51 protein-coding genes and 2 tRNA genes (1 of these 53 running past the window's edge) are annotated in these 57,671 nt (G+C 55.3%); 31 read left to right on the forward strand and 22 right to left on the reverse strand.

The annotated features are described in order from the left end of the window. A partial coding sequence (locus AL01_RS09485) for an autotransporter domain-containing protein (protein WP_077396999.1) occupies positions 1-3,471 on the forward strand: 3,471 nt, incomplete at its 5' end. Between the two features lie 141 nt (positions 3,472-3,612). Here the strand turns inward: AL01_RS09485 and AL01_RS07840 are convergent. Continuing rightward, positions 3,613-3,978: a class IIb bacteriocin, lactobin A/cerein 7B family gene (locus tag AL01_RS07840; protein ID WP_077397000.1), complete on the reverse strand. Its 366-nt coding sequence runs from the start codon at positions 3,976-3,978 to the stop codon at positions 3,613-3,615. A 411-nt stretch (positions 3,979-4,389) separates the two neighbouring features. On the opposite strand from AL01_RS07840, the gene AL01_RS07845 reads away from it, so the two are divergent. Beyond that, positions 4,390-5,964 carry a Hint domain-containing protein gene (locus AL01_RS07845; protein WP_077397001.1) on the forward strand — a complete coding sequence of 525 codons (1,575 nt, stop codon included), beginning with the start codon at positions 4,390-4,392 and terminating at the stop codon, positions 5,962-5,964. A 116-nt stretch (positions 5,965-6,080) separates the two neighbouring features. On the opposite strand, the gene AL01_RS07850 is transcribed toward AL01_RS07845, so the two are convergent. Then, the gene (locus AL01_RS07850; protein WP_077397002.1) at positions 6,081-6,425 is read right to left on the reverse strand and encodes a hypothetical protein; all 345 of its coding nucleotides are present in this window, start codon (positions 6,423-6,425) and stop codon (positions 6,081-6,083) included. 470 nt (positions 6,426-6,895) lie between these two features. Between AL01_RS07850 and AL01_RS07855 the strand changes: the two genes are divergently transcribed. Beyond that, positions 6,896-6,971, forward strand: a tRNA-Glu gene (locus AL01_RS07855). Between the two features lie 17 nt (positions 6,972-6,988). On the opposite strand, the gene AL01_RS07860 is transcribed toward AL01_RS07855, so the two are convergent. Beyond that, entirely contained in the window at positions 6,989-7,903 is a 915-nt protein-coding gene (locus AL01_RS07860) for an alpha/beta hydrolase (RefSeq protein ID WP_077397003.1), read from the reverse strand. 227 nt (positions 7,904-8,130) lie between these two features. On the opposite strand from AL01_RS07860, the gene phoU reads away from it, so the two are divergent. The 5 genes from phoU to AL01_RS07885 all read left to right on the forward strand — a co-directional run bounded on the left by phoU (position 8,131) and on the right by AL01_RS07885 (position 13,217). After that, positions 8,131-8,838: a phosphate signaling complex protein PhoU gene (gene phoU, locus AL01_RS07865; RefSeq protein WP_077397004.1), complete on the forward strand. Its 708-nt coding sequence runs from the start codon at positions 8,131-8,133 to the stop codon at positions 8,836-8,838. A 14-nt stretch (positions 8,839-8,852) separates the two neighbouring features. Then, positions 8,853-9,572 carry a response regulator gene (locus AL01_RS07870; RefSeq protein ID WP_077397005.1) on the forward strand — a complete coding sequence of 240 codons (720 nt, stop codon included), beginning with the start codon at positions 8,853-8,855 and terminating at the stop codon, positions 9,570-9,572. A gap of 7 nt (positions 9,573-9,579) precedes the next feature. Beyond that, a complete protein-coding gene (locus AL01_RS07875) occupies positions 9,580-10,845 on the forward strand; it encodes an ATP-binding protein (protein WP_241502777.1) in 1,266 nt (421 codons plus the stop codon). Between the two features lie 213 nt (positions 10,846-11,058). Continuing rightward, positions 11,059-12,435 (forward strand): L-serine ammonia-lyase, encoded by a 1,377-nt coding sequence (locus AL01_RS07880; RefSeq protein ID WP_077397006.1) that lies wholly within the window; start codon positions 11,059-11,061, stop codon positions 12,433-12,435. Positions 12,436-12,533: 98 nt separating this feature from the next. Then, a complete protein-coding gene (locus tag AL01_RS07885; RefSeq protein WP_077397007.1) occupies positions 12,534-13,217 on the forward strand; it encodes a hypothetical protein in 684 nt (227 codons plus the stop codon). A gap of 11 nt (positions 13,218-13,228) precedes the next feature. Here AL01_RS07885 and alkB read toward each other — a convergent pair whose 3' ends face one another. Both alkB and AL01_RS07895 read right to left on the reverse strand, forming a co-directional pair. Then, positions 13,229-13,867 carry a DNA oxidative demethylase AlkB gene (gene alkB / locus AL01_RS07890; protein WP_077397008.1) on the reverse strand — a complete coding sequence of 213 codons (639 nt, stop codon included), beginning with the start codon at positions 13,865-13,867 and terminating at the stop codon, positions 13,229-13,231. An 18-nt stretch (positions 13,868-13,885) separates the two neighbouring features. Beyond that, positions 13,886-14,182, reverse strand: a complete 297-nt coding sequence (locus AL01_RS07895; protein ID WP_077397009.1) for a putative quinol monooxygenase — start codon at positions 14,180-14,182, stop codon at positions 13,886-13,888. Between the two features lie 191 nt (positions 14,183-14,373). Here AL01_RS07895 and ybaK point away from each other — a divergent pair, with 191 nt between their 5' ends. The 6 genes from ybaK (at position 14,374) to AL01_RS07925 (ending at position 21,675) form a co-directional block, all read left to right on the forward strand. Continuing rightward, a complete protein-coding gene (ybaK, locus tag AL01_RS07900; protein ID WP_077397010.1) occupies positions 14,374-14,856 on the forward strand; it encodes a Cys-tRNA(Pro) deacylase in 483 nt (160 codons plus the stop codon). A 160-nt stretch (positions 14,857-15,016) separates the two neighbouring features. Beyond that, the gene (locus AL01_RS07905; RefSeq protein WP_077397011.1) at positions 15,017-15,478 is read left to right on the forward strand and encodes a hypothetical protein; all 462 of its coding nucleotides are present in this window, start codon (positions 15,017-15,019) and stop codon (positions 15,476-15,478) included. Positions 15,479-15,626: 148 nt separating this feature from the next. Then, positions 15,627-18,941: an efflux RND transporter permease subunit gene (locus AL01_RS07910; RefSeq protein WP_077397012.1), complete on the forward strand. Its 3,315-nt coding sequence runs from the start codon at positions 15,627-15,629 to the stop codon at positions 18,939-18,941. 113 nt (positions 18,942-19,054) lie between these two features. Beyond that, entirely contained in the window at positions 19,055-19,729 is a 675-nt protein-coding gene (gene petA, locus AL01_RS07915; RefSeq protein ID WP_077397013.1) for a ubiquinol-cytochrome c reductase iron-sulfur subunit, read from the forward strand. A 15-nt stretch (positions 19,730-19,744) separates the two neighbouring features. Continuing rightward, positions 19,745-20,938: a cytochrome b gene (locus tag AL01_RS07920; RefSeq protein WP_077397014.1), complete on the forward strand. Its 1,194-nt coding sequence runs from the start codon at positions 19,745-19,747 to the stop codon at positions 20,936-20,938. Further along, the gene (locus AL01_RS07925; RefSeq protein WP_241502778.1) at positions 20,935-21,675 is read left to right on the forward strand and encodes a cytochrome c1; all 741 of its coding nucleotides are present in this window, start codon (positions 20,935-20,937) and stop codon (positions 21,673-21,675) included. Before AL01_RS07920 ends, AL01_RS07925 begins: the two co-directional genes overlap by 4 nt. Positions 21,676-22,098: 423 nt before the next feature. Here AL01_RS07925 and AL01_RS07930 read toward each other — a convergent pair whose 3' ends face one another. After that, positions 22,099-23,148, reverse strand: a complete 1,050-nt coding sequence (locus tag AL01_RS07930; protein ID WP_077397015.1) for an NADP(H)-dependent aldo-keto reductase — start codon at positions 23,146-23,148, stop codon at positions 22,099-22,101. A 173-nt stretch (positions 23,149-23,321) separates the two neighbouring features. Here AL01_RS07930 and AL01_RS07935 point away from each other — a divergent pair, with 173 nt between their 5' ends. The 4 genes from AL01_RS07935 to AL01_RS07950 all read left to right on the forward strand — a co-directional run bounded on the left by AL01_RS07935 (position 23,322) and on the right by AL01_RS07950 (position 26,775). Further along, the gene (locus AL01_RS07935) at positions 23,322-24,008 is read left to right on the forward strand and encodes a response regulator transcription factor (RefSeq protein WP_077397016.1); all 687 of its coding nucleotides are present in this window, start codon (positions 23,322-23,324) and stop codon (positions 24,006-24,008) included. A 14-nt stretch (positions 24,009-24,022) separates the two neighbouring features. Next, positions 24,023-25,540: a sensor histidine kinase gene (locus AL01_RS07940; protein WP_077397017.1), complete on the forward strand. Its 1,518-nt coding sequence runs from the start codon at positions 24,023-24,025 to the stop codon at positions 25,538-25,540. Positions 25,541-25,618: 78 nt separating this feature from the next. Continuing rightward, positions 25,619-25,966, forward strand: a complete 348-nt coding sequence (locus AL01_RS07945) for a hypothetical protein (RefSeq protein ID WP_077397018.1) — start codon at positions 25,619-25,621, stop codon at positions 25,964-25,966. Further along, a complete protein-coding gene (locus AL01_RS07950) occupies positions 25,963-26,775 on the forward strand; it encodes an SIMPL domain-containing protein (protein WP_077397019.1) in 813 nt (270 codons plus the stop codon). The genes AL01_RS07945 and AL01_RS07950 overlap by 4 nt, the downstream gene beginning before the upstream one ends. 4 nt (positions 26,776-26,779) lie before the next feature. On the opposite strand, the gene AL01_RS07955 is transcribed toward AL01_RS07950, so the two are convergent. Beyond that, positions 26,780-28,066: a S1C family serine protease gene (locus tag AL01_RS07955; RefSeq protein ID WP_408735443.1), complete on the reverse strand. Its 1,287-nt coding sequence runs from the start codon at positions 28,064-28,066 to the stop codon at positions 26,780-26,782. 278 nt (positions 28,067-28,344) lie between these two features. Here AL01_RS07955 and AL01_RS07960 point away from each other — a divergent pair, with 278 nt between their 5' ends. Then, a complete protein-coding gene (locus tag AL01_RS07960; RefSeq protein WP_077397021.1) occupies positions 28,345-29,412 on the forward strand; it encodes a glycosyltransferase family 32 protein in 1,068 nt (355 codons plus the stop codon). Between the two features lie 46 nt (positions 29,413-29,458). Here the strand turns inward: AL01_RS07960 and hrpB are convergent, their stop codons facing one another. The 5 genes from hrpB to AL01_RS07985 form a co-directional block, all read right to left on the reverse strand. Further along, positions 29,459-31,948, reverse strand: coding sequence for an ATP-dependent helicase HrpB (gene hrpB, locus AL01_RS07965; protein ID WP_077397022.1), 2,490 nt, complete (start codon positions 31,946-31,948; stop codon positions 29,459-29,461). A 28-nt stretch (positions 31,949-31,976) separates the two neighbouring features. Then, complete coding sequence (locus AL01_RS07970; RefSeq protein ID WP_077397023.1) at positions 31,977-32,516, reverse strand: adenine phosphoribosyltransferase; 540 nt, start codon at positions 32,514-32,516, stop codon at positions 31,977-31,979. A 77-nt stretch (positions 32,517-32,593) separates the two neighbouring features. Beyond that, positions 32,594-33,856 (reverse strand): multidrug effflux MFS transporter, encoded by a 1,263-nt coding sequence (locus tag AL01_RS07975; RefSeq protein ID WP_077397024.1) that lies wholly within the window; start codon positions 33,854-33,856, stop codon positions 32,594-32,596. A gap of 6 nt (positions 33,857-33,862) precedes the next feature. Further along, complete coding sequence (locus AL01_RS07980; RefSeq protein WP_077397025.1) at positions 33,863-34,402, reverse strand: VTT domain-containing protein; 540 nt, start codon at positions 34,400-34,402, stop codon at positions 33,863-33,865. A gap of 113 nt (positions 34,403-34,515) precedes the next feature. After that, entirely contained in the window at positions 34,516-35,091 is a 576-nt protein-coding gene (locus AL01_RS07985; RefSeq protein WP_077397026.1) for an NUDIX domain-containing protein, read from the reverse strand. Between the two features lie 283 nt (positions 35,092-35,374). Between AL01_RS07985 and AL01_RS07990 the strand changes: the two genes are divergently transcribed. Both AL01_RS07990 and AL01_RS07995 read left to right on the forward strand, forming a co-directional pair. Next, a complete protein-coding gene (locus tag AL01_RS07990) occupies positions 35,375-36,616 on the forward strand; it encodes an MFS transporter (RefSeq protein WP_158075956.1) in 1,242 nt (413 codons plus the stop codon). Between the two features lie 118 nt (positions 36,617-36,734). After that, the gene (locus AL01_RS07995; RefSeq protein ID WP_077397028.1) at positions 36,735-37,289 is read left to right on the forward strand and encodes an LOG family protein; all 555 of its coding nucleotides are present in this window, start codon (positions 36,735-36,737) and stop codon (positions 37,287-37,289) included. On the opposite strand, the gene murA is transcribed toward AL01_RS07995, so the two are convergent. The 6 genes from murA to AL01_RS08025 form a co-directional block, all read right to left on the reverse strand. Then, positions 37,255-38,529: a UDP-N-acetylglucosamine 1-carboxyvinyltransferase gene (murA, locus tag AL01_RS08000; protein WP_077397029.1), complete on the reverse strand. Its 1,275-nt coding sequence runs from the start codon at positions 38,527-38,529 to the stop codon at positions 37,255-37,257. The genes AL01_RS07995 and murA overlap by 35 nt on opposite strands. 63 nt (positions 38,530-38,592) lie before the next feature. After that, the gene (dcd, locus tag AL01_RS08005) at positions 38,593-39,144 is read right to left on the reverse strand and encodes a dCTP deaminase (protein ID WP_043558674.1); all 552 of its coding nucleotides are present in this window, start codon (positions 39,142-39,144) and stop codon (positions 38,593-38,595) included. Between the two features lie 152 nt (positions 39,145-39,296). Continuing rightward, on the reverse strand, positions 39,297-40,286 hold the full coding sequence (locus AL01_RS08010; RefSeq protein ID WP_077397030.1) for a DMT family transporter: 990 nt from the start codon (positions 40,284-40,286) through the stop codon (positions 39,297-39,299). Next, positions 40,287-40,466: a hypothetical protein gene (locus AL01_RS08015; protein WP_077397031.1), complete on the reverse strand. Its 180-nt coding sequence runs from the start codon at positions 40,464-40,466 to the stop codon at positions 40,287-40,289. Beyond that, positions 40,463-41,662, reverse strand: a complete 1,200-nt coding sequence (locus AL01_RS08020; RefSeq protein WP_143280742.1) for a glycosyltransferase family 4 protein — start codon at positions 41,660-41,662, stop codon at positions 40,463-40,465. Before AL01_RS08020 ends, AL01_RS08015 begins: the two co-directional genes overlap by 4 nt. A 42-nt stretch (positions 41,663-41,704) precedes the next feature. Continuing rightward, positions 41,705-42,727, reverse strand: coding sequence for a hypothetical protein (locus AL01_RS08025; RefSeq protein WP_077397129.1), 1,023 nt, complete (start codon positions 42,725-42,727; stop codon positions 41,705-41,707). A 491-nt stretch (positions 42,728-43,218) separates the two neighbouring features. Here AL01_RS08025 and dnaK point away from each other — a divergent pair, with 491 nt between their 5' ends. From dnaK to dapB, 3 genes are all read left to right on the forward strand, one after another. Further along, positions 43,219-45,117, forward strand: a complete 1,899-nt coding sequence (gene dnaK / locus AL01_RS08030; RefSeq protein ID WP_077397033.1) for a molecular chaperone DnaK — start codon at positions 43,219-43,221, stop codon at positions 45,115-45,117. 187 nt (positions 45,118-45,304) lie between these two features. Continuing rightward, positions 45,305-46,447, forward strand: a complete 1,143-nt coding sequence (dnaJ, locus tag AL01_RS08035; RefSeq protein WP_077397034.1) for a molecular chaperone DnaJ — start codon at positions 45,305-45,307, stop codon at positions 46,445-46,447. A 12-nt stretch (positions 46,448-46,459) separates the two neighbouring features. Next, the gene (gene dapB, locus AL01_RS08040; protein WP_077397035.1) at positions 46,460-47,212 is read left to right on the forward strand and encodes a 4-hydroxy-tetrahydrodipicolinate reductase; all 753 of its coding nucleotides are present in this window, start codon (positions 46,460-46,462) and stop codon (positions 47,210-47,212) included. 68 nt (positions 47,213-47,280) lie between these two features. Here the strand turns inward: dapB and AL01_RS08045 are convergent, their stop codons facing one another. Together AL01_RS08045 and AL01_RS08050 are read right to left on the reverse strand one after the other, a co-directional pair. Further along, positions 47,281-47,994, reverse strand: coding sequence for an EcoRI family type II restriction endonuclease (locus tag AL01_RS08045; protein ID WP_077397036.1), 714 nt, complete (start codon positions 47,992-47,994; stop codon positions 47,281-47,283). 3 nt (positions 47,995-47,997) lie between these two features. Then, on the reverse strand, positions 47,998-49,125 hold the full coding sequence (locus tag AL01_RS08050) for a DNA adenine methylase (RefSeq protein WP_206599227.1): 1,128 nt from the start codon (positions 49,123-49,125) through the stop codon (positions 47,998-48,000). A gap of 236 nt (positions 49,126-49,361) precedes the next feature. Here AL01_RS08050 and metK point away from each other — a divergent pair, with 236 nt between their 5' ends. The 7 genes from metK (at position 49,362) to AL01_RS08085 (ending at position 55,722) form a co-directional block, all read left to right on the forward strand. After that, positions 49,362-50,546, forward strand: coding sequence for a methionine adenosyltransferase (gene metK, locus AL01_RS08055; RefSeq protein WP_077397037.1), 1,185 nt, complete (start codon positions 49,362-49,364; stop codon positions 50,544-50,546). A gap of 118 nt (positions 50,547-50,664) precedes the next feature. Beyond that, complete coding sequence (gene trmB, locus AL01_RS08060; RefSeq protein WP_077397038.1) at positions 50,665-51,360, forward strand: tRNA (guanine(46)-N(7))-methyltransferase TrmB; 696 nt, start codon at positions 50,665-50,667, stop codon at positions 51,358-51,360. A 57-nt stretch (positions 51,361-51,417) separates the two neighbouring features. Then, positions 51,418-53,067, forward strand: coding sequence for an electron transfer flavoprotein-ubiquinone oxidoreductase (locus AL01_RS08065; protein WP_241502782.1), 1,650 nt, complete (start codon positions 51,418-51,420; stop codon positions 53,065-53,067). Positions 53,068-53,136: 69 nt separating this feature from the next. Beyond that, positions 53,137-53,886, forward strand: a complete 750-nt coding sequence (locus tag AL01_RS08070; protein ID WP_077397039.1) for an electron transfer flavoprotein subunit beta/FixA family protein — start codon at positions 53,137-53,139, stop codon at positions 53,884-53,886. Continuing rightward, a complete protein-coding gene (locus AL01_RS08075) occupies positions 53,886-54,800 on the forward strand; it encodes an electron transfer flavoprotein subunit alpha/FixB family protein (RefSeq protein ID WP_077397040.1) in 915 nt (304 codons plus the stop codon). The genes AL01_RS08070 and AL01_RS08075 overlap by 1 nt, the downstream gene beginning before the upstream one ends. A 189-nt stretch (positions 54,801-54,989) precedes the next feature. Further along, positions 54,990-55,066 (forward strand) — tRNA-Pro (locus tag AL01_RS08080). Positions 55,067-55,359: 293 nt separating this feature from the next. Then, on the forward strand, positions 55,360-55,722 hold the full coding sequence (locus AL01_RS08085; protein WP_077397041.1) for a hypothetical protein: 363 nt from the start codon (positions 55,360-55,362) through the stop codon (positions 55,720-55,722). Between the two features lie 78 nt (positions 55,723-55,800). Here the strand turns inward: AL01_RS08085 and hemH are convergent, their stop codons facing one another. After that, on the reverse strand, positions 55,801-56,832 hold the full coding sequence (gene hemH, locus AL01_RS08090; protein ID WP_077397042.1) for a ferrochelatase: 1,032 nt from the start codon (positions 56,830-56,832) through the stop codon (positions 55,801-55,803). A 124-nt stretch (positions 56,833-56,956) separates the two neighbouring features. After that, on the reverse strand, positions 56,957-57,671 hold the 3' portion of the coding sequence (locus AL01_RS08095; protein ID WP_077397043.1) for an aspartate-semialdehyde dehydrogenase. The gene runs 350 nt beyond the window's last position; only the last 715 of its 1,065 coding nucleotides appear in the window; its start codon lies off the right edge, out of view; its stop codon occupies positions 56,957-56,959.

Here is a 57,671-nt window from a genome sequence, read left to right on the forward strand (position 1 = left end):
GACGGTGCAGGCCTGACCGTAACCAGCAACAATGCCACCGTCGGCTCCCTCGCCGGAAGCAGTAACGGCACGCTGAATGGTACGCTGCGCCTCACCAATGCCAAGGACAGCTATGCTGGCACCCTCTCCGGCAATGGCGGTCTCGCCATCGAAAACGGCACAGAGACCCTCACGGGCAAGCAGGCTTATACGGGTGACACAACCGTTGCTCAGAATGGTGGCCTGAACCTTGCGGGGTCCCTCGCTGGGGCACTGGCCAACAGCGGTAAAACCACCCTTCAGGATGGTTCTTCCGTCGCTGGTGATGTCACCAATAGCGGCACACTCAATGCCACGAACGCCACGCTCAGCAGCGCTCTGAACAACAGCGGTAAGGCAACACTCACAAACAGCAAGGCTGGTGATGTCACTAACGCTGAAGGAGCAACCTTCAACGCTACGGGTGGCTCTCAGGCTTCCGCTACAAACAGCGGTACCATGACCCTCGCCGGTGGAAACACAACAAGCGGTAATGTCACCAATAAGGATAAGGGAACCCTGACGCTTGATGGCAGCACCATCAACGGTACCCTCACCCATGACGGCGCAGGCCTGACCGTAACCAGCAACAATGCCACCGCCGGCTCCCTCGCCGGAAGCAGTAATGGCACGCTGGATGGTACGCTGCACCTCAACAATGCCACCGGCACCTACAATGGCAGCCTCTCCGGTCATGGCGGCCTCGCCATCGATAAGGGCACAGAGACCCTTACAGGCAAGCAGGCTTATACGGGTGACACAACCGTTGCTCAGAATGGCGGCCTAAACCTTGCGGGGTCCCTCGCTGGAGCACTGGCCAACAGTGGTACGACCACCCTTCAGGATGGTTCTTCCGTCGCTGGTGATGTCACCAATAGCAGCATACTCAATGCCACGAACGCCACGCTCAGCAGCGCTCTGGACAACAGCGGTAAGGCAACACTCACAAACAGCAAGGCTGGTGATGTCACTAACGCTGCAGGAGCAACCTTCAACGCTACGGGTGGCTCTCAGGCTTCCGCTACAAACAGCGGTACCATGACCCTCGCCGGTGGAAACGCAACAAGCGGTAATGTCACCAATAAGGATAAGGGAACCCTGACGCTTGATGGCAGCACCATCAACGGTACCCTCACCCATGACGGTGCAGGCCTGACCGTAACCAGCAACAATGCCACCGTCGGCTCCCTCGCCGGAAGCAGTAACGGCACGCTGAATGGTACGCTGCACCTCAACAATGCCACCGGCACCTACAATGGCAGCCTCTCCGGCAATGGCGGCCTCGCCATCGATAAGGGCACAGAGACCCTTACAGGCAAGCAGGCTTATACGGGTGACACAACCGTTGCTCAGGCTGGCGGCCTGAACCTTGCGGGCTCCCTCGCTGGGGCACTTGCCAACAGTGGTAAGGCCACCCTTCAGGATGGCTCTTCCGTTGCTGGTGATGTCACCAATAGTGGCACCGGTAATCTGACAGCTACCAACGCCAAGCTGAACAATGTCACAACAGATGGGACATTGCTGCTCGACAAGGGAACAACTGTTGCCAACAAGCTCGCTGCTAATGGTGGGACATTCACCATTGGGGAAGGTGGTGCCTCTGTCGGCTCCCTCGCTGGGAACGGCACAAGCCAGGGTATCCTCAACGACACCCTCACCCTCACCAAGGCCAAGGACAACTATGCTGGGTCCCTCTCCGGCAATGGCGGCCTGACAATCGCTGGTGGAACTGAAGTACTGACGGGCAACAGCACCTATTCTGGTCCTACAATGATCCAGAATCAGGCGATGTTGGAAGTAGACGGCAACAACGGTCTTGCAAGTGGCCTGGTTACCGTCGGGAACGGTGCAACCCTGCGTGGTATAGGCACTGTCGGGTCCACACAGGTTGCCTCTGAGGGTGTGATTGCACCGGGTACTATCGGCTCTAATACGCCATCGACCCTGCATATCAATGGTGATCTAACCATGGCACAGGGCTCTATTTTGCGTATTCGTGGTACGAGCGATACGACAGGTCAGACCATCGACACAGCCAAGGGTACTGGATACCAAGAGGTCGCTTCCGACCGTCTGGCCATTACCGGGAAGGCAAACCTGCAAGGTGGGACGCTGGACCTCCAGCTGAAAAATGCAGGTCTGGGCCTGACATATAACCAGGCTTATCGAATCCTGACAGCTACAGGCGGGGTCAGTGGTCAGTTTGATGCCAAACTTTCCAGCAATCTGGCACCTCAATATGCCTATCTGGACCCAACCTTCGCTTACAGTGCTGATGCTGTTGACATCGTTATGCGCCGCAAGCCTAACTCCTTCAGCATAGTCGGTGAAACACGCAACCAGATCACCGCAGGCCATGGGCTGGATCGTCTTGACCAGACCTCGGCACTGAGCCAAGCCATGACAGGTCTGACTAAAACTCAGGCACGTCAGGCACTGGATAATCTCTCTGGTGAGTTACATGCCTCTATCCGCACAGCCCTGATTCAGGACAGCTTCTACATCCGCAATGCGGCCATGAACCGTCTGGCAAACAGCGACTGCGACTATGGCCGCAACGGTCAGAGCCTTTATGATCTGAAGACGCATCAAAAGAACGGTGCTTGCTCTTCCGACCATGCCGTTCTTTGGGGGCAGGCTTATGGGGGGCTGGGCCATAATGGTGGAGATAACAATGCTGCCCTTATGCACCACAACACGGCCGGGTTCATCATGGGGGCTGATGCTCCGATCAACCATAGCAACTGGCGTGTCGGCGGGCTGCTCTCTTACGGGCACTCTCAGTTCAACGTCCAGCGGGGACGTTCTTCTTCTGGCAACAGCAACAACATCTCCGTTGGAGCCTATGCCGGGACACATTGGGGCCGCGTGAACCTGCGTCTAGGTGCTGCTTATAGCTGGAATGTCATCAACACCCGGCGTCAGATCGCCGTTGGTGATTATGGCGGGCGTGTCAACAGTGGCTATCTGGGCGGAACAGCACAGACCTTCGCCGAGCTGGGCTACAAGATGCGTGGTGAGCATGGCGTGTTCGAGCCGTTCATGAACGTGTCCTACGTGAACATGCAGACCAACAGCTATCGTGAGCATGGCAATGAAGCCGCTCTGCGCAGCCGTGGGACAGATGCTGGTGTTACCTTCTCCACTTTCGGCTTCCGTGCCGCCACGAAGCTGAACATTGGCCGGACGATCTTCACGCCGCACCTCACGGCAGCGTATCGCCGCGGGTTTGGCCGTCTGGGTTCACGCCAGCATGAGTCCTTTGCCACGACTGGTGGAAGCAGCAGCATGGATGTCGCCGGTGTGCTGCTTTCCGACAATGCCGCTATTATCGACACTGGCGTGACAGCCAGCCTGAACGACCATGTCGATCTGGACCTGTCCTATATCGGCCAGTATGGCAACCAGTCCACCGAGAGCGGTGCAACGGGCTCCTTCAAGATGAAGTTCTGATCCTCACGCACATCTCTACTTGCAAACAAAGAAGGGCGGGTCATTATGACCCGCCCTTCTTCAATTCTGGGCATTACCCAATAGCCTGCGGCACTGGGACAATACCCCCTCACCATTTTCTATCAGCTGTCCAACAGGACGTTAGACAAGACGACCCAGAAGGTCGGCAAAGTCTCGAATACCTGCACTGATATGTCCGGCGGCATCATGCGTTAGAGCTTCCAAAAAGCTTGCGCCATTTTGCAGGAAACTATCGAGACCCGGCCTAACACGACGTGGGAGAGGTGTTCCGTGCTCTGCCATGTCAGCCTGTGCTCCAGCGAGACTCTGGCTCATTGACGAACTGCCGCTATCCGTCAATGACGTTCCAGATGAAGCCTGACCAATCAGCTTCCGCTCGGAACTTAACAACCCGTTCAGCAGGACACCGCCAAGCGTTATGGCAGCCCCCAGCAGCAGGCACCCACCAGATACTTCATTCAACTCATGTTCATTAAGAGTTCTCATGACGAGTCTCCAAAACTTTCATCATAGGAAGTCGGAGAATTGGGACCGATTCTCCAAGAATATTGAGCAACATATTCTCTATTGGAGTCAATAATATTTTTGTTACTTCATGGTAGTTAACTATAAAGTAATATAAAAATAACAATTAATTATAAACTTTACTTTTACTTATCCTCAAGTCCATTGCATTAACTCCCCTATTTTATTGATTTTTCCTCTCCACCCCTCCTTCAAAATCGCTTTTCCTCCGCCCCCGAAAGACATTTCGGAGCATCTGGGTAGAAGAAGTAAATAAACAAAATCTATTCTGAAAAATTCAAAAGGAATGAATTAATTTTCGATAAGTAAAAATGACCTACCCTCTCTCTTCGTATCAGAAAAATTCAAAAATAGAGCCAAAGATAGTAGTTCATGATCGTCCCAGCTGGCCAAGCCGTTAATTATATTCCACAGGCCCATGAAGCTCTTATCAAAGCCGCTCTTTTCATGCCTGATAACCTCCCTTCATTGTCTGAAGGTCGCCTTTTCACATTTCAGGGGGGCACGCTGGTTATTGCCCCAGCATCATGGTCGGGGCTTGTTAACTCCTCTATCGTGGCAGCCCCACACTCCCTCATCATAGACCCCGGAACGGGCGGTCAGCTCGTCATTGATTATGCAGGGTTAGACAGCACAACACTCCAGACCAACCTGTCTCTAGAGCTGCAGCTAGTCAGCCCACCGCCGCCCAATTTTAAGCTCCAGTTTGTCTTCTCCACCACACAGGCCTCAACGCAGACGATAACACGACAACGTTACGATATCTCAACTAACCAAACCATCATCCAGCTGAATGAAGATTATAGCCCCTACAACACAGCCCATACGAACATCTTCATTCCCGGCAATCCCTACCAAATACCGCAGGACGGGCAATGGTACCCACTTAACGGCCCAGCAACTGGGCAATCCACACAACAAAGCAGCTCAACTGTTGTCTGTTATCTCGCTGGAACCCTGATTGATACGCCTCAAGGCCCAAAAGCCATTGAAGAGCTGCGCCCCGGTGATGCTATTCATGTTTTCCAGAACAAGCAGAAATCGGTCGAATATCTTCGCTGGACCGGGCAAAAATCCGTTGTTCCGGCTTCATCTGATGACTGGCCAATACGCATACGACGCCATGCTTTCGGAGAGAACTGCCCCTTCTACGATCTCTACGTTACAGAAGAACATTGTCTGCTTCTCAAGGGTGCCTTTGTTCCTGCCCGTATGCTCGTCAATGGCCGGACAATCTTGCGGGAAAAGCGGGATCGTTACGATATTTACCACATCGAAACATATGAACACCGCATCATCAGTGCCAATGGCGCCCTCTCTGAAACCTATTTGGATACCGGGAACCGTCCTAGCTTCACAACGCCCGAAGAACACCTGTCCATTTCCTCCCAGGCAGCCCTTCATTCCCGCGTAAAGAGCTGGCAGCATGATGCCGCCGCCCCCCTAAGGGTGGAACGAGATTTCGTAGAACCTCTTCATGCCGCCCTAGCCGCCCGAGCCACCCAGCTAGGCTTCCCGAAAGATGCGGCCCCTCATACCCTGACAAACGACCCAGCCTTGACCCTACTAGACCCACGAGGAACAGAACTATCTCTCTATCAGCGCACTAACGGCTATTACTTATTCCGGCTGAAAGATGATCCGCCTTTCCTCATCATCAAATCCCGGACAGCACGTCTGGACAGGGCTATCGGCCCCTTCGTAGATGATAGACGGATGCTGGGCGTTCTCATTGGTGAGATAATGTTGGTCCAACCCGATGGGACAGACCTACCTCTGACATCCCATCTAACAGCCCCGGAAGGCACCGGCTGGGATGTCATGGAAACTGCACACTGCCGCTGGACCAATGGCAAAGCCCGCCTGCCACTCCCCGATGTCGAGAAACAAGATGGCTGCCTTCTAAAAATCGAAATACTCAGTGCTGGCCCGTATATTCTGTCCTGACCTACCCGCCAGAACGACGTAAGGGGATGGCCATACAGACCATCCCCCATCACAGAGAGCCCGCCCTTGATCGGACAGAAACCCTACATACACCCCCTATTTGGGGATAGTACGGCTTAGATCAGACGTGTAACGAAGTTCACAGCCTGCTGGATGCCTTCACCAATCAGGGAAATGATGCTGGTAAGCGGGTGCTGCAGGAAGTTAGTGAAAGCCTGAACAGGCCCAAGCAGCTGCCCCAGGCCACCGAAGCCACCCAGGTTGACGCCAGAGGTATTGGCAGCAGCCGGATAACCAGCGGGTGCATAGTTAGCGGACGGAATCGTGTTGGTGTTGGCAGCCGGAGCCAGTGCGCTCTGAGCATTGTTACCAAAACCACCAAACAGACCACCAAGCAGGTTGCCTAGCAGACCTGCACCACCGGAAACGCTGTCCAGCTCACGGCTATTAAGAGCTCTCATCTCAAGTCTCCACACAATTTTCTATTAAGAAATTGGAAGTCTTCATACACCTTCCAAAAGGAATAAGCTCACATAGTTTGACTACAGTCAACAATAAAATGATATATTATTTTGAATTAACTTTGCAATAAGATTATATATACTATTATAGTACATCATATTATTTCGTATTTATGTTAATAATTTAATCACAATTAGAAATTTTATATATTTTCTTCTATATTTATGAATAGACCGACAAATCGACACCAAGTTTCATAATGTGGTCATCCTCTATCATGCGATTAACGCTACCAATAGCATGATGAAATTCATTAAACATTCCACATGCACAACTAACATCGTGACTACCGTCAGACAGTTCCTTGGGTGGCTAACTCCCCTAAAACATTACCTGATCTATCTTTTTTCTCTGCACACATAGCTTGACCATCCTACCAAAAGTCCTCTAGAAGACGGCCACGCCTTTAGTCCCGTTCGTCTAGAGGCCTAGGACACCGCCCTTTCACGGCGGCAACACGGGTTCGAATCCCGTACGGGACGCCAGCAGCTAATATTTCCGGTCAGATAAATCCCCGTTGTTTCATCCAACGCTCTGCCAGAATAGGCCACTGCTCTGTTGGCCCACCTTTACGTCCCAGACCAAACCCATGACCACCGGTCGAAAAACGATGCTCTTCACAGGGCCGCCGGTGCCGCTGATACGCTTGAAGCAGTAACGCTTCTTGCGCTGGCAGAACAATCGGGTCATCCAACGCATAAGCCATAAACAAAGGCGGCGCATCATCCCGGACATGCGGCGGCAAAGACCAGCGTTCCGCCCGCACCGGCGTGGGGTCATTCCCCAAACATACCCGGCTGGTACGGCTACCGGTAAAAGGTGGTGCAACGCTAACAACTGGATAAAGCAACATAAGCAGAGCCAAGGGAATATCGCCTTTCTGCAAAGCAGTCAGACCCATCAAATGGCCCCCGGCAGAAAACCCCATAAGCCCCACACGCCGTACATCAATCGCTTCACCACCCTGCCCAGATTGCAGCATATGCAGGGCTTGTCTGGCATCCGCCAGCGGGGCCTCCATACCCTCAGCCCATCCCTCTTTTGGCAGACGGTATAAAAGAATGGCTGCCGTTACGCCTAACGACACCAACCACCGGGCCACGGGCAGGGCTTCATGCCCCACGGCAATATGTCCATACCCACCACCAGCAGCGATAATAATAGCCGCCCCATTCGGGCGAGCAGGCCGCATGATATGCAGACCCGGCACATGAATACCGAAAACCCGCCCGCCCTGCGCAACACGAGGCTGCTCCACGGCACCAACTTCCGGCCAAAGGGGATAAAAATTGGCAGCATCGTGCAACATGTGTTTCACAGGGCACATTTCTTGAGCCAGACCATACCTACCTCCCCCGGCAAGTGCTGCCACGGAGAGAACAGAGCAGCCTTTTAAAAACTGACGGCGGGCCTTCATCTATCAACCTCTTTTTCCTCTGAAGATGATGCAATCCCCCTGCCTATAGCCGCTCATCATGCAGAAACATGAAATATTCATGACATCTCCGTAAAATACGAAGAAACACCCCCACAAAAGCAGCGAAAACACCCCTTTTCTGCTTCTTCTAGCGCTATTATGTGGTGCTGTTTCCGCTCCCGATAAATTGCAGTAGAGTGAGCCGCCTGAAAGGGGACAGAAACGTGATGCACCAGAAGCAGCATATTGTGCAGCGTTATGAAGATGAGCTGCTCCATTTACGATCCCTGATGGAACAGATGGGCGGGTTGGTGGAGCACCAACTTTCTCTCGTGCTGGCAGCCATTACCGAAAATGATGGACAGGCTGCTCTTCTGGCCGCACAGCAAGACAGTGACGTAGATGCGCTGGAACACAAGGTAGAGACACTCGCCATCCGTCTTCTGGCCCTGCGAGGCCCCATGGCCGCAGACCTGCGGGAGATTGTTGCCTGTATTCCCATGGCTGGCGCACTGGAGCGCATGGGCGACTATGCCAGTTCCATTGCCCGCCGTCTCAGCCAAATGGAGCAACCCATCCCCCGGCCCGCCCGCCTCGCCCTGAGTGAAATGGGCCGACTGGTACTAGAACATCTCCGCCGCATCATGGATGCCCTAGAACATAAGGACGCCGACGCCGCCCATGCCATCTGGGCCGCCGACCAGCTAGTGGACCAGTACTGCGAGGCCATGACGGCCGATTCACTAGAGCAAATGACCCGTCACCCTCATACCATCCGCCTCCATATTGCCCTGCTCTTCATCATTAGAAATCTGGAACGGATCGGTGATCACACAACCAATATAGCCGAGCGTGTGGTCTTCATGGTCACAGGATCCATGCTGCCCCCATCCCGCCCGCACGGCCATGACAGCCAACACAGCCTACCCAGATAGGAACCGCCTAGCTCATGACAGCCCCAACATCTCATAAAGGCTCCATTCTCGTCGTAGAAGATGAACCCGCCCTGCGTGTCCTGCTGGAACATAGCCTGCGCCAACGTGGCTATCAGGTTAGTACTGCCGTTGATGGTGAACAGGCCTTATCCTTTCTTGAAGAAAAACGACCTGACCTTGCCCTGCTAGACTGGATGATGCCCGGTATCTCCGGGCTAGAACTATGCCGCATCATCCGGCAAAAACCGGGCCTGAAGGACCTTCCTGTCCTTTTCCTCACCGCCCGGACGGATGAGCAAGATGTCATAGCTGGGCTAGATAATGGTGCTGACGACTATCTGACCAAACCATGCAGTGCCGATAAACTGGATGCCCGCCTGCGTGCACTGTTACGCCGCACACGCCCTGTGCAGGACATCATAACCTTTGGCCCTCTCACTCTGGAGCCGGAAAACCATCAAGTCACCCGGTCTGGGCGTGCCATCGCTCTAGGCCCAACCGAATACCGCCTGATAGAACTTTTCATCCGCCACCCCCGCAAGGTCTTCTCTCGGGAAGACCTGTTAGAACGGCTATGGGGGCCTAATGTCCATGTGGAACTCCGCACGGTGGACGTGCATATCCGCCGTCTCCGCAAAGCCCTGAATGAAGGGGAAGAGAAAGACCTCATAAGGACAGTGCGAGCCGCCGGCTATGCCTTGGATGACAGCGTAACCAACCGAACCTCCAGCTAAGTCTCTCATGGCCGCATCCCCCCTTCTTCTACCGGACCTCATTGCGATGGTCTGTGCCTGTCTGGCCTTGGCAGGCTGGGGAATGGTCTGGCATCTATCCCGCCGTGCCCGTCTCTCAGGGCATGAACCACATCACCGCAACTCGGACCGCAAACCCACTCCGGATAGCAGCACCATGCTCGCCAATGCGGCCCCGTTATTGGTAGAGGCCATCCCCGGCATGGCTCTTATCCTCGGTTCCATGGGACAGATTCTAGCCTGCAACGAGGACGCACAAACCCATTACGGGAAGAGTCTCGGGGCACTGCTTCGTCACCCTAATGCACGGGACACGCTGAAAACGGCCCTCCATGCGCCTTCAGCGACCGATATGGCTCTCCCTGCGGCCTGCTCGACCACCGTCCGTCTAGATGTCCCCGTAAAATGTTCCGTCCATCTTGCCATGCGCCGGGTAGGAGGAGCATCAGAACGGGATAGTCTTGTTCTTGTCCTGTTGCATGATCGTAGCATCATGCAAGCCGTAGACCGTATGCGGGCCGATTTCGTGGCCCATGCCAGCCACGAACTGCGCACGCCTTTAGCCTCCCTAAGTGGCTTCATCAACCTAATGCGGGAGGGAGGCGACACGACAGACCCATCCTCCCGTACCCTGTATCTGGACATCATGAACCAGCAAGCCACACGGATGCAGCGTCTGATCGATCGGCTGCTCTATCTCTCCCAGCTGGAACTAAAGGGGCACCATCGCCCTCATGAAAGACTGGATGTAGATGACCTGTTCGCCCTTGTTCTTGGTGAAGTCACACCACGATTCCACGACTCCAACCGCACACTGACTGTCGATTATGAAGAAAACCTCACCCTGCTGGCCGACAGGGATGAAATGGTGCAACTTCTCCTAAATCTCATCGAAAATGCCATCCGATACGGCACAAAGCCAGACCATCCCCTGCATGTCCGCCTTCATGCCAGACAGGCCACCCCTGCCGAAGGGCCATCTCCCGCTACACCCGGAATCCTGATTATGGTTGAAGATAACGGCCCCGGCATTGCCGCCCATCACATCCCCCGACTAACAGAACGCTTCTACCGTATCACGGACCAACCAGAGAACAGCACCGGGGCCGAACAGGGCACAGGGCTAGGACTAGCCATAGTTCGCCAGATTTTAGAAAGACATGGCGGGCAGATACGCTTTGCCAGCACACCGGGCCAAGGCACAGCCTGCCTTGTCTGGCTCCCAACGGCCCCCGCTCCACAGAGCCACCATTAAAAACAGTACGAAAACTCAACAGCACATGGGGGGGGAACCGCTGGTCGTAAATCGTAGCTTTTTGTGAAAAGGACAAACCGGGCAGCATCCTGCATAACAGGGCTTTCACTTTGTTTCATAATCAGAATAATTTATTTTTTAAGGCTTATAACAGGGTCAGTTTTAGCCCATAAAAGAGGAAGAGATTCACTCAACAAGGGCCTTATATTTTCCATGCTCAGCCTGTTTGATCTGTTCAAGATAGGGATTGGCCCTTCCTCCTCCCATACTGTTGGCCCCATGCGAGCCGCCCAGCGTTTTGCCGATGTACTGGCAGACCTACCCGATGGCCCGCTGGAAAAAGACCCCGCACGCATTGTTGTTACTCTCTACGGATCACTCGCCCTCACAGCCGAAGGCCATGGCACCATAAAGGCCGTTCTCCTCGGGCTGGCGGGGGAAACACCTGAGCATGTCGACCCGGAAACAGCAAAAAAACTGGTCCACCATATTGAGAGCACCCATTTGCTAAACCTCAATGGGACAAGTTTCTCCTTCGACTATCAAAACGACATCTGTCTGGACACAGGCACCATTCCCCCCATCCATCCCAATACCATGCAGTTCGAAGCTTTTGCCCGGGATGGAACCCTCATTACACGCCAGCGTTTCTGTTCCGTTGGCGGAGGGTTTATCACACCGGAAGACCAGGCACGGACAATGTCCTACTCCCTGCCCGAAGTACCCTTCCCCTTCCGCAGTGGTGCCGCATTGCTGGCCCATACTAGACAGCAAAATACCAGCATTGCCAGCATTATGATGGCCAACGAAACCGCTACCCGCCCTCTCTGGGATGTCGAGCGAGGCATGGACCGCATCACCGAGACGATGCTGTCCTGCATCGAAGCCGGATTACACAATACGGATACACTCCCCGGCCCGCTAAAAGTGCAGAGACGAGCCGCAAAACTCTATGCGCGCCTTCAGGCTAAAACCAATACGGCCCCTTCCCCTCATGGTGTGATGAACTGGATCAGCCTCTTCGCCATTGCCGTGAATGAGGAAAATGCAGCAGGTGGGCGAGTCGTCACCGCCCCTACAAACGGAGCAGCAGGCGTCATTCCAGCTGTCATGCGTTATTATCGAGACTTCTGCCCCGAATATTCAAAAGACGGCCTACGAACCTTCCTGCTAACCGCCGCTGCCATCGGAGGACTCTTCAAACTCAATGCCTCCATCTCTGGGGCAGAAGTGGGATGCCAAGGCGAGGTTGGTGTGGCATCCTCCATGGCCGCAGCAGGGCTGACAGCCGCCTTAGGCGGCACACCAGAACAATGCGAACATGCCGCAGAGATCGCCATGGAACACCACCTGGGCATGACCTGCGACCCAGTAGCTGGTCTTGTGCAAATCCCCTGCATCGAGCGAAATGCCTTCGGGGCTGTTAAAGCCATCAATGCGTCTTCACTGGCTATGAGCGATGATAGCGGGGCGCATTATGTCTCGCTGGATCATGTCATCAAAACAATGGCCGAAACAGGCCGAGACATGAATCATCGTTATAAAGAAACGGCACTAGGGGGACTGGCCGTCAACGTACCGGCTTGCTGATGGCTTACTCCAGCCATCAAGATCGCTTGCCTGAAACTGCCGCAGCCCATACGATATTGTGAATCCTTTTTCCCCCTGTGCTGCGGTACGTTCACCCCATGACACGCCATCCTTTGCCCGTTTTTCTGCTCGCTGCCTCTATGCTGGCTGCCGTCTCCACCGCCCGGGCGGAGCCGGGGGATCCCCTCCCGACCAGTGCCCGCCCCGCCGCACCGGCCCTTCTCATCCCCACCCTGCCTTGCCAGAAACTGGCCAGCACCCCCCTCACCTATGCCTCCACCGGCAGTGATGATTCGCTGCATGTCCATGTGCAATGCGCTATGGAGAAGGGGCCGGACGATCTCTGGCGGGCTAAGTCCTGCACATATGCCTCCAAATGGAACGGGTTTTACATGCCCCGTCACCATAAGGCGCACCCCTACCGGGAAGCTGTAGCGGCCTATATGAACCATGCCTGCTTTGCGGACAGCCAGCTAACGCCCTACTTCTCGGACGAACAGACAGATCAACCTGATGCTGTCTCTAGTGAAGATGCGTGGTCTTCCCGTCTGATCGCCCCGTGGCGTGGAACACAGCCTGCACATGGAATCAGCCGAGCACAGGATGAAAGAGTCGGTGCCATTTTCCTCCACAACAAGGCCGTCACACTGAAGCTGAGCTTTACCCATGTCCCGCCCGTAACGGCGGAGGAAAACAATTTGGACAAAGCCGCCCATTCTCCCAACCGCTTTCAGCCTGCCGTCAGCCTGATTAATCTGGATGACGTATCCGCCTCGAAATAACGGGGCGGGGATCAGTCCACCACCCGGAAGGTGAGATTATAACGGCACCCTAATCCCGTTCCCGACTGAGCAGAGCGAACAGGCAGGACACCATGAAAATGGCTTCGACTTGGGCCACCCCACACCACGACATCGCCATGATGTAACGGCACCTTGCGGCAAGCATCCTGCCGCCGCGCCCCGCCCCACTGGAAAAGGGCCGAAAGACCCAGCGACACCGACACGACCGGGGCCTCCATAGTGTGCTCATCACGATCCTGATGAGGCCCCATCCCAGCACCGGGTGCATAACGGTTAATAAGCCCGCATTGTGGGACGAACCCCGCATAACCAGCGGCCTGCGCTGCACGGCCAGCCAGCGCCAGAAATAGGGACGGCAAAGCGGGCCAGGGCCTGCCTGTCAACGGGTCAGTCCGCACATAGCGATACCCCTGCTCGTCACTCACCCAACCATACTCACCACAAGCCGTCATAGCAGCAGCCATCCGGCCACCACCTACTACTCTGTAATGGCGAAAGGGGGCCTGCTGCGTAATCAGCTCAACAGCATGAAGCAACGCCTGCGCTTCTGCTTGAGCAAAACCACCCAGCAACACCGCCCCAGAGGACAGGCTAAGCCGCTCTCTGGTCTCCGGAAACAGATCATCCATCAAGAACGATTACCGCCCTTACTGCCTTTGAAAAAAACGTATCTGCCTCGTGATGATCTTCAAGTCCTTCAACGCCTTGGAAAATACAGCGAAATGCGGTGCTGCCTCATGCGCCTGAAAAGCGGCACGGCCCGCATAAACCTCATGCAGAACGACAAGTCCCGGCTCATCCTCGCTGCACTGTATGGTAAATTCCAGACAGCCCGGCTCATCAGCCTTCGAATGAGCGGCATCATATCGGCAGACCTCAAGGAACGCCTCCAGCGTGTCCTTTTGAGCCTCAAACTCGGCCAAAACAACCAATGGTTTGGACATGGGACTCCTCCCTGCATGACAAACGATGACGGCTCATCCGTCTCCCCAACAGGATGTACCCGCAACCACACTTAACGCAACTGCTCTGCCATGCAACAACAGCAAGGCACCGCATCCCTTGCCAGAGAGAAACGGGCACGGTCTGATGCTGGGCGAGTTTTTTTACCCTATGAGGCAACAGGGATTCCCCCATGACTGACCAGCACAATACCGCCGCTACCCGTTTTCTCGACAGTACAGGTATTTCTTACAAAACCTGCCAGTATGATTACGCCCCACAGAAAGGTCATATCGGCGAACAGGCGGCCAGCGCTATCGGGGCGAAACCTTCAGCCGTCTTCAAGACACTCGCCGTGAAGGTCGACCGTAAACAACCTGCCTTTGCGGTTATTCCAGTCGATAAACGGGTCAATTTCAAAGCATTAGCCATCGCTCTTGGCGGCCGAAATGCCAAAATGATGCAGCCGGATGAAGCCCATGACCGCACAGGATTCGTCTCTGGCGGGACAACACCTTTTGGCTCCCGCCAAACTCTCCCTACAGTCATCGACCGCAGTGCCCAGAAGCACAAAACTATATGGATCAATGCGGGAGCCCGGGGTTTTCTAGCCTGTCTGACACCACAGGACGTACAAACAGTAACGCAGGGCCTCTTTGCCAATATTGCTGAATGACCGGTTCAAGAACGACCGCGCACCAGTGGAGATGACCGTTTCGTAACACCGATTTCACTAACATTTTCAGAGCCACCTCCTGTATTCTGCCTTTGCGATGCCCCCATGGAAGGGGTCGGTTGGGCAGCAGCCTGACAAAACTGGAACAAGGAAAACCAAGATGATCCGTGTCCCCAGAATACTAAAGCAGGTGGCCACAGGCCTCGCCCTAGCCACGCTGGCCTGCGGACTAACAGCCACCCAAGCGGAAGCACATCATCACCACAGTTTCGGCCACAGCTTTGCCAGAGGGCTGGGCTTTGGTGTTGGGTCTGGTGTTGGTTACAATACGATCGACCGCGTGTTTAACGGGTTCGGCGGCGGTTCTTATGGTGGTTACGGCGGCTATGGTGGCGGCTACGCCATGCCTTATATGGCACCTAGCTACACCCCGCCCCCGCCACCCAGTACAAATGTCATTGTCGTCCAGCCGCCAGCAGCCCCGCCGCCTGCGCCCGGCTATCCTTACCCCATACCCGGTTATACCCACTATCAACCCGGTCAGGGGTATGTCTCCCAAACGGTCACCTATGTTCAGGGATATGGCTATATCCCCTCACCTCCCCAGCCAATGACCCCATAAGCCAGATGGCGGAGATAGTTTTAACCTTCTATTCGGAAACCGATATTACTTGAACAACCAGTAAAAACAGGTTGATCTAGGTGGGATAATATCTTTATGGAGGCAGAGCTTCTGCAATAACACGGTAAGAAAGAGTTAATAACCAGGGATGGTCTTCTGCCGCCTTTTCATTGACCGCCCTGTGGCGACAACATTGTTGGCGCTCGCCATCTTTCTGTCCGGGCTGATTGCTCTGCCATTCCTCCCCATATCCACCATGCCGGATATGACGGCCACCTCCATCATGGTCATCGCCAATCAGCCGGGGGCAGACCCGCAGCAAATGGCCACCTCTGTCTCTACCCCTTTAGAACGGCGGCTAGCAGCCATTGCGGACATCCAGACGTTGGAATCTGTCACCAATAGCGGGCAGACCTCTATCTTTCTGGACTTCTCTTCTTCCCGTGATATCAACGGTGCCTTGCGGGACGTTCAAGCAGCCTTGCATGCTGCCCGAAGCGATCTACCAACCAGCACGCTGGCCGCCGACCCGCAGGCCTTCAAGCTGGATGGTGACAAACCGATCTATCTGCTCCATCTGACATCAGACCAACTTCCCAGAGCACAGCTTTATGACCTTGCCACCATCAGGGTCCGTCCTGTTCTCGCCCAGATAGCCGGTGTGGGGCGGGTCGAGCTATTCGGTGCCTCCAACCCCGCTGTCCGGGTCGAACTGAACCCTTACCCACTCTACCGCTGGGGCCTGAATCCCGAGGATATCCGCTCTGCTCTGGCCTCGGCTAATGCCTTCACACCCAAAGGGTTTATTAACTCAGGCAATCAGCGCATCCAGCTACAGACTAATGATCAGGCTATTGATGCGGCCCATTATAAGGACCTCATTGTCGCCTATCGTAATGGGCAAAACCCCATCTACCTAAAAGACATCTCGACCGTGCGAGATGATGTACAAGATGTCTACCAAAACAGCACATTAAACGGGAAAACGGCCATTACTATTGCTGTCATTCCACAGCCGCATGCCAATGCGGTAGAAATTGTGAATGACATCGTAAAGCGTATGCCCCGGCTCCAGCAGGCCCTCCCCGCCAGTGCAGAACTCCGTACAGGGCTGGACTTGTCCCTAACCATCCGGGCCTCTCTGGTAGATGCTAAACAGACTCTAGTCATTTCCATCTTTCTGGTCGTACTGGTCATTGCCCTATTCTTCCGCCATCCAGCCAGCACACTCATCCCGGCCATTACAATCCCCATCGCCCTTGCCGGGACGCTGACAGTTATGGCGTGGTTCAGTTTCTCGCTGGATATCCTCTCTCTCATGGCCCTCACCATTGCGGTTGGCTTTGTCATTGATGATGCCATCGTTGTGCTAGAGAACATCGCTCGGCACATGGAAAATGGCATGGACCGCTATCAGGCCAGTATTCACGGCACCTCGGAGATCGCCTTCACTATCGTCTCCATCAGCCTGTCCCTCATCGCTGTTTTTATACCCCTGCTTAGCATTCCCGGTACGCTTGGTTCCGCCCTGCATGAATTCGCCATGACGATGGCGGCAACCATCACCATCTCCATGGTTCTATCCCTCACCCTAACCCCCATGCTCTGCGCCCACTTCCTTACGATAGAACCAGCAGGCAGCACACCAAAAGCCCCACACCGGCCCCGCTACTCTCTTTTGGAAGACCCTGTCGCATGGGCTCTCTACGGCGTGCGGCGAACCATCCAGTCCGTGGAAACAGGCCTTGCCCGCCTTACCTCACTCTACGACCGCTCAATGCATTGGAGCTTGCGCCACCCTCGGCTCATCGGGTTGACCCTACCAGGCAGCTTCCTGCTTATGGTCGGCATAATCGCCATCATGCCCAAAACTGCCATTCCCCGCATGGACCTTGCCATCCTTCAGGGCAGTATTAATGGCGAGCCAAGCCTCTCCTTCAAAGCCCTGACCCGCAGGATGCATCAGGTAGAATCCATCATCCAGAAGGACCCGGCTGTCCAAACAGTCGTGACCTTCAACCGCACCAGCTATACGGGCCGCATCTTCGTCACCCTCAAAGATAAAAGCCTGCGTGACAGCATCCCGGTCGTACTAGCACGGTTGCGAAAAGCCATTCCCCAACAGGCAGGAGCGGAAGCCTTTTTTTGGGCGCTGAACAATGGTCGGCAAGGTGGTGGCGACAGTAATACCACCGGCAATTACCGTTATGTTCTCCAGAGCGACAGTAACGGCCCCCTTTATGCCACCATCCCCCCCTTATTGACACAGCTGCGAGCCAGCGGGAAATTCCGCAACCTCTCCACCGATGCGGAGGATTTAAGCTTCTTTGCCAATATCCTCATCCATCGTGACCTCGAGGCCCGTTACAACATCACACCCCAGCTTGTGCAAAATGCTCTCTTTGACGCCTACGGGCAGAGCATTGTCTCCACCATCCACCTCCCTCTGACCAATCACCGGGTTGTCATGGTGGTCGCTGAGCCATTCCGTGAATATCCCAACACGTTACATCATCTCTGGCTTTCCACCTCTGCTGGAACGGCAGCAGGAGGCATTGCCTCCAACCTCATCCGTGTTCGGTCCAAGGGGACACTCAGCACACAAGCATCCCTTGCACGGGATTCCGTCACCAACTCACTCGCCAACAAACTATCAGGCAACAGCTCAAATGGTGCCGCCGTATCCTCGGCACGGGAAACAATGATCCCGCTGGATAATGTAGCCAGCATTGTCAAAACCCCTATGCCCCTGAGCATTACCCACCATAACGGCTATTACGCCACAACGCTCTCCTTCGATCTGGCAGACGGCACTAGCTATGACGATGCCATTGCGCTGATACACAGGGCCTTGGTCAATCTGCACGCATCAGACAAAATTCACGGGGAGTTCACAGGGACAACCGGCGAGACAACCGACCTGATGCTCAACGCACTGCTCGCCTTTCTAGCGGCTGTTGCCATCATGTACATCACACTCGGCATTCTCTATGAAAGCCTCCTCCACCCACTTACCATTCTTTCCACACTGCCATCTGCTGGTGTCGGTGGCGTGCTGGGCCTCTGGATTGCTGGAGAACAGTTCAGCCTTGTGGCTATCATCGGTGTTATCCTGCTGACAGGGCTAGTAAAGAAAAATGCCATTCTGGTGATCGACTTCGCCTTATACATCCGCCAGCATCACCCGGACATGACAGCAGAAGAAACCATCCGCCATGCCTCCGTCACACGCTTCCGCCCTATCCTAATGACAACACTGGCCGCAGCCCTCGGCGGCATCCCACTGCTGATGAGCCAAGGCTATGGCTGCGAATTGCGCCACCCGCTCGGCGTGGCCATTCTGGGCGGGATGGCTGTCAGCCAGCTCCTTACTTTCTACACCACACCAACAGTCTATCTCCTGCTGGAAGGGCTGAAACACCGCAGCCTGACATTAATAGGCAGAATGCGGGCTGCTCTATAAGCCGCCTCTTATAAGCTCAACAGGGGAAAACGGTCAGACACGCTATGATGGGGCCGATTGCACCGCCCTGCTGCTCTTCCTATAAATGGAGGCCCTGAGGAGGAGGCCCGCCCATGACCCAGAAACACGATGCCAACCCGGCCCATTCATCCCTTGATGATGGAGAATCCCTTCTACCCCGCCCGACCCGCCGCACGGTCCTAACAGCCGGGTCTCTTGCTCTAGGTGGTGCTGGTGCCTGCACACTGGCTGTGCCGTTTCTGGATAGTCTCCGCCGCACACAAGCAAGCTCTGCTGCCAGCACGCAGGAACAGACCGTCATGGATGTTTCCGTACAAGACCTTGCGCCCGGCGCACATAAGGTCGTTGTCTGGCAAGGAATGCCTGTAGCCATCCAACACCGCACGCCGGAGATGATTCGGGCGTTGGAAGACCCCGCCCTCCTTGCCCAGCTATTGGACCCGCAATCCCGCATACGGCAGCAACCCCGTGAAGCCGAAAATGCCCACCGGTCCCTCCGACCAGACTATGGCGTGTATGTTACCATCTGCACCCATCTGGGCTGCGTGCCAGACTACCAGAACATCGCCAGCCTACCCGCCTCTGGCGGGTTCTTTTGCCCCTGTCATGGGTCGCAATTTGATGGAGCAGGCCGGGTCCTCCGCAACATGCCTGCCCCCTATAACCTGCCGGTTCCGCCGCTCCATTTCGTGGATGACCATACAATCCGACTGGGTGAAAGCACACTCTCACCCCATTACAGCATGAACAGCATCCAGCAGCTCTAAGGGATAGTCCGCACCATGAAAGACAGCACGCCCCCGACCGGCAACTGGCTCGACTCTCGCCTCCCCTTCCTGCGGCCTTTCTGCCAGCATATGGCCCGCTTTCCCATGCCACCGGTCAATCTGCTCTGGACAATGGGGGCCTGCCTAATGGTCACCTTCGGGCTGATGTTCGTTAGCGGGCTGTTTCTGTCCCTACATTATCAGCCCGATCTCTCTCTAGCCTTTGACAGTGTAGAAGCCATAGAACGGCGGGTTCCCTCCGGCTGGCTCATCCGCAGCATCCATACGGGGGGTGTCAGCATGTTGTTTGCTGCGCTCTATATCCATGTCGGACGGGGCCTCTGGTACGGGTCGTACAAAGCCCCACGAGAAATAGTCTGGCTCTCCGGCCTGTTCCTGATGCTTCTTTTCATGACAACCGCCTTTGCAGGCTATGTGCTGCCATGGGGACAAATGTCCTATTGGGGAGCTACTGTTATCACCCATGCCGTGGAGGCCATACCAGGTATCGGGCACGGGCTGCTCGTCTATCTGCTGGGAGAAGACACTCTGGGCGGCGTAGCCCTGCACCGCTTCTTCATCCTACATTTCACGCTTGGCTTCATCATCGCTGCAATAGTCGGGCTCCATATACTCTGCCTGCATGGTACAGGCTCCAGCAATCCTACGCTAGACAGCCCCCATCCGGATCGCACGACCCGCCCCTTTGCCCCGTTTTATGTGACGAAGGATTGTTTAGCTGTCTGCGTATTTCTGGCTATTTTTACCGTGTTGATTTTCTTCCTACCGGGGTTGCTAAGCAAGCTGGATAACATCATCCCAGCCAACCCTCTCAAAACACCAGCAGACATCACACCGGAATGGTATCTAGCTCCATGGTTTGCCATGCTACGGGCTATTCCCTCCCGTCTCGGTGGGCTGATTGCAGCAGCCTCCAGCCTGCTGGTCCTCTTCCTCCTGCCGTGGCTAGACCGCTCCCCCCGCCATAATGCAACCTACCGTCCGCTAGTCCGGTTAGGTATGGGGCTCTTCTTTATCGCCTTCATCACCCTCATTCTGGCAGGGATGCACGGGGCCACACCTCTGTGGGTCTGGCTCAGCCGAGGGGCCATGTTGGTGTGGTTTCTCACTTTTCTAGTACTGCTCCCTCTGTCTGCTCACAGAGAACGACAGGCCAGTAACGCCCCCACACAGGGAGAGACACCATGATGCGTTCGTGCTTCCGCCCAACAGGCATGGTCTTTCTAGCCGCCCTATCCCTAACCAGCCTCTCCACCACGGCCAGAGCGAACAGCCCTGCCCCAGTGCAGGCACCCGCTACACAGGCGGCGGCTCTCACAGCCGACCCTCTGCCTACCATGCGCCCAGAAGAACGAGGATTGATGATCTTCCAGCAGGTATGTAGCTCCTGCCACAGCATGGAACGTGCCCATTATGGGGACATGATCGGACTCCAGCCCTCTGTCACGGCTCTACAGCACTGGGCACAGCAGCGTCATGCAGGGCTGGAAAGCCCTATCGCCTCTCCCTATCCCAGCGTCGCCGTGGGCAAGGCCAATAATGGCGGAGACTATCCGCCAGACCTCTCCCACATTGCCCGGACCATCCGGGGTGGGCCGGATTATATCCGCCAGATGCTGGCAGGCTACCGCCCAACCCCTCCTGGCGTCACACTGGCCCCGAACACCTATTACAATCCCATAGCCTTAACACATCACCACAAATTCAAGATGCGCCCGCCGTTGCATGAAGGGATGATCACCTTTCCCGATGGGACACAGGCCACCATTCCCCAAATGGCCAGCGATGTAACGGCCTTCCTTCAATGGGCAGATGATTCCCATCGCCGGACCCGCCAGTTCATCGGCACGGCGGTACTGCTCTATCTCGCCCTACTTGGCGGGGTGCTGCTCGCCCTATGGCGGCTGCTGAAACGAACTGCCTGAAACAGAAGAAACCCCGCCGGGAACTCCTCAGGCGGGGTTTCTTTAAATTTCAAGGGAAATAGTTTTCTTATATCAACCTATAGGCGCCTCCCCAGCCCGAAGGCGAAAAAACGCCTAACCCAGCCTGCACCGGACGACCAAGGACGGGTGAAAAAAACATACTCAAAACCAGAATGACCACATTTTTTACACCGTATCACTTTGGGCATAAGCACATCTGACGGCTGATGTGACACATAAACAGCCCCACAGGATGTGCAGACCTGCTTCATGTATCTGTCAGGCGTATAAACCACCATACGAGCGTCTCCCTCCACAACAGACCATGCCCTCATGAAGAAAACATGGTCTGTCCTGCTTCACTGAATGACCTAGTACCAGCCCGGTATGTCAGTTCCGGTCATAGGACATCAAAAAGCCCTTTCAGGGAGCTGGATTAGCGTTCAACTGATGGATGGCGTTTATCTTCTCTTCCAGCTCTGGAGTAATCTCCACATGAATAGAGGTCAGTGCCGTCTCAAGCTGTTCCATCGTCGTGGCCCCGATGATGTTGGAGGTCACAAAGGGACGGGACGTAACGAAGGCTATGGCCATCTGGGCAAAATCTAGCCCGAATTCCTTCGCCAGAGCCTGATAGGCCCGGATGGCATCATCCACACCCGGCTTTTCGTACCGCTGACCACGATTGAATAAAGTCGTGCGGGCTCCCGGTGGGCGGGCACCATCCAGATATTTTCCGGTCAGATAGCCCTGCGCCAGAGGAGAATAAGCCAGCAGGCCGACATCTTCCCGCAACCCCATCTCGGCCAGACCAATCTCATAGGTCCGGTTCAACAGATTGTAGGCGTTCTGAATAGAGGCAATGCGAGGCTGCTTTTCCTCCCGTGAGACACGCAGGAACTCAGATACACCCCAAGCGGTCTCGTTGGACAAGCCAACATGACGGACCTTTCCTTCCTTCACCAACTCACCCAGAGCACCCAGTGTCTCAGCGATCGGCACTTCATCGGCATCGGAGAGCGTACGGAATGTCGTACCGCCCTCGCCAAAGATGTTGATCTCACGATCCGGCCAATGAAGCTGGTAAAGGTCCAAATAGTCAGTATTCAGCCTCTTCAGGGACTCATCAATGGCATAGCGTATCTGCTGCGGGGTCAAGCGGGGCTTTTCCCCACCGGGCCGGAACCAGTCATTTTGACTACGCCCGACCACCTTGCTGGCCAGAATGACCTTATCCCGGTTACCACGGGCCTTCAGCCAGCTTCCCACGATCCGCTCGGTCGAACCCTGCGTTTCTGCCCGTGGAGGAATGGAATAAAGCTCTGCCGTGTCGATGAAATTTACGCCATGTTCGAGAGCCTTATCGAGCTGGGCATGGCCCTCAGCTTCCGTATTCTGCTGGCCGAATGTCATAGTCCCAAGGCATAGTTCACTTACCTTAAGGCCAGTCCGCCCCAGTGTTCTGTACTGCATGGCCGTTTCTCCCTGTCTGTGATCGAAGCATGTCGGGATCAGGCATCCTGACATGCCCGTAATGTAAGGCGATGCGACCGGAAACAGGCATACTTCCCTTTTGCCCCGGCTTGCCGCTATCCTGCCCTCATAGAAATGCACAATGCAGCATATCAGGAAAACAGGCAGGGCCAATGCGTATTCTACTGGTTGAGGATGATCCGACTGTCCGCTCCTTTGTTCTCAAAGGGCTGAAAGAGGCAGGGCACAATGTGGATCAAGCCGATAATGGTAAAGATGGACTCTATCTCGCCATCGGAGAGAAATACGACATCATCATCCTCGACAGGATGCTTCCCGGCGGCATAGACGGGCTGAACATCCTTGAGACCATACGGGGCCAGAAAAATAACACCCCTGTACTACTGCTTTCTGCCCTTTCCGACGTGGATGACAGAGTGGACGGCCTGCGGGCTGGCGGGGATGATTATGTGACAAAACCCTTTGCTTTTTCCGAGCTTCTGGCCCGTGTGGAAGCATTAGGCCGCCGTGGACATAATGAGTCCGCCCCCGAAACATCCCTCACCGTGGGGGACCTAACGCTAGACCTTCTCTCCCGCGAAGTTCGCCGCAATGGGCAAAAAATCGACCTTCAGCCCCGTGAATTCCGCTTGTTAGAATTCCTTGTCCGCCATGCTGGGCAGGTCGTCACCCGGACGATGCTGCTAGAAAAGGTCTGGGACTATCATTTCGACCCACAGACAAACGTTATTGACGTCCATGTCTCCCGTTTGCGCCAAAAGGTGGACAAGCCGTTCGAGACGGCCATCATCCACACGGTCCGCAATGCAGGCTACATCCTCCGCCCCGCTCAGGACTGACAAGACCAGACACTATGGCAAAGGACAGAACACCCCCTCGCCGCCGCCGATGGTTCTACCGCCTTGCTATCCGCAATGGGACCGGAAAACGGCGTTGGCCCATCCGCTCGGCAGGGATCAACTTTGCACTGGGCTATGGTGTTCTGTTCCTCATTTCGGCAACGCTGTTCCTATCTTTCATCTGGTGGAGCAGCACCAGCCTGCTAAATGACCATGTCCGGGCCTTCATAGAGACCGATGCCCAAGAGCTGCGGCACCGCTGGAACCACGGGGGGGCCGAAGCTCTTGGGGATGCGATCAACGACAGGCTGGAACAGAATATTGATGACGATGCTCTCTATCTGCTCATGGACCGCCACGGCAGACGACTAGCCGGAAATCTGCCGGGTTGGCCTGTCGCCATCGAGAAGATGAATCATTTCTATGAACTGACCATCCGTCGCTACACCTTCACCACACCAGCCCAGTTTAAGGCCTATGCCCTGCCCCATGGGTTCAGATTGATTGTCGGACACGACATACGGGGCCGTACTCTCCTCAGTACCGTCATTACCCGCACGGTCATCTGGTGTGCGGTTATGATCTCCCTACTGGCTGTAGGGGGGGCACTGGTGGTACGGGACCTCTTCCGCCGCATGGTCGGCTCCATCGCCCGCACAGCCTCCGCCGTTGCCAATGGCGACCTCAACCACCGCATCACTCTAACAGGCAGCGAAACCGACCTTGTCGCCGAGACAGTCAACACCATGCTGGATAGGATAAACCGGCTGATGGAAGGTGTCCGGCAGGTCTCCAACGCCATCGCACATGACCTGAGAACCCCCATAACGCGGGCCCGCAACCAACTAGAAGAAGCCCTCTTCTCCTCCTCATCCCCCGATGAGCTGCGTGTGGCCGTCGATAAAGCCATTGTAGACCTAGACCACATCACCGGCATTTTTGAGGCCCTCCTCCGCATCGCCCAAATCGAGGCCGGTGCCCGACGCTCGGCCTTTACAATCGTTGATCTTAACCAGCTTCTCGCCAATATGGCCGAGCTTTATGAAGCCTCCGCTGAAGATGCCGGATTGAAGCTAAAACTAAATGTCACGACGCTGCCTGCCTTGTTCGGCGATGAGCGCATGCTGCAACAAGCACTCGCCAATCTTCTGGACAATGCCATCAAATTTTCCCCACCTGACAGCACGCTAACCCTAAGTGCCCATCCTGTTATGGCGACGACAGCCTCCGGCATTACCAACGAGCGACAACGCCCCCTAGGGCTTGAGATCAGCGTGCAAGATCAGGGTCCCGGTATGAATGATGCCGATATACTCCGTGCCCATGAGCGTTTCTTCCGTGCCGAGAGCGCACGCAATACACCCGGCTCCGGCCTTGGGCTTTCTCTGGTACAGGCTGTCACCAGCCTGCATCATGGCCGTCTGATCCTCACTCAGGCCAACCCGGGCCTGAAAGTCACCCTCTTTCTCCCCCTAACACCAGAGGCCGAGCAGACTAGCAGAAGCACCACGCCAACACGTAATACATCATGAGGCCCCACAACCCACCATATCTGTTACTGAATATTCATGCCCTGCCCATCTTTAGGGCATATAAGCTGTGATAGTCCTATGTTCATGCGTACCGTCTTCTTCCTTACTGTCATTCTCTTGCTGATCCAGATGCCGCCTCGGTCGGGGCACGCTTGGGGGTCGCTACTGCATGATGAGGAAGCCTCCCCTCCAGCGCAGGACCTCGTTATTACCAGCGATAGTCAGGCATATTGCGCTCAACTAAACGAGCATCTGGCAGCAAAGATGCGTCTGCCCCACGATGTCCCCGTTGGCGCAATGGATGATGCACGGCATCTTCAGGAAGAAGGGCAAGAACTCTGCCAGCAGAACCACATACGAGCAGGTATAGGCCGCCTACGGCGCGCACTTGTTATACTAAAAAATCAAGAAAGGCCCCACCCATGAGCCTCCATCGTTCCTTGTCATGCTCTGGTCTGAAAGCCTTAGCCGCCGGATGCCTACTCAGTAGCGTTGCCCTTTCCACCCCCAATGCGCTGGCTACGCCGGATGGCGGACCGGTTGTTACAACCCCCGCAGAACCACCCCCTCATCCTCGCCCGCATGGCACGGTACTATCCTTCTCCGTCTCCGATGAGGCGCAGGCCAAAGCCGATACGCTATCTATCCATTTTGCTGCTAGGGCAGAAGGTAGCTCCCCCACCATTGCCCAACAGCACCTCAACCAGCTTGTCAGCAATGCTATGTCCATTCTGAAAGACCAACCGGGTATAAAAAGCACGGCAGAAAGCTACGCTGTTGGGCAGGAATATGCCCCCCATGACAAGCGAAGCTGGGTTGCCCGTCAGGCTCTGGTATTGAGCAGCCAGAACCGTGATGGTCTGCTCGCTCTGGCTGAAAAACTCCAGAAACTGGGGCTCAGCATTGAAGACATGCAATGGAGCCTCAACCCCGAGGTTCGTGCAAAGTTGGAGCAGCAAGCCCGTCTTGGAGCTCTGAAAAAACTCCGCCAACAGGCTGAGGAAGATGCAGCAGCTCTCGGGCAGACCCTGCTTGGTCTGGAACGTGTACATATCGGCAGCCAAGGCATGGATGACTTCGCACCGCCTCCCCACATAAGCCCTATGCTCATGATGGCCGAAGCCCGCAGTGCCGCCACACCACCGCCTGAAAGCACAGCAGAGATGCAGACTGTCCGTGTAACGGTCAGTGCGCAGGCCCGTTTAGCACAGGCGCAAGACCTCGCTTCACCCTGAAGCCTTAAAAAGCCGCTGTAGGCCGCTTGCCCAGCGCAACCGGGAGGGTAATGACCTTACCCTCCCGCCTTATGGTAAAATTGAAGATGGTCCCGGGATGAGCGGCAGCCACGCTACGCAACACCGTGCGGGCATCATGAACCGGAACATTCCCGATTGCCAAAATAGCATCTTTTTTCCGCAAACCACCTTGCCAGGCCGCCCCGTGAGGGTCCACATCCTCTACCCACATAGGAAAGCTAGCATCGTTGAGCGTTACACCCAGCCAGCCATGCTCTACATGGCCGGTCTTGCGGATAGCTTCCACAACCGGGGCCACAATCTCCGAAGGAATACCAAAACCAATCCCCACGGAACCATCGCTGGGGGATGCGATCGCCGCATTCATCGCTACGACCTGCCCCTGAAGATTGAACGCAGGCCCACCAGAATTACCCGGATTAATAGGCGCATCAAGCTGCATGAAATCATCCAGCGCACCACTGCCCAAATCACGCCCGACAGCCGACACGATCCCCGCCGTTACTGATGAACCAAACCCAAACGGATTACCGGCCACCAATATCCAGTCCCCGATTTCCACCTGCCGACTATCCCCCCACGACACACAGGGAAGCGGCGTTGGGCTATCCACCTTGATGACGGCAATATCCGTCATGGGGTCATCACCTAAACTGTGAGCTGATAGAGACCGGCCATCAGAGAGGGACACCATAATGCGTGTAGCCTGCCCGATAACGTGCCGATTTGTCACAATAATGCCGGAGGCATCCACCACGAAGCCAGAACCAGCACCCGTCAGCTCATCATCTGCGGGATGCAACACACGCCGCGCCTTACCTGCCCCATGATGCCGGGAGTGCCGCTTCTTTCTAGGGGTAGCAGGCGCTGAATGTCGCTGTTCATGGCTGGTGGACTGGGATGCCGCATCAGAATCATCATCCTCATCATCGGCAGAGGATGAAGCATGAGAGATGGAGATATTCACCACCGCCGGGATAACCTGATGTACCAGCGGAGCAAAACTAGGCAGATTCAGGGCTTCCCGTACAGCCGGAGCCTCATGTGCAGTTCCCGCTGGAACAGACGTCCCTACCGATGTTGCAGCAGGTGGCAGCACCAAAGGAGAGGAGACTGGCACAGGCGGACGATGAACCGCCTTATACAGGCTGGTATTTTTTATCGGCTCAGGAACCTTTTCCCCACCGGGAACCCACCATAGGCATACGCCTGCAGCCGCCATACTCCCAACGGCGGCCGGCAGCAGGACGGACCAGATCAAGTGCCTCATAACAGGCTGCATGAAGAACGACGCCCCCCTCACTGCGGCAAGCCCGCCGCAATGTTTTTTTACGTCCTCCCTCCCTACCACACTCCATCTCTTTTGAAAGTACCTTCCCCACCCTCGGGCGGCACACTTGCAAAAAACTATTCATCGTGGCAGTTTACTGTTTCGTAACTTTCAAGGCAGTTCTGTGGCGTCTCCCATCGATTAAAATGGGCTCATAGCTGTCGTGTGGGCATTACAAAATCAATATTTTCACTGGCTTCTCCTAAAGGACGAATGCGATGCATCATTACAATGAAAGTAATATCATCACCCTGCCTTGCCCAATTTTTCTGACATATTTCTTTACAGTTCTTATCATTAAAGATGGTGAAATTAAGCAGATTGATTTTTGCGACATTCAAGAATACCTGAACGATCTTCCTACGGATGAGCAGCTAAAAGCGCATGGCATCTCCGTACTGAACCCATCTGATGATACGTTCCTACTGTTACAGCATAATCATTTTCTGTCCGCTCGACCTAACGGTACGTTCGACCTAACTAACAAAGCACATGGATGGGAAGAATTTAGAAGAATATCGAATATTCCGTTCCGATTCGTTCCAGAAAAACCCTATTCACCACGCATCCCTCACATCATTCACCAGACTGATAACCCCCTTCAACCTCAGGATATTTACCTTGAGAACATTACATCCCTAAAAACCCTCAATGAAGGGTGGGATTATAGATATTATTCAGAAAAAGATCGTATTGACTTCATCTATACCCACTATGGCTGGGAGATGTTGAATATCTACCTGCGGCTGAACCGCCTCTATGGGGCAGCACAGGCTGATTTCTTTAGATACCTCTGCGTGTACCACCATGGTGGCGTTTATCTAGATATGAAATCGGGAGGGACTAAACCCATTTCATCAATCCTTCATGAGGATGACCAGTTCATCATTTCTCAGTGGGATTGGAATATTCCCCGGTATTTTGAATGGGGTAAAAAAGCGGAACTCTCCCATATTGAGGGAGGGGAATTCCCCATTTGGTGCCTCATCTGTTCACCGGGCCATCCGCTCATGGCTAAGGTCATCAACCAGATGATTGCCAATATCTTTTTCTACACACCCGCCCTGCATGGCACAGGTAGCGTAGCAACATTGAAGGTCACTGGCCCTATCATGTTCACACGGGTCGTCTTCAACAACCTCCATAAATATGATGTGAGGAAAGAGGATATACTACACAAAGGGCTTAATCCCCACATGGTGGAGAATATCGTCCGTAAGAACCAGTATCACGGGCAAGTCCTACCGCTCGTTATACAGTCCTTTCATGTCGGGGATACAATATAATCATCGGTTGCAGATAATCCGTTCTGTCCGGGTATCAAATCCGGCCTCATGAATCATGAGCGGGATTTTCGGGCCAGTTATGCTTGGGATAACGCCCCCGCATATCCTTCCGCATGTCCAGCCAACCGGACTTCCAGAACTGTTCCAGATCCGCTGTCACGGCCTGCGGTCGTCCAGCTGGAGAAAGCAGCGTAGCATGTAGCGGCACCTTACCCCCTGCCAACTGAGGCAGAGCCATTGTGCCATAAAAATCCTGCGCTCGGGCAGAAAGAGACGGTACAACCGTTGTATAGTCAATGCGCCTGCGCCCCACTTTCAACGTAGCATGAGCAGGTAGCTGGCGGTCCAATTCTTGCTTGTCCTCATAAGGCAGAAGGCTGGTTAAGATAGCGACAAGGTCCAGTTCCTTCAGCTGAATCAGCCTGTCCAACCCGGCGAGCCACGGCTCCAGCCAGTCCATGGATTGGATCAGTGCCTCATCAGACAAATCAGGTAGATGGGGAGCATAATGCGTCCGGGCCAATGCCACACGGGCCTGAAACTGCCGAGCCGGCACAGACCATTCCAAATATCGGGAGAGATCAGACTGCGCCTTTGCCAGCAAAGCTGCCGTAACATCTTCTGGCTCGGCCGGTACGTTCCGATCCTTTAGTACCAGATTACCCAGCCGTAGCCTCTGCCGAACAATTACCTTACCCGATGTACCATCGAGAGCCGATTCCCGCTGCTCCTTAAGGCTAGCCTGCACGGAGTCAGGCAGGGTCTCCAGCGTTACAGGTGCGGCAAGCGTCATGTCCGTTCCCTTACGGATATGAAAAGCCGCACCCGCTAAAAGCCCCTCCTGCACCAACGGGTCTGTCGCCCCTATGCGGGCACTGCCACCACCGGCTAAACGGTAACGTCCGTCCGCACTGGTCCGCTGCGCTAAACGATCAGGAAATCCCGCGGCAACAAGTCGCCCAGCAGCGTAACCTGCCAGCCCCTCACTTACGAGATCCGCCAAATCATCCTGATTCACAGCCTGCCCAGCCCGACGAAGAAAACGCATTGCTGCCTGACGGAGCTGCCGTACTACATAACGAGGCACACGGGCATCATCTTGTATGAAAAGCTTCAGACGTAACCGAAGATCGGCCGAGGCCTCCCCACCCTTGCCACCCCGCCCGCCTAGCGGGTCACGCTCTTCCAAAAGAGCGGCAAGGCAGGCCGCAACAGCTAATTCTTCTACTGTTCTGGCTGCACAGAGCATCGCCGCCAACCGGGGATGCGTGCCAAAACCCACCATCTGCCGCCCCAGAGTCGTCAGTCCCTGCTCGCTATCCAATGCCCCCAAATACTGAAGAAGAGCCTGTGCCACTGCCAACCCACCCTCTGGGGCTGGTTCGATCAAAGGGAGAGCTGCGGGGGCTGTTCCTACCGCCTGTTGCCATGCCGCCGTGACGAGAGCAAAATCGCATAGGTCCGCCTCCCGAATGGCTGGAACCTCCTGCACGATCAAGCTACGCTGGGTCATCTCCGACCAAAGGCGAATAGCAATACCGGGGGCCTGCCGCCCTGCACGGCCTGCCCTCTGTTCTGCCGTAGCCCGGGAAATACGCCGTGTATGCAAACGGGGCAGGCCCGTGCTGGCATCACGCTGTGGCAGACGCCGCCAACCACCATCCACAACAACCCGCACACCGGGAACCGTTACGGATGTCTCAGCAATGGAAGTCGCCAGCACAATCCGCCGCCCGGAAGCCGGGTCCAGCGCACGGGCCTGATCCTCAACTGACTGTTCCCCATAAAGCGGATAGATGGGCGTTTGTTCCCCAAGAAGAGCCTGAAGACTAGCCTGCGCCCTGCGGATTTCCCCCACACCGGGCAGAAATGCCAGAATGGCCCCTTCCTCCTCCTGCCATGCCTGCGCCACAGCTTGAGCACAGCTTTCTGGTAGATCACGCAGATGGGCAATATCCCGCCTATAACGGACCTCTACCGGGTACTGACGGCCATCACTCTCAATCAGCGGAGCCTGCAAAGCAGTCGTAAAGATCCCAGCATCCAGCGTAGCCGACATGGCAACAAGCCGTAGCTCGGGCCGCAGACTCTGTTGCACATCACGGCAAAACCCTAGGGCTGTATCCCCATCAAGGGACCGCTCATGCACTTCATCAAATAGGACGGCAGACACACCCTCCAGTAGTGGGTCGGCAAGCAGGCGGCGGACAAGCAGCCCTTCTGTCACGACCTCAATGCGGGTATGGGCTGAAACGGCACTATCAAGACGGGTGCGATAACCAATCACACCACCGGGTTTTTCTCCCCTCAAAGCCGCCATGCGCTGAGCTGCAGCCCGTACAGCCACACGCCTAGGCTCCACAAGGAGGATACGCCCATCCCCTAGCCAATCCGGAGCCGCAGCCAGAAGAGACGGTGGGACGGCTGTCGTCTTCCCCGCACCCGGCGGAGCTACCAGAACAACATTCGGCCCCGTGGCTAGGGCCTCATGAAGGGCAGGCAGAACAGCCGTTACAGGAAGGGTTTCTACCGTCATACCGCCCCTATTATGCCCCGTGTCAGTTTCAGTCTTCGTAGGTCAGCAAAGAGGTAACGGGAACATCGACCTTCTTACGGCCGCCCAGAGCCAGAAGTTCAATCATCACAGAAGCCCCGACAACCTCGGCACCAGCCTTGCGCAGAAGGTCGATAGAAGCCGCCAACGTGCCACCTGTTGCCAGAAGATCATCCAGCACCACTACACGTTGCCCAGGGGTCACGGCATCGGCCTGTATCTGCAACTCATCCTCGCCATATTCGAGGCTGTATTTATGAGAAATGGTCTTACCGGGCAGCTTGCCCGGCTTACGCAGCATGGTAAAGCCACAGCCCAGACGGGTCGCCAGCGGAGCGGCTGTCAGAAAGCCACGGCTTTCGATCCCTGCCAGAATATCCGGTTGGAAACGGGCCACCGCCTGCGCCAAACGCCCCGTTGCCACCTGCCACGCCTCCGGGTTACGGATCAGGGTAGAGATATCGTAAAACAGGATACCCGGCTTCGGGAAATCGGGAACCTCACGGATATACTGTTTCAGATCCAGCGGGGCAGGGTCTTTAAAGGACATAACAAGCCTTCATATTGGGTCATGATTCACACAAGGGCCCCTTATAGGCCCTTATGCATCTGTTTTAAAAGAGAGCCTCATGGGGCCATGCGGGCAAAAATGGCCATGACGAGGAAAGCCACCAAAAGCATCCCCCCCATTGGAATGGCCGTGCCAACCGGCAACCATGAGAACATGACACTAGCCAAAATACCAAACACATATTGCCCTGTCCCAGCCAGAGCCGTTGCCACACCAGCATTACGCCCCTGCGTCAGCAAGGCACCGGCCATAGCATTCGGGCCTATACATCCCCCCGGCCCCAGCGCACAGAGCATCGCCCCAAAGAGCGGCCAGAGATAAAGATGCTTGAGATGCCCTGCGGCATCAACATCCAGAGCAGACCACACAGCCAGCCCCAGAAGAATGGTAGCCCCCAAACAGCTTATAGCCAGACCAGCCCGCAGCAAGGTCCGGCTGTGATAGTAATTCAACAGCCAAGCATTAATCTGGGAAGATCCAATCATGCACACCGCCATCACCCCAAACAACACACCATATTGAAAAGGTGTGAAGGCATAGACACTCTCAAATAAGAATGGCGCCGCTGTCAGATAGGTGAACACGGCAAAACCCTGCACCATCCAAATGAGCGCATTGAAGCGGTAATTCCTGTCCTGCAATGTCTGCCCATAGCGGGTCATGATGGCCCAAAGCCGCATGGGGTGGCGATCCCCCTCGTCCAACGTTTCCGGCAAGAAGAGGAACACAAGTAACAGGCCGACCACGCCATAAAGAGATGTAGCCCAGAAAATATCCCGCCATGTGATGAACTGAAGGGCAAACCCACCCAATGCGGGCGCCAGAATCGGCACCACCCCCTGAATCAGAATCAAGCGGGACATCATCTTCGCAGTGGCATCACCCACCGTCACATCCCGCACGCACGCATTAGGCACGACAAGACTGGCAGCCCCCATAAGTGCCGCAAACGCACGGAAGAAACACAGCATGGGCATGGAGGTAGACAGCGCACACCCCGCTGCTGCCAACGCATAGAACAATGTACCCACAAGCAGAGGACGGCGGCGACCAAAGCGGTCTGTCAGTGGCCCCACCATGATCTGCCCGATGGCCAGACCAGCGACCCATGCCGCCATCGTCAGGCTGCCCGTCCCCGGAGCCGAGCCAAGCTGATGCTCCATCTCCGGCAAGGCAGGCAAGTAAATATCTGTCGAAACAGGGCCAACGGCTGTTAGCGTCCCTAAAAGAAGCGGCAGCCAAAAAGGCATCTTCCCGCCCTTGATTAGAGGTTTGCCGATCAGAGCCTGCTCAAAAAAGCCACGCTGTGACGTCGTCATGCTACGTTACTCTGCCTTTCCCATCTCTTTACGGAAACCCCGCAAGACCCAAACTCCAAGCCCTGCCGAAAGCAGGGCCAGCACGGCAGCAGCTAGCAAAGCCCATCCGTGGCGGAGTTCTACACCTCTGCCTGCCAGAAGAAAAACCAGATTCTGGGGCAGCCCTCCTAGCATGGTGGCCAGTATGAACCGACCAACCGCCAGACCCGCCATGCCTGACGAAACTGAAACCAGCAAAGCAGACCCTACCGGCAACAACCTTGCACACAACACCATACGAAAAGGGGCCTGCTGCCCAGCCCGAATGAACCACGGTACCGCCTCTGTCTGCAATGGCCGTTTCCATCGCCAGAGCCAGCCCCAACCATACCCTATAAGGGCACCGGCACCGTAAGCCAGACTGGCCTCAACAAGCCCGATACCAACCCCGAATCCCGCCCCCAGCACAAAGCAGAGTGCTTGCCGGGGCAGGCCGAAGGCACAATACAGGACAGCCAACGGCAAAACATACAACGCCGCATACGGCTGCCCTGCCCAGTGCTGCATGAGCACCAATCCACGTTGAATGACCGGACTCTGCCACAACAGCACTGGGCCACCCACTAGCAATAGAATCAGAAGAGCTGGACGACGTACCGCCCGCAGCCAAACTGAACTCCTCAGAGCAGACCCCGTGCCCGTATCTGCGCATAGGCAGCCAGAGTGACCATGCAGGTCATCTCACCATCAACGATCATACGGTCAAACTCAGCGCGCGAAATGTCTTTCACTTTCATGTCGGCCTCGGTGGCTTCTCGCTCGGCCTCTCCACGAACAAGATTCCGGGCGAGAAAGACGTGGCCCATCTGGGTAGAATAGCCCGCTCCCTGATAAAGCGTGCCAGCGTGGATCAACTCCCCAGCCCGAAGACCAGTTTCCTCCCGCAGCTCGCCCAGGGCCAGCTCTCTAGCATCGGCATTAGGGCGTGTTTCCCACATCCCCATAGGGAACTCCCAAAGCCGTTTACCCACCGGATAGCGAAACTGCTGAACCAGCGTGATACGCCCATCCTCATGCACAGGCATAAGAACCGCAAAGGTTCCCCGCTCTACAACACCATATAGACCCCTTTTGCCGCCGGGATGGATGATCTTGTCCTCCCGTACGGCCGTCCAAGGGTTTTCATACGCCATCTCAGATGAAAGAATCTGATAACCCGCTTCCTCACAGGCTTTTCTAACATTGTCATCCATCATCAGCTTATTCCCCCCGCAATAAATGGCTAGCGGTCATCATGGCCATATTTGCGTTTGCGTATCATGGAAGACGGTAGAAAGTGAAACGCTTTGCCCCGCCTGCCTGACAGCAAACCTACTGACACCGCTGCATGGCAGCCATTCACAACTATGCAAGCTGAGCAAATCATTGCCCCGTGACGGAAAAGGCTTTCTCACCTATGGTCGATAACCAAGAAAGGCTGTGCCAGTTACAGCGAGTTGAATGGGCACGGCTTGCGGAAAACTGCAAAGGGGACGCTCCATGTCTGATGAAGACGCAACCTACACATGCTCGCCGACTATGCGGGTCATGCCTGTAGTCCTGTTCAACCTTCTTGTCTATTTTGTCATCGGGCTGCCTAATGCTGTCATCGGTGCCCAGTTTGTCCATAACACGCTGGGTTTCACGACAGCTGTCGCAGCGAGCACCATCTCCCTGCAGTATATCGGCACAGCCATGGGCCGCATGGTCGTTGGACACCGCATTGACGTCTATGGCCCTAAAGCCGTGCTGCGTTACGGCCTCATTTTCTGCGTCATTTCCGGTCTGCTTGTATGTCTAGCTGCCCTGATCCCTACCTTCTTGGGCTTGAATGACACATCCCGTTATATTGCCCTGGGCATCGCTCTCATCAGCCGTCTCTTCATTGGTTGGTCAGAAAGCTGCACATCCACATCCGTAACGGCATGGAACCTGCGCCGCGTCGGCCAGGCACACTCCTCCGTGGCTATTTCGTGGAATGGTGTCACATCCTACGGTGGTATCGCCGTTGGTGTGACCATCGGTCAGCTCCTCAGCTCCCTTCTGCCGACTATCCCGCTTCTGCCTGTCGGTTTTCTGGAGGTGGCTCTGGGTATCGGCGGTGTCATCCTGCTTACCTTCTATACAGCCATCAAGCCGCTGGCTGGTAAAGGCAAGCCAATGTCCTTCGGTCGGGCTGTCAAAAAGGTTCTGCCTTACGGTGCAGGTCTGGCTGCTGGTTCTGTCGGCTTCGGTACGGTCAACAGCTTCCTTGCCCTGTATTACACGGAAAACCACTGGACGGGTCTGGGCGTTGCTTTTGGCGTCTTCGCTGCCTGCTTCATTTTCATGCGTATCTTTGTTTCCGGTCAGATCGACAAGCACGGCGGTGTGCCGATCGCCTATATGTCTCTGGTGACGGAAGCTGTGGCTATGCTCGTCTTCTGCTTGGTGCATAACAGCATGGGCGGTCTCATCGGTGCAGCTCTGACAGGTGCTGGCTTCTCACTGCTCTTCCCCGCTATGGGCACCATGGCCGTCAAAACCGATGGGCCGGAGTATAACGGTATCCTGATTGCCGCTTATTCCATCTTCACGGACCTGACCATTGTGGTGTCCAGCTGGTTCATGGGTGGCCTGCGTGACCATATGGGTTGGCCTACCATGTTTGCCGTTGCCGGTATCCTCTGCGTCAGCGGTATCGCCTTCAGCGCCATCTTCTCCCGTATCCCGGGCTGCGGTGTGCCAAAAGAAGCAAAATAACGAACAAGCTTCATCGCAAGGGTGAGGATATGTCTCCCGCCCCTGTGAGACTGTTCTTTCTTTAAAATGCCGGGCATGATCTGCCCGGCATTTTTCTTTTCAGAGGAGATAATCCGCCATGATCCCCCGTTCTTGCTCTGTTTTCTGTGGTTCCCGCCCCGGACACAACCCAGCACATATGCAAACAGCCCGGGCCCTCGGCACAGCCTTGGGAGAGGCAGGCATCATGCTGGTCTATGGTGGTGGTAAGGCTGGATTAATGGGGGCTGTAGCCGATGCCACTCTACGGGCAGGCGGTACGGTGAAGGGTATCATCCCCCGCTTTCTCGAAGCACGAGAAACCCTACATGAAGGGGTCACGGACCTTGAAGTGACAGAAGACATGCCCAGCCGCAAGGCCAGACTCTTTGAGGAAGCCGATGCCTATATCATTCTGCCCGGCGGCTTCGGCACCTTTGATGAATTCATGGAGGTTCTCGTAAACCGCCAGCTTGGGCTAAGCCAGCGGCCCATCATCATCCTCAACACGGACGGTTGGGCCAATTCCCTCCTTGCCCTGCTGACGGCCACGCAAGAACAAGGCTTTGCAGATGAAGGGGCACAAGCCCTCTATGAAGTCGTAAATAATGTCAAAGACGTCATACTGCGCCTGAAGGCACCTTCACACGTCTGATCTTCGCCCCGCAGGCAGAAAGCTTCTTTTCCACATGCTCATAGCCACGGTCGAGATGATAGACACGGCTAAGCTCGGTCTCCCCCTCGGCCACAAGGCCTGCCAGAATTAGAGAGAAAGACGCTCTCAAATCCGTTGCCATCACTTTGGCACCAGAGAGACGCTCCACACCGCGGATCACGGCTGAACGCCCCTGAATGGTGATATTTGCCCCCATGCGGTTCAGCTCGGGCACATGCATAAAACGGTTTTCGAAGATCGTTTCCGTAATCATGGATGCCCCCTCCGCTACGGAAAGCATAGCCATGAACTGCGCCTGCATATCTGTCGGGAAGCCCGGATAAGGTTCTGTCGTCAGGTCAATCCCACGCAGCTTTCCATCACTCCGAACACGCAGACCGTCAGTCTCCTCCTCAACCTCTACGCCTGCCTGCCGTAGAGCATAGATGACAGCCTCCTGATCGGCCATCCGTCCACCTTCAAGCAGGACATTTCCGCCAGCCATGCCCACAGCACAGGCATATGTGCCACATTCGATCCGATCCGGCATGACGGAATAAGTCGCACCGTGCAGCTGATCGACACCTTCCACCGTAATAGTGCCGGAATGAGCACCACGAATCCGTGCCCCCATGGCATTGAGGCAGTTGGCAAGGTCCAGAATCTCCGGCTCCCGAGCGGCGTTGACAATCTCTGTCGTGCCGTGGGCCAGTGTTGCAGCCATGAGGACATTCTCGGTAGCTCCAACACTAGGGAATGGCAGCACAACCCGCCCCCCCTTCAGGCCATTAAGAGCACGAGCATTGATATAGCCGGCTTCCAACGTGATCTCGGCCCCCAGGGCCTCCAGCCCTTTGAGGTGTAGGTCCACTGGGCGAGTCCCGATAGCGCAGCCACCCGGCAGAGAAACACGAGCTTCCCCCACACGAGCCAACAATGGCCCTAGAACCAGAATAGACGCCCTCATGCGCGACACAATGTCATAGGGGGCTTCTATAGAACTGATGGTCCCGCCAAGGCTAAGCCGTTGGGGGCCATACAGCTCCTTCACGTCATAACCCAGCTGTCCAAGCAGGGTCCGCATGGTACGGATATCGGCAATATCAGGAACATTGGAGAGAATAAGCGGCCCTTCGGAAAGCAGGGCGGCGACCATCAGTTTCAGCCCCGAATTCTTGGCCCCACCAACAGAAATACGCCCCTCGAGACGGCGACCACCTTCGATCAGGAAATAATCCATCTGCTTCTCTCCATCCTCATCCCGCCATCCCAGACCGGATGGAACTTTCTGATTTTCTGAAATTTAGAGCCGTGGCGGTGTCACACCGGACTGACGCATATATTTCCCGGCACGATCAGCATAGCTAACCTCGCAAGGGCTAGCCCCTTGGAAAAACAGGAACTGGCAGATTCCCTCATTAGCGTAGATACGCGCTGGCAGAGGGGTGGTATTGCTGATCTCAATTGTCACCTGCCCCTCCCATTCTGGTTCCAGCGGCGTGACATTAACGATGATGCCGCAGCGGGCGTAGGTGGATTTACCAAGGCACACGACCAGCGTATCACGGGGAATACGGAAATATTCTACCGTATGAGCCAGCGCAAAACTGTTGGGCGGGATGATAATATCCCCACGACGGGTCACAAAACTGTCGGCGGAGAAATTCTTGGGGTCCACCACAGCGCTGTCCACATCCGTGAAAATGTGGAACTCATCAGCGACACGGGCATCATACCCATAAGAAGAAAGCCCGTAAGAAATAACCTTCTCACGCTTCTGTGCCTCGACAAACGGCTCTATCATGCCGTGTTCCTGCGCCATATGGCGTATCCAGTGGTCAGGCATGATCGACATAGCCGCTCTCCCTTATGGATGATGGTCTCTCTGAACCGATAAAAAACCCGCCAGAAACAAGCCCGCCCCAAAGGGCAGGTCGTATCACTGGGCCTGCCCTGTCATACCATCTGTCTGCGACAGAGCAAAGCAGGGTGCAGGCTGGGCCATGATCAGTCCTCCGATGAGCCACGAATAACCAAATCAGACATGCTGGGCCGGCGGCGACGCTTCCGTTCCAAAGGCGTCTCACGCACAGCACCACCACGCAGAGTACGACGGAAACGAGGCCAACGGGGCTTTACCTCACTAGCCAGCACGCCAGCCACGATAAAGCCAGCCCCAACCAGTGTGCATGTTGTTAGAACATCACCCGTACACCAGCCAACAAGTCCACCCCAGATAGGTTCACTGGAATAAATAATGGTCGCCTTAGTAGGGGAAACCGTCTTCTGCGCCCAGTTGAGCACCAGCTGAGTAGCGGCACTTACCACACCCATCACCAGCGCACAGCTCAGCCAGCCCCAACTAAACGGCGGGATATGCTCGCCCATAACCGGCATGGCGCAAAAAGCAAAAAGACCACCGGCCACAAGCTGCACAAACGCCATACGGCGACTATCCGTCTGGAGAGCGAACAGCCCAACGCATATAATCTCGAACGCATAAGAGAACGTGCCCAGCAGAGTGAGGCCATCCCCTGTACTCATGGTTAAGCCGCTCTTCCACGGTTCAGCCAGAAGAACTAGCCCAACAAAGGCAAGAAAAATACCAGCAATCCCGCTCTTACTGGGTGCCTTACGCAGGATGATCCACTGAAGCAGCGGAACCAACGGGACATAAAGGGCCGTCAAAAAAGCGGAACGGCTGCTGGTAATCGTCATCAACCCGATTGTCTGGCAGATATAGCCGAAAGCCAGCACAACGCCGATCAGCCCGCCACGCCATATTTCCGCACGGGGAATCCCCTGCATAATGCGCTTGCGCCCGACAAAGCAGACCACAAACAGGGCAGCGATGAGGAAACGAACCCCGATGAAAAACAGAGGGCCACTGGTCTTCAGCGCCATCTGGATGATGTAATAAGTTCCCCCCCACAACACCGTGATGATGCCGAGGGCGATTTCCTGCCGCGATGGCAGAGGCAGACGTGGTCTGGTCACTCAGCGATCCTCTTGACTGGCGGCAGATGCCATTGTGCGATCATTCCCTGCTGGGCGGCTGCGCTGCTGCTGTTTGCGCCGCAGAAGATTAGCCCGTAAGGCCTGCGCCTCCCGCAGCTGACGTTCCTGCCGTGCCGTCATGGGGGTTTCGCCGGTTTTCCGCTCCTGTTCAGACTTCATGAGCCTGCATCCCTTTCCTCATGAAAGCGCACAAACATATCCCGCAATCCGGTGGAAAGCAGTTCATCATAAACACCCAATGTCGCCCGCTGCATGTGCTGCTTGGTATAACGGGCAAGGGCATGGGCACGTATCTCGTCTTGCCGCTCTGCCATAAGTTCCGGTGGCACGTCCAGCACTTCCCTCAAGGCACCAGCCAAGGCCCTGCAATCACCCGCTGGAACAAGCGTCCCGCTTTCACCATGCTGTATAGTTTCCTTCAACCCGCCACGAGCTGACCCAATCACCCAACAGCCCATCATCTGGGCCTCCACCGGTACCCGCCCGAACGGCTCGGGACGCAGGGAGGGGACCGTCACGACATGGGCCAGCCTATAGGCAGCTGCCATATCCTTGCAGACCCCAGCAAAACGCAGACGATTCGCAATGCCACGCTCCTCGGCCATCCTATGCAGCATCTGGGTATAACTATTACCCTCTCCCGGCCCAACCATAACACAGACCCAGTCCAAATCCGGATGGTGGACGGCCAAATAGCCCAAAGCCTCAATCAGACATTCCTGCCCTTTCCAACGGGTCATACGGCCGGGCATAAGAATGATGCGACTTTCCTCGCCGATCCGCCACCGTTCCAACAGGGTTTGCATCTGGAGGCCCCTTACAGCCTCGGGAGAAAACACCTCCGGATCGCTCCCACGAGGGATGATACGCAGCCGGTCTTCCCCGACCCGATATTCCTGCCGCAGCCGCTCCCCGATATGCTCAGAAACAGCGATAACACGTTGCCCCCGCACCAACCCGGAATTATAGAGCTTCTTGAGCCAGAAATTCGTCTTATGGTCCCCGTGCCATGTCGTCACCAACGGCACCTTTTCCCGGCGGCACGCTACAAAGGCCACAAGGGCTGGGTAGCGGGACCGCGCATGAACAAGGCTGACACCTTCCTGCCGGATCAACCGCTGCAAAGCTTTCACGCGGCTAAAAAAATACCAAGGCGATACTTTCTTACGGAATTCTAGCTCCACATGCTCGCCACCGACATAACGCAGGCGGGATACCAAAGCGCCACTCTCCGCCGCCACCAAGGCCCGCCCGCCGGCCTGATGAATGGCCTCGGCCATGTCGATCGCCCCACGCTCCAGCCCGCCAATACCCAGTGCTGGCAGAATCTGGAGGATCACCGGTTTCTGCTTCATCGCCATTATTCCGCTATATCCACACCATAATCCAGCGCTCGGTCATCCTGCCGGGATTGTCACAACGGCCCCGCCACTATGGCTGGTTGCCGCAAGATTACTCAGTACCTGAACCATGGTAAAAGCTTCCTTGCTGCGGAAGTCCGTATCGGAAATCCAGTACCAGCATTTCTTGTAGAAGACAGAAACATAACTACCATCTGGCGCACTCGCCCCAGAATGAATGGCTACCTCTGGTCGGCTCTCGATACCGACCTGCCCAATGGTTGGCAGTGTCCGACCAGAACGGACATCCCTCTCCGGTACATCCATTTCATAGGAAAGCTGAGTCAACATCGCCAACATGGAACGAGTGAGAATAGCAACCTGCCCCTGTTTCTTAGGGTAAGGCCCATAAACAATCTCTGCCTCTGTCGCATTGGGGTCCAGATGCAGGAGGCGGCGCACCTCCCCTTGAATGGCCTGAAGATTACTATCTGCCGTTGTCGTCAACACAAGATAGATATGTTCACCGGAGGCCCCTCCAGAACCGTTGCCATTCGCACCGCCCCCGGCATTGCCACTGCCCTGACCATTACTACCGCTGCCCGATTTGCCCCCTCTGCCTGAAGCGGATGGATCGTCCGTAGAAATACGAACCGTCATCGCCCCGGCAAGCTGGAGCTGGCGGAGGTCATGCAGCAAAAGGTAGAAGCGTACAGACCCGCCCCCAAAAGGCCCTACCCCCCGCACATTAGAAAGGCCATCAATGGACTGAGCTGTCAGCCGCAACAGGGTATCAATGGCCATGCCGCCCAAGCTGAGCGGCATAATGGCTGTGGGAGAGATGGGGCGCACTACATTTTCTGCATACTGCTCGCCCGTCATCGGCTGGTAAGTGATGGTCGGGTTCTCCGCCTGCGACACTGTACCGCTACCAAACAGATAATTGCTTACGGCAGACGCTGGATAGCCATAATACCCCCCCGAAAAACTACGGGAGACATTATAACCCGCAATGACCTGCGTCGTGTCCAGAAAGGCCGGTGGCTCACCATAGCGCAGACGTACAATATTTAGCAGCATCTCACGCTTCTGCACTTCCCCCAACGCCCGAGAGTAGGCGAGCTGGTCGTTCTGGAGATGCTCCGGCCCTATGGGCTGGCACCCTCCCAGCAGCAGAAAACTACCAGACAATAAAGCAAGAGCTGGAAGCCGGAACAGGCCCTGCCTCCGCCCTAGCTCGGAAAACAGGGAGAGCGGAAAGCCCGCCTGGCGGAACAGGGAAAAAAGACAGGACAGAAGACGGGCTCCCACGAAAAAAGCCGGTTGCGAAATGACGGAAAGACCTTACCTCAAAAAGGAGGTCCTGACCAAAAATAAACTCCTCTATGGTACTGGCAAAAATTAGTAAATCTTTTCCCCCTATTCCCTTGAAACCGTAAGTTCCTCTCCCCAAATCGGGGAACAAGGGGCACAGCATACCCTGCTCCCCAAACATGATAACGTCACACATAGGGTTTCCCTACGATGCCTTGAGGGGGTCGTGAGAAACCGCTGAAAAGGGACAGATATCCATGGGTAAGATTATTGGTATTGACCTCGGGACAACCAACTCCTGCGTTGCAGTCCGCGAAGGTAACGAAAACAAGGTCATCGAGAACAGCGAAGGTGCCCGCACCACGCCGTCCGTTGTCGCCTTTACAGAAAGCGGTGAGCGTCTGGTCGGTCAGGCTGCTAAGCGTCAGGCCGTCACCAACCCCGCCAACACGCTCTATGCCGTCAAGCGTCTGATCGGCCGTCGTTATGACGACCCGACCGTCGCTAAGGACCAGAAGACCGTTCCTTACGAAATCGTAAAGGGTGACAACGGCGATGCTTGGGTGCGTGCTCGTGACGAGAACTACGCTCCGTCCCAGATCTCTGCCTTCGTGCTGGGCAAGATGAAAGAAACGGCAGAAGCCTATCTGGGCGAGAAGGTGACCGAGGCCGTCATCACCGTTCCGGCTTACTTCAACGACGCACAGCGTCAGGCCACCCGCGATGCTGGCCGTATTGCTGGTCTGGACGTTAAGCGCATCATCAATGAGCCGACCGCCGCTGCACTCGCCTACGGGCTGGAGAAAGGTGATTCCGGCAACGTGGCCGTGTATGACCTTGGTGGTGGTACGTTCGACATCTCCATCCTCGAGATCTCCGATGGCGTGATCGAAGTGAAGTCCACCAACGGCGACACCTTCCTCGGTGGTGAGGACTTCGACAACAAGCTGATCGACTATCTGGCTGACGAGTTCAAGCGTGAACAGGGTCTGGACCTGCGCACGGACAAGATGGCTCTCCAGCGTCTGAAGGAAGCCGCTGAGAAGGCCAAGATCGAGCTGTCCTCCGCTAAGGAAACAGAAGTCAACCTGCCCTTCATCACGGCTGATGCCTCCGGTCCGAAGCATCTGGTCGTCAAGGTGACCCGTGCGAAGCTGGAAAGCCTCGTGGAAGACCTCATCAAGCGGTCTCTGGAGCCCTGCCGCAAGGCCCTGAAGGATGCTGAGCTGACACCAGCCGACATCAAGGAAGTCATCCTTGTTGGTGGTCAGACCCGTATGCCGAAGGTCGTGGAAAGCGTGAAGGAGTTCTTCGGTAAAGAACCCGCTCGCAACGTGAACCCGGACGAAGTGGTCGCCATCGGTGCTGCCGTGCAGGGTGGTGTGCTTCAGGGTGACGTGAAGGACGTGCTGCTGCTGGACGTGACCCCGCTTTCCCTCGGCATCGAGACGCTGGGTGGTGTCTTCACACGTCTAATCGACCGTAACACAACGATCCCGACCAAGAAGAGCCAGACCTTCTCCACAGCTGAAGACAACCAGCCTGCCGTGACCATCAAGGTCTTCCAGGGTGAGCGTGAGATGGCTGCGGACAACAAGCTGCTCGGCAACTTCGACCTGACAGGTATTGCTCCGGCTCCCCGTGGCGTGCCGCAGATTGAAGTGACCTTCGACATCGACGCCAACGGTATCGTGAACGTCTCCGCCAAGGACAAGGCTACCGGCAAGGAGCAGAACATCTCCATCAAGAGCGATGGCGGTCTCTCCGATGCGGACATTGATCGCATGGTCAAGGAAGCTGAAGAAAACGCTTCTGCCGATAAAACCCGTCGCGAACTGGTGGACCTGCGCAACAACACCGAAGCCATGATCCATCAGACGGAGAAGACCCTCTCCGAGAATGGTGACAAGGTTCCGGCTGCTGATAAGACCGAAGCCGAGGAGGCCATCAAGAAGGCCCGTGAGGCTCTGGGTGGTGAGGATGCCGAAGCCATCAAGAGTGCCAGCGAGCATCTGACACAGGTTGCCATGAAGGTTGGTCAGGCTGTCCATCAGGGTGGTGCTGCTGCTGGTGAAGAGCATCAGGCCGGTGGCAAAGCTGACGAAGATGTTGTCGACGCCGAGTTTGAAGAGGTTGACGACAAGAAGAAGAAATAATCGCTAGAAGGAATGGAGTCCGGCATCTCTACGCCGGGCTCTTTTTCTTGCGATTGGCGCCTGTTTCCCCCTCCTCTGGGGATACTGGCGCCCTTTTTACATTGAGGGCCCTACATCTGCCTACTGGCAGGTCACACCCCGCACGCCTTGTCCGGGTGTCCGCTCTCCTGCGTGACTGAGGATCATTATGGCTACACAGATGGATTATTACGAGACACTGAGTGTCTCACGTTCTGCCAGCGGTGAAGAAATTAAGAAAGCCTACCGCAAACTGGCTATGCGCTATCACCCCGACCGCAACCCGGGGGACGAAGAAGCTGAACTAAAGTTCAAGGAAATTAATGCCGCCTACGAAGTACTGAAAGACGACCAAAAACGGGCCGCTTACGACCGCTTCGGCCATGATGCCTTTCAAAATGGCATGGGCGGCGGTGGCGGCGCTGGTGGCTTCGGTGGCGGCTTTGGCGGGTTCGATGCTGGTGGGCTTGGCGACATTTTCGAACAGATGTTCAATATGGGTGGACGCCGTGGCCGCCAGCAGCGTCAAGCCGAGGACGTGCAAGTCCAGATCGACATCAGCCTGACAGAAGCGTTCTCCGGTGTCAGCAAAGAAGTCGAAATCGCCACCCGCAAGGCTTGCTCAAGCTGTCAAGGCTCTGGCTCTGCCGACCCCAATGCCAGCAAGCAAACGTGCCAGACCTGCCATGGCCAAGGGGCTGTACGAGTCCAGCAGGGCTTCTTCGTGGTGGAACGCCCTTGCCCAACCTGTAACGGTGCGGGTCAGACCGTCAGCAACCCATGCCGCAGCTGCCACGGCAGCGGTACTGAGGCCGCTAGAGAAACCATCAAGATTGACGTTCCGGCTGGTATCGAAGATGGCACACGTATTCGTGTCGCAGGCAAAGGCGAAGCCGGTGGTGAGGGCGTCCAGCCGGGTGACCTATATGTGCTGGTCACTGTGGACAGTCACAGCCTCTTTGAGCGTGATGGTGCCAACATCCACTGCCGTGTGCCCCTACGCATGACACAAGCCGCTCTGGGTGATGAAATTGAAGTGCCGCTGATTGATGGTGGTCGGACAACCGTCAAGATTCCTGCTGGAACACAGACAGGCGACAATTTCCGTCTGCGTGGCAAAGGATTCTCCGTCCTGCACTCCAAGGCACGGGGAGATATGTACATCCGCATTACCGTGGAAACACCCAGCCATCTGACCAAACGCCAGCGGGAATTGCTGAAGGAGTTCGAGGCGGAAAGTGGCGACCACAGCAAGGGCAGCCCGGAGCATAATGGCTTCTTTGCCCATGTTAAAAAATTCCTCGATCGGTAAAGGACACCAGAGATGAGCAGCACCTCTCCTCGTATCGGCATTGCGGGCATCACGGGCCGTCTCGGCCATCTCTGCGCCGAGGAAGCCGGACCTCTTCTGGTCGGGGGGCTATCCCGCACAGCAGACCCGGCCCGTAACATCGTTACAGATGCGGCCGAGCTAGCGGGCACATGTGATGTCATCATTGATGTCAGCCATGCCAGCCTTGTTCCTGCCCACGCCAAAGCCTTCGCAAAAGCAGGGTGCGCATGGGTATTGGGGACAACAGGGCTGGACAGCACCGCCCAGCAGGCCGTGCAGGACGCTGCCGCACAAGTCGCCGTACTACAGGCGGCTAATTTCTCCCCAGCCCTGACGATGCTGCTCTCTCTGGCTCGTCAGCTTGGTGCCGCCCTGCCAGATTACGACGCCGAAATTCTGGAGGTCCATCACCGCCAGAAGCTAGATGCTCCTTCTGGCACCGCTCTAGCTATTGGACGGGCCGTTGCCGCTGGGCGGGACGACGAGTTCGAAGCCGTCAAACGGCTAGACCAAAACGGGAAGAGACCTGACGGGGCCATCGGTTTTGCCTCCCTGCGTGGGGGGCAAGTCGTGGGCGAACATGATCTGCGCTTCTTTGCGGCTGATGAAGAAATCTCTCTCTCTCACCGAGCACTAGATCGCCGGGTCTTTGCCCGTGGTGCCCTGAAGGCTGCTCTCTGGCTGGCCGATGCCCGCCGCACAGCCGGTCTTTATGGCATGCAGGATGTGCTGAACACACCCTGATCTACCTTACAGCAGGCGAGAGCACCCAGTATAATGCTCTCGCCTGTCATTCCGTAAAATACGATTGGTTAGTGCTCTCTTAAATGGAATCTCTCTTTTCCATAGCGGGAGAAGTAATAATAGATGCTCTTCTCGGCGATGCTGTACATACGCTCTGCCATTTCACTTTCACTCCATTCCTCAACCCTGAAGTAGAAAGTCCCTCTATCAAACTCTCCTCGTGCGCCCTGATCATATAAATGTTCATGATTTAACTGACCAAACTGAGCAATCGTGACGACCCGATCCAAAATACTGGACCGCTCGTCAAAGTCGCAGCCATCACCAAAACAGACAAATGGAAAAATTGCCTCCATCTTCATGGCCGTTCTGAACCCAATGACATTCTTGCCCAGTCGTTCAATAGCATTTCCTTTAGCCTGTCTGGCCTTTCCCTCAGCAAGACGAAGATCGTTCGTCCCCTGATTTTTCTTCTCCGAGATCAAAATCGGATACAGGCCGCCATCGTTCGATTTTAACGATAAAATCCCTCCATCAGGCCGCATTGATGACGTATCAAAGTAGCAACTAAAATCTACACCAGGAAATATGGAGATGAGATTTTCTATGATGTATTTCAGTTTCCATTCAGAAACATGATCAAGCTCAATAAAAGGAAACTGCTCACCTAATCTCTCAACCACATCGAGAACAGCCGTCATGAGAGACTTTTCCTGTATCTTCGACCTAGCATTAAGTATTGTTCCCAAATGCTGAACCCGAAGCTCATTCTTTTTTGACATATCTTACCTTTTATCAACCAGATACAAATTCTCTGTTACATATATCTCTCTATCAGACAGATTACGACAACCGCGGAATGTATTATACTGCCTGTCCATGACACTCACTTCACCCAGTGAAGACAGCTCCGACATGAAACGATCCTGTTTTATGAATCCTTCCGAATTGTAGGAAATAAGCACAAAATCAGCCTTCACCTTTTCAATGGCATCAAACAGGCTCTTTTCTGCATAACGTTCCTTGTTATAGGAAGAACGGTTCCATGATTTGGGGATGCCGGAAACTCTACTGATATCGTGTGGTTCTTTATAGTCACAGAGAAGATTCAGCATGAAATAGTTCGACCCGTAAGGGTGCTGATTATAAGGGGGATCAAAATAGGCAATATCCACCTTTTCCAGCCCGTTCACGATGTCATTTGCATCTGATTTATAAACAAAAGACTCACAGTTAAAATTACTCAGAACAGGTTCAACCACTTCGATATTACGCATAATCCGAGAAAGGGCATTGCGTGAATTGCCGCCAAACTGTCCAACCCCAGCCCGATTCTTATAAAACCCTTTGAAAACCCCGGACGTATTTGTATGCACCGAGGCCTGAGCAATAACAGGAGCAAGGACATAAGGTCTTAGATGGTCAGGTGTCTGGGTAAGCACTCTACAGAAACTATCCAGAAATATGGCGTTCCGTCTCGTATAAAAAACCCGTTCCCCATATTTGATATTATCATCATCCTGGGGAGCATATAAAGCGGCAATGAACCCCGGAGAAAAAGACTCCTCAATAGCCGCTCTGACTCGCTTTATCTCATGGTTCAATTCACGAAAATCAATATCAGCCCTATTAGTCTGATAACAACTATTCGTCACAAAACTATAGTCTTCAAGGTCATTGCAATGGATAGATCGAGCGTGGCGCCTAGCCATACGGGCCACAACACCCGTGCCTGAAAATAGGTCTAGGAAATCAATACGCTCCTTCCCCAATCTCGCTTTCACATCGACAATGGCTGTCTCGATAAACCCAAGAAGTGCCCTCTTATTGCCCAAATACGTGATCAGCTGGCTTTTCAGAAAATCCGTCTCTTCCTGAAAAAGGCTCCCCTGCCCTCCCATACATTCAGCCATCTAAAAACACACCCTCCATATCCGTAGCCTTCCCCCATACAACACATTACAAACAATGCTAACTCTGGATGTTTTCAGCCATTCACTGCCCCGACCCAACCCAGCCATCTGGTAGCCTGCTCTTGACCTCGAGGGTATTTTCAGCCAAGCGGTAAGACTCTTAATTCCTGTCACTTGTGCCTTTCGGGGGGCAGGGGCAGCCTCTTTTCACCACTCATTCCCTGCGAGGTCCCTGAGTGCGCAATCACGGCGATTTTCTCTTTACGTCTGAATCCGTTTCCGAAGGTCATCCTGACAAGGTGGCAGACCGTATCTCCGATACCGTCCTGGACGCCTATCTTGAAGCCGACCCAGAAGCCCGTGTAGCCTGTGAAACGCTGGTTACCACCAATCGGGTCATTCTTGCTGGTGAGGTCCGTGGCCCCAAGGCCGTGGAAAACACCCTGATTGACCGTGCCCGTCAGGCCATCAAGGACATTGGCTACGACCAGGAAGGCTTCTCCTGGAAGAAGGCTGAAATCACCTCCTTCCTCCATGCCCAGTCTGCCGATATCGCTGTCGGTGTGGACAGTGCAGGCGATAAGGATGAAGGCGCAGGCGACCAGGGTATCATGTTTGGTTTCGCTACACGTGAAACCGAAGAGCTAATGCCCGCCCCCCTCTTCTACGCTCAGAGCATTCTGGAGCGCATCCGTGACTACCGTAAGCAGGGCGATGCCCGTGGCGTTGGGCTGCTGCCGGATGCTAAGAGCCAGGTCACACTGCGCTATGTGGATGGCAAGCCGATTGGGGCAACCTCCATCGTTGTCTCCACCCAGCATGCCGAAGGTATGCGGCAGAATACCATCCGTGAGATGGTGCGTGAGACCGTGCGTGAGGTCCTGCCAGAGGGCTGGATGTGCCCAGAGCATGAATTCTACGTCAACCCGACTGGCAACTTCGTCATCGGCGGGCCGGATGGTGACGCCGGTCTGACAGGTCGTAAGATCATCGTGGACACTTACGGTGGTGCTGCTCCTCATGGTGGTGGTGCTTTCTCCGGTAAAGACCCAACCAAAGTGGATCGTTCCGCCGCTTATGCCGCACGCTACCTCGCCAAGAACGTGGTAGCTGCTGGTCTGGCAGATCGCTGCACCATCCAGCTCAGCTACGCCATCGGCGTGTCCCGCCCGCTATCCGTCTATGTCGATCTGGATGGCTCCGGCAAAGATGTGGATGAAGTCCGCCTCGGTTCCCTGCTGAACGAGATGGTCGATCTCTCCCCTCGTGGCATCCGTGAGCGCCTGCGCCTAAACCGCCCGATCTACACCAAGACGTCCGCTTACGGGCATTTTGGCCGTATTCCGGACCCGGCTCTGGACAACTTCACATGGGAGAACACCGACCTAGCCGAGCAGCTTAAGAGTGCGCTCAACCGCTAAGTCTTTCTCCGTGGAGGGGGTTTTTCCTACCCCCTTCCACCTGTAAGCCCCTTCCCTGCCCGCATGATCATGCGCCAAGGGCGGGGCTTTTTGCCATTTTCAGACTGTGTATCGACCATTGCCTGACGACATCAAACCCCAACCCGAACGTCTCTATGGCCGCCAGCGTGGCCATCCTCTTCGCCCCCGCCAGCAGCGTCTTCTAGATGAAGCCTTGCCCCGTGTGCACTTCCGGAATATCGCCGAGCCACTGAAAGGCTTTGGTAAACCCGTTTCCAAACTATTTCTGGAAATCGGCTTCGGCGGTGGCGAACATGCATTCGATCAAGCCGCCCGGAACCCCGATACCGGCTATATCGCCGCTGAAGTGTTCGACAACGGCGTCTGCTCCCTCCTCTCCCGCATCATTCCAGAAGGTGAAGAAGCCACCGCCCTAGGGCCGGACAATCTGCGCCTCTGGGCAGAAGACGGCCGCCAGTTGCTAAAAGGCCTGCCTGATAGCTGCTTAGACCGGGCCTATCTTATGTTTCCGGACCCATGGCCAAAAGCCCGCCATGCCAAGCGGCGTTTCATCCACCCCGAAAATATCCGGCAAATGGCTCGACTCCTCAAACCCGGTGCCCATTGGCGTGTCGCCAGCGACCATCCCGTCTATCAAGAATGGGTAACAGAAGTGATGGGCCAGCAGGACCTCTTCGAGGCCCCAGCCCCCGCACTGGAGCGACCAGAAGGCTGGTCCCCCACCCGTTACGAGGCCAAGGCCTTCCGTGAAGGGCGGCAGCCTTTTTACTGGACCTTCACACGGAAAGGGTGAGATACCTCACCCCCGTACACCCCTTCATGTTTCAGACAACCCGCAGGAGAGTACCCCATGACACAGCCACAGAGCGATAATTCCGCCATCGAACGGGAAGAAATGGCCTTTGATGTCGTCATCGTGGGTGGGGGTCCTGCGGGCCTGACCGCTGCCATCCGGCTGCGCCAGGAAAACCCGGAACTCTCCGTCTGCCTGCTGGAAAAAGGCAGCGAGGTCGGTGCCCATATCGTCTCCGGTGCCGTGTTAGAGCCCACAACACTGGCCGAACTCTTTCCAGACTGGAAAGAACGGGGGGCACCGCTGGATACACCCGTCAGCGATGAAAAATTGCTCTTCCTGACCGAAAAATCCGCTCTCCCCGTTCCCGCTCTGCACCTGCTCATGCCGCAGATGGACAACCGGGGCAATTATGTCATTTCCCTCGGAGCCTTCTGCCGCTGGCTAGGCGAACAGGCCGAAGCTCTGGGCGTGGAAATCTACCCCGGTTTTGCCGGGGCTGATCTCTTTATTGAGGATGGCAAAGTCTGCGGTGTCATCACGGGTGACATGGGTGTTGGCCGCAACGGGGAAGAAAAGCCGGACTATATGCCGGGTATGATCCTACGGGCCCAACAAACCATTCTTGCCGAAGGCGCACGAGGCTCCCTCAGCAAGAAAGCTATGGCAGCTTATGACCTCCGCAAGGAGGCCGACCCACAGACCTTCGGCCTCGGCATCAAGGAGGTCTGGGAAATCCCGGCGGAAAAGCACCGTCCCGGTTTCGTGCAGCATAGTTTCGGCTGGCCATTGGATACCCATACCTATGGCGGAGCCTTCCTGTATCATTTCGGCAAGAATCTCGTTTCATACGGCTTCATCACCGCTCTGGATTACCGCAATCCGTGGCTATCCCCTTTTGAGGAAATGCAGCGCACCAAGCAGCATCCAGCTTTCCGGAAACATTTTGAAGGCGGACGGCGTATCATTTACGGGGCACGGGCCATCTCCGAAGGTGGCGTGCAGTCCCTCCCTCATCCCGTCTTCCCCGGTGGGGTGCTAACGGGTGACTGCGCTGGCTTCCTCAACATGCCTAAGATCAAGGGCATCCACACTTCCATGAAATCCGGCATTATCGCTGCCGAGGCCGTGATAGAAGCCATCCAGAACGGACAGAGTGAAGCGACCTCCTACATGGAACGCCTCAAAAATTCGTGGCTCTGGAAGGAACTGCACGCTGCACGCAACATCCGTCCTGCGTTCTCCCACTGGGGTATGCTGGGCGGTGCCCTCTACAGCGGGATCGACAGCATGATCTTTCGTGGAAAAGCCCCGTGGACACTGCGCCACCGCCATGCCGACAACGAGACCCTACTCCCCGCCGAACAAGCCCCGAAGATCAGCTACCCCAAAGCTGATGGCAAGCTAACATTTAACCGGGCCGAGTCCGTCTTCCTCAGCAATCTCAGCCATGATGAAGACCAGCCCGTGCATCTGAAAGTGCAGGACATGGCCACATGGAAGGCCACCAACCTTGCCCGCTTTGCCGCACCGGAGAGCCGCTACTGCCCTGCAGGTGTCTATGAAACCAGCGAGACAGAAGAACTGGTCATCAACGCCCAGAACTGCGTGCATTGCAAGAGTTGCGACATCAAAGACCCTACACAGAACATCAACTGGTGTACGCCAGAAGGCAGTAGCGGGCCCAACTATCCTTCCGGGATGTGACTTTTGAAAGAAAAGCGGATAGTCTGACTACAGTTTTACGTTGAGCTGCGACAGCAACGAAGGATGACCATGAAGGTTCTTGTCCCCGTCAAACGGGTTGTTGATTACAACATCAAGCCGCGTGTTGCGGCTGATGGTAGTGGTGTCGAAACGCAGGGCGTGAAAATGTCCATGAATCCGTTCGACGAAATTGCTCTGGAAGAAGCCCTACGCCTCCGTGAAAAAGGTCAGGCGGACGAAGTGATTGCTGTTTCCATCGGCCCGCAAGTAGCTCAGGATGTTCTGCGTACGGCCATGGCCATGGGGGCCGATCGGGCCATCCTCGTTCAGACCGATGCCGAGATCGAACCCCGTGTCGTCTCCAGCCTTCTCAAGGCTGTTGTGGAGAAAGAACAGCCGGGCCTTATCTCCATGGGCAAACAGGCCATTGATGATGACATGAATGCCACCGGCCAGATGCTAGCCGCTCGTCTGGGTTGGCCGCAGGGAACCTTCGCCAGCAAGGTGGAGATTGCAGACGGTAAGGTCAGTGTCGCCCGTGAGGTTGATGGTGGGACAGAGACCGTTTCCCTCACCCTCCCGGCTGTCATCACGGCGGACCTGCGCCTCAATGAACCACGCTATGCGTCCCTGCCCAACATTATGAAGGCCCGCAAAAAGCCACTGGAGACGATCGCAGCCGACTCCCTCGGTGTGGATCTGACCCCACATCTGAAAATCATCAGCGTGGCTGAGCCACCGGAGCGCAAGGCCGGTGTCATTGTCGAAACAGTGGAAGAGCTGGTCGAAAAGCTCAAGACGGAAGCGAAGGTGATCTGATGACCGCACTTGTTCTGATTGAAGCCGAAAACGGCGTAATCCGTCAGGCCTCCCGGTCCGCCATTGCAGCGGCTTCCCGCTTCGGCGATGTCGATGCCCTGCTTCTGGGTGAAGCCGGTGCAGAGGCAGCCAGCAAACTGCCCGGCATCCGCAAGGTACTGCACGTGCCTGCCCTAAAGCACGCTCTGGCCGAACCCGCTGCTGCTCTACTGGCTGGTCTTGCCAGCTCCTACAGCCATATCCTGTCTGCAACATCATCCACCGGCAAGAACATCCTACCCCGTTTAGCCGGTCTGCTCGATGCACAGCCGATCTCCGATGTTGTGGCTATTCAGAATGACGCCACCTTCGTGCGGCCCATCTATGCGGGCAATGCGCTGGCCACTGTACAGTCCAGCGACAGCGTCAAGATCATGACCATCCGTTCCTCCAGCTTCGACCCTGTGAACGAAGATGGCGGCAGTGCCTCAATCGAAGTTCTTGATGCTCCCGCAGATGATGGGAAAAGCAGCTTCGTAAAGCTGGAGCAGAGCGAGTCAGACCGTCCTGAGCTTGAAGTGGCCCGCGTGGTCATTTCTGGTGGTAAAGGCCTGAAAGATGCCAGCAACTTCCACACCCTGCTGGAACCAATTGCTGACAAGCTGGGTGCTGCCATCGGGGCATCTCGTGCGGCTGTCGATTCCGGCTTCGCACCGAACGAGATGCAGGTTGGGCAGACCGGCAAAGTTGTGGCACCTGAGCTTTACATCGCTACCGGCCTTTCCGGTGCTATCCAGCATCTCGCCGGGATGAAAGATAGCCGTGTGATCGTGGCCATCAACATCGACCCAGAAGCACCAATCTTCAAAGTGGCCGATTATGGCATGGTGGGCGATCTCTTCGAAGTTCTCCCCGCTCTGGCCAAAGCCCTCTAAAAAATCAGAGAACAAGAAGAGCTTTCCTGCTCATTCCATCTCTTCAGAAACCCGCCCCTATCTTCCTAGGGGCGGGTTTTCTGTATGAAAAGCCGCAAACCTGTAAAGAAGGCTTCATTTTTCTATAAAAACAGCCCGTTTGCCCCTTGCACCTTTACCTGAGGAAGGGTAGGAATAGCCCCACAAAGTCGGAGTGTAGCTCAGCCTGGTAGAGCACTGTGTTCGGGACGCAGGGGCCGGAGGTTCGAATCCTCTCACTCCGACCATTATTTTCCCCAGACAAGTTCATCTGTTAAGCGTTATGTAGAGTAGACGTAACCTGTGCGGACCCTTCACGTAGTAAGACCCTCTATACAAGTGACGTGATCATATTCTTAAAGTAAAAATTATACCCCACGGGTGTTCTGTCTTTCATCTATTCACCATATCGTTAGGGCGATGGACGCCCCCCTCCTTTATAGGCAATAAGGGGACGTGCTTTTTCCATTGTTGAGTGGAAGACCGACCCTCTCTTCCATGGAAACGAAACCGGTTATATTTTTTCTGCAAGGATCATAACATGACCCGCAAGATTTACTCTCTCATTGCTGCTGCCGTACTGGCTGGCTCTGTTGCTCCAGCCATGGCCGAACCGGGTGGTTGCCTGAAGTATGGTGCTGCTGGTGCCGTTGCTGGCCATGTGGCCAATAAGCATAGCGTGATAGGCGCCGTTGGCGGTTGTGCCGTTGGCATGTATCAGCGTCATAAATACCGCAAGAGCATCGCCGAAAAAGCAGCTCAGTGGGACAAGGAACACCCTGTCGACAGCAAGCAGACTGGCTCCGGCTGGTGGCAGAACAACCATTCTGCTGCTGCTCTTAACCAGAAGGCTCAGTGGTATGATGCTGAACATCCCAACAGTGATGCTCCAGCAGCTCACTAAGGCTTGAGCCTGCCTACATGAAAAACCCGGCCATCTCTGGCCGGGTTTTTTTATTATTACGCCAGATTCCAACGTTAATCAGAACTGAAACCCCTTTATCGCCTGCCGGGATAATGCCTCTAAAAGGGTGACAGCCTCCGGTGCGTCATTCAAGCAAGGAACAAAGGCGAACTCCTCACCGCCTGCCTCCATAAACTCTTCCCGAACTTCACGACCAATCTCATCCAACGTTTCAATACAATCCGCCATGAAACCCGGCATGATGACGGCAATCTTTGTAATGCCCTGTTTCGGCAAAGCCGAAATATAAGGGGCCGTATAAGGCTGCAACCATTCCATCGGGCCAAAACGGGATTGAAAGGTCAGAGGAACCTCTTCCTCGCTCATACCCAATGCCGTAGCCAGCGCCTTGGTCGTACGGACACACTCATCCCGATAGGAATCACCTTTCTCCACGAACTCCTTCGGCAAGCCATGATAGGACGCTACAAGACGCTGCGGTTTAAAGGACAGCGTGTCATAAACCCGGCGCACAGAAGCCGCTAGGGCCTCAATAAACTGTGGGTGATCAGGAAAAGAAGGAACTGTCAGCACCGAAGGCTGCCGCCGCAGGCGCATCAGCGCACGGAAGAGCTGGTCATTGGCTGTGGCGGTCGTTGTCGCTGAGTACTGCGGATAGAGCGGAATGCTGACGATACGATCACACCCCTGATCCATCAGCTCTGTTAAAGCCTGCTTTACGGAGGGCTGGCCATAGCGCATCCCCCAGGCCACCGGGATTCCATCCGGTGCTAAACGCTCTGCCAAGCCTTCAGCCTGTTTACGGGTGAAGACACGCAAAGGAGACGCATTCTCCTCCTTGTCCCAAATGCGGGCATAATTTGCCCCACTGGCAAAAGGTCTGCGGGCCAACACCAGCGTGTTGAGGATTGGCTGCCAAATAAGCGGATGTGCTTCAATCACCCGGCGATCTGAAAGGAATTCCTTCAGATAACGGCGAACGGAAAAATAGCCCGTATCATCTGGTGTACCAAGATTAACGAGCAAAACACCAACCCGCCCCCCTAAGGGAACAGGCGTGCGAGGAGGCGTGTAAGTAAAATAAGACATAGCTCCTCCACTATGGAGACAGCACCACCTTTTGGAAAGAGGATTTCACTTACACTCTTTTACAAGCATAACTTATGTAAAGGTTCCGTATAGAGGGCGGAACCTTTACAAACCGTAACGTCTCTTATGCCGGTTCTTCCGGGCGGGCCACTGGCTGCCAGAGCGGCGAATCCTTGCCGATCAAATGCTGTTCATCAAGGCTCTCGGCAATCTGCACGGCATTCAGTGCCGCACCCTTGCGAAGGTTGTCCGACACGCACCAGAAAGCCAAACCGTTCTCCACGGTCGGGTCGATACGCAGACGGGACACATAAGTGTCATCCTCACCCACACACTCGATCGGCGTGACGTAACCGCCATCTTCCCGCTCATCACGCAAGATGACGCCCGGTGCCTTACGCAGAGCGGCACGGGCTTTCTCCAGATCAACCGGCTTCTCACACTCAATGCTGATAGCCTCGGAATGGCCGATGAAAACCGGCACACGCACGCAGGTGGCCAGCACCTTGATATCCGGGTCCAGAATCTTGCGAGTCTCGACCGCCATCTTCCATTCTTCCTTGGTGGAGCCATCTTCCATGAAACGGTCGATATGCGGAATCAGGTTAAAGGCAATCTGCTTGGTGAACTGGGCAACGGTCGGCGCATCATTCACGAAGCTACCTTTCGTCTGGCTGAACAGCTCATCCATACCGGACTTCCCAGCACCAGACACAGCCTGATAGGTGGACACCACCACACGCTTAATGCGGAACAGATCATGCAGCGGCTTCAGAGCCACCATCATCTGGGCTGTAGAGCAGTTGGGATTAGCGATGATGCCTTTACGAGCCTTCTTC

It is taken from the genome of Bombella intestini, assembly GCF_002003665.1.
In the GTDB taxonomy this organism is placed as follows: Bacteria; Pseudomonadota; Alphaproteobacteria; order Acetobacterales; family Acetobacteraceae; genus Bombella; species Bombella intestini.

Bases quoted from the DNA above. Each gene is read 5' to 3' on its own strand.
- AL01_RS07840 (WP_077397000.1), bottom strand. From the start codon at position 3,978: ATGAGAACTCTTAATGAACATGAGTTGAATGAAGTATCTGGTGGGTGC.
- AL01_RS07845 (WP_077397001.1), top strand. From the start codon at position 4,390: ATGATCGTCCCAGCTGGCCAAGCCGTTAATTATATTCCACAGGCCCAT.
- AL01_RS07850 (WP_077397002.1), bottom strand. From the start codon at position 6,425: ATGAGAGCTCTTAATAGCCGTGAGCTGGACAGCGTTTCCGGTGGTGCA.
- AL01_RS07860 (WP_077397003.1), bottom strand. From the start codon at position 7,903: ATGAAGGCCCGCCGTCAGTTTTTAAAAGGCTGCTCTGTTCTCTCCGTG.
- phoU (WP_077397004.1), top strand. From the start codon at position 8,131: ATGCACCAGAAGCAGCATATTGTGCAGCGTTATGAAGATGAGCTGCTC.
- AL01_RS07870 (WP_077397005.1), top strand. From the start codon at position 8,853: ATGACAGCCCCAACATCTCATAAAGGCTCCATTCTCGTCGTAGAAGAT.
- AL01_RS07875 (WP_241502777.1), top strand. From the start codon at position 9,580: ATGGCCGCATCCCCCCTTCTTCTACCGGACCTCATTGCGATGGTCTGT.
- AL01_RS07880 (WP_077397006.1), top strand. From the start codon at position 11,059: ATGCTCAGCCTGTTTGATCTGTTCAAGATAGGGATTGGCCCTTCCTCC.
- AL01_RS07885 (WP_077397007.1), top strand. From the start codon at position 12,534: ATGACACGCCATCCTTTGCCCGTTTTTCTGCTCGCTGCCTCTATGCTG.
- alkB (WP_077397008.1), bottom strand. From the start codon at position 13,867: ATGGATGATCTGTTTCCGGAGACCAGAGAGCGGCTTAGCCTGTCCTCT.
- AL01_RS07895 (WP_077397009.1), bottom strand. From the start codon at position 14,182: ATGTCCAAACCATTGGTTGTTTTGGCCGAGTTTGAGGCTCAAAAGGAC.
- ybaK (WP_077397010.1), top strand. From the start codon at position 14,374: ATGACTGACCAGCACAATACCGCCGCTACCCGTTTTCTCGACAGTACA.
- AL01_RS07905 (WP_077397011.1), top strand. From the start codon at position 15,017: ATGATCCGTGTCCCCAGAATACTAAAGCAGGTGGCCACAGGCCTCGCC.
- AL01_RS07910 (WP_077397012.1), top strand. From the start codon at position 15,627: ATGGTCTTCTGCCGCCTTTTCATTGACCGCCCTGTGGCGACAACATTG.
- petA (WP_077397013.1), top strand. From the start codon at position 19,055: ATGACCCAGAAACACGATGCCAACCCGGCCCATTCATCCCTTGATGAT.
- AL01_RS07920 (WP_077397014.1), top strand. From the start codon at position 19,745: ATGAAAGACAGCACGCCCCCGACCGGCAACTGGCTCGACTCTCGCCTC.
- AL01_RS07925 (WP_241502778.1), top strand. From the start codon at position 20,935: ATGATGCGTTCGTGCTTCCGCCCAACAGGCATGGTCTTTCTAGCCGCC.
- AL01_RS07930 (WP_077397015.1), bottom strand. From the start codon at position 23,148: ATGCAGTACAGAACACTGGGGCGGACTGGCCTTAAGGTAAGTGAACTA.
- AL01_RS07935 (WP_077397016.1), top strand. From the start codon at position 23,322: ATGCGTATTCTACTGGTTGAGGATGATCCGACTGTCCGCTCCTTTGTT.
- AL01_RS07940 (WP_077397017.1), top strand. From the start codon at position 24,023: ATGGCAAAGGACAGAACACCCCCTCGCCGCCGCCGATGGTTCTACCGC.
- AL01_RS07945 (WP_077397018.1), top strand. From the start codon at position 25,619: ATGTTCATGCGTACCGTCTTCTTCCTTACTGTCATTCTCTTGCTGATC.
- AL01_RS07950 (WP_077397019.1), top strand. From the start codon at position 25,963: ATGAGCCTCCATCGTTCCTTGTCATGCTCTGGTCTGAAAGCCTTAGCC.
- AL01_RS07955 (WP_408735443.1), bottom strand. From the start codon at position 28,066: ATGAGGCACTTGATCTGGTCCGTCCTGCTGCCGGCCGCCGTTGGGAGT.
- AL01_RS07960 (WP_077397021.1), top strand. From the start codon at position 28,345: ATGCATCATTACAATGAAAGTAATATCATCACCCTGCCTTGCCCAATT.
- hrpB (WP_077397022.1), bottom strand. From the start codon at position 31,948: ATGACGGTAGAAACCCTTCCTGTAACGGCTGTTCTGCCTGCCCTTCAT.
- AL01_RS07970 (WP_077397023.1), bottom strand. From the start codon at position 32,516: ATGTCCTTTAAAGACCCTGCCCCGCTGGATCTGAAACAGTATATCCGT.
- AL01_RS07975 (WP_077397024.1), bottom strand. From the start codon at position 33,856: ATGACGACGTCACAGCGTGGCTTTTTTGAGCAGGCTCTGATCGGCAAA.
- AL01_RS07980 (WP_077397025.1), bottom strand. From the start codon at position 34,402: ATGCAGCACTGGGCAGGGCAGCCGTATGCGGCGTTGTATGTTTTGCCG.
- AL01_RS07985 (WP_077397026.1), bottom strand. From the start codon at position 35,091: ATGATGGATGACAATGTTAGAAAAGCCTGTGAGGAAGCGGGTTATCAG.
- AL01_RS07990 (WP_158075956.1), top strand. From the start codon at position 35,375: ATGTCTGATGAAGACGCAACCTACACATGCTCGCCGACTATGCGGGTC.
- AL01_RS07995 (WP_077397028.1), top strand. From the start codon at position 36,735: ATGATCCCCCGTTCTTGCTCTGTTTTCTGTGGTTCCCGCCCCGGACAC.
- murA (WP_077397029.1), bottom strand. From the start codon at position 38,529: ATGGATTATTTCCTGATCGAAGGTGGTCGCCGTCTCGAGGGGCGTATT.
- dcd (WP_043558674.1), bottom strand. From the start codon at position 39,144: ATGTCGATCATGCCTGACCACTGGATACGCCATATGGCGCAGGAACAC.
- AL01_RS08015 (WP_077397031.1), bottom strand. From the start codon at position 40,466: ATGAAGTCTGAACAGGAGCGGAAAACCGGCGAAACCCCCATGACGGCA.
- AL01_RS08020 (WP_143280742.1), bottom strand. From the start codon at position 41,662: ATGAAGCAGAAACCGGTGATCCTCCAGATTCTGCCAGCACTGGGTATT.
- AL01_RS08025 (WP_077397129.1), bottom strand. From the start codon at position 42,727: ATGCTGCTAAATATTGTACGTCTGCGCTATGGTGAGCCACCGGCCTTT.
- dnaK (WP_077397033.1), top strand. From the start codon at position 43,219: ATGGGTAAGATTATTGGTATTGACCTCGGGACAACCAACTCCTGCGTT.
- dnaJ (WP_077397034.1), top strand. From the start codon at position 45,305: ATGGCTACACAGATGGATTATTACGAGACACTGAGTGTCTCACGTTCT.
- dapB (WP_077397035.1), top strand. From the start codon at position 46,460: ATGAGCAGCACCTCTCCTCGTATCGGCATTGCGGGCATCACGGGCCGT.
- AL01_RS08045 (WP_077397036.1), bottom strand. From the start codon at position 47,994: ATGTCAAAAAAGAATGAGCTTCGGGTTCAGCATTTGGGAACAATACTT.
- AL01_RS08050 (WP_206599227.1), bottom strand. From the start codon at position 49,125: ATGGCTGAATGTATGGGAGGGCAGGGGAGCCTTTTTCAGGAAGAGACG.
- AL01_RS08065 (WP_241502782.1), top strand. From the start codon at position 51,418: ATGACACAGCCACAGAGCGATAATTCCGCCATCGAACGGGAAGAAATG.
- AL01_RS08070 (WP_077397039.1), top strand. From the start codon at position 53,137: ATGAAGGTTCTTGTCCCCGTCAAACGGGTTGTTGATTACAACATCAAG.
- AL01_RS08075 (WP_077397040.1), top strand. From the start codon at position 53,886: ATGACCGCACTTGTTCTGATTGAAGCCGAAAACGGCGTAATCCGTCAG.
- AL01_RS08085 (WP_077397041.1), top strand. From the start codon at position 55,360: ATGACCCGCAAGATTTACTCTCTCATTGCTGCTGCCGTACTGGCTGGC.
- hemH (WP_077397042.1), bottom strand. From the start codon at position 56,832: ATGTCTTATTTTACTTACACGCCTCCTCGCACGCCTGTTCCCTTAGGG.